Genomic DNA, 55,697 nt, shown 5'->3' with positions numbered 1-55,697 from the left:
GGAGTAACCGAAGGTGCGCATCGCGGTTTTATTGTCTTTTTTGCGCATCATCTGAATCGCGTAGTAGATGAAGCCCAGGCCCAGCAACAAGGCGGTGGCCAAATAAATCAGGCCGCTCATGCCGGTCAGGTAGGGCAAAAGCGTCGAAATCAGCAGCAGAATGGTATAAAGCAAAATTTGCAGACGGGTGAATTCGACGCCGTGGGTGACCGGCAGCATCGGAATCGATACCTTGGCGTATTCGTCGCGTTTGGCAATGGCCAGCGCCCAGAAATGCGGCGGGGTCCAGACGAAGATGATCAGGAACAGCAGCAAGGCGTGCGGATGCACTTCGCCGGTGATCGCGGCCCAGCCCAATACCGGCGGTGCTGCGCCGGCCGCGCCGCCGATGACGATGTTTTGTGGAGTCGCCCGCTTCAGGTAAACCGTGTAGATCAAGGCGTAGCCGATCAAAGACAGAAAGGTCAGGAACGCGGTCAGCAAGTTGATCTTGATGGTTAGAATCGCCATCGCGATAAAACCGATCACGCTGGCAAACACCAGCACTTGCCGGGGTTGCAAATGCCCGGTCGGCAGCGGCCGGTTTTTGGTGCGGGCCATTTCGGCGTCGGCTTTTTGGTCCAGAAAATGGTTGATCGCCGCAGCCGACGACGCGGCCAGGCCGATGCCGACCGTGCCGTACAGAAAATTGGCTAACGGCGGCATGCCGGGGACAGCCAACAGCATACCGACGATGGCGGTAAACACGATCAACGCAACCACTCTGGGCTTGCAGAGCTCGTAGTAGTCTTTCCAGGAAAGCGAGGCAGTGGTGTCTGGCATCGAGTAGCAAATGGATTGGAACGCGTTCAAACATATAGAATAACAGTGAACCAATGATTATTAAAACAATCACAGGCGCTCACCATCTTTTAGTCAACGAGGGATTTATGAAACACAGGCTTGCAGCGCTGGCGCTGCTTTGTCCGGTTGTGCTGGCGCACGCCGAGGACAGTAAGGTGTACGAACATGTTTTCGCTAACGGCTTGAAACTGCTGGTGAAGGAAGACCACCGCTCACCGGTGGTGGTGTCCCAGGTCTGGTACAAAGTCGGTTCCAGCTACGAGCCGGGCGGTATCACCGGCATCTCGCACATGCTGGAACACATGATGTTCAAAGGCACCGAAAAATATCCGGCCGGCGAGTTCTCCCGCATCATCGCCGAGAACGGCGGCAGCGAAAACGCCTTCACCGGCCAGGATTACACGGCTTATTTCCAAACTCTGGAAAAATCGCGGCTGGAGATCAGCTTCAAGCTGGAAAGCGACCGGATGCGCAATCTGAATCTGAAAGCCGAGGAATTGAAGAAAGAATTGGAAGTGGTGACCGAGGAGCGGCGGATGCGCACCGACGACCAACCGCGCGCCAAAGTCCACGAGCAATTCATGGCCGCGGCCTTTACCAATAGCCCGTACCAGAATCCGGTAATCGGCTGGCCGTCCGATATCGCCAACTACCAGATCGAAGACCTGCAAGCCTGGTACCAGAAGTGGTACGCACCCAATAACGCCACGCTGGTCGTGGTCGGCGACGTCGACGCCAAGCAGGTCGAAAAACTGGCCGAACAGTATTTTGCGCCATTGCAACCCAGTACGATCAAGCCGGTCAAGCCGCAAGCCGAATCCGAGCAGCGTGGCGTGCGCCGCATTACGGTCAAAGCGCCGGCCAAATTGCCGTACCTGATGATGGGTTACAAAGTGCCGGTGTTGAATAGCGCCAAGCCGGAATGGGAGGCTTATGCCCTGGAAGTATTGGCCGGTGTGCTGGACGGCGGCGACAGTGCCCGCCTGCCGGCGCGGCTGATTCGCGGCAAGCAAATCGCGGTGTCCGCTGGTGCCGGTTACGATCTGACGTCGCGTTTGCCCGAGTTGTTTTTGTTGGAAGGCACGCCTGCCGAGGGCAAAACCGTGTTCGACCTCGAATACGCCTTGCTCGACGAGGTGTACCAGTTGAAAAACGAGCTGATCGACAAGGACGAATTGCAGCGGATCAAAGCGCAGGTGCTGGCCAGCTCGGTTTACCAGAAGGACTCCAACTTCTACCAGGCCATGCAACTGGGTACGCTGGAAACGGTTGGTTTGGGCTGGCAACGCGCCGACGAATACGTCGCCAAACTCAATCAGGTGACGGCGGAGCAAGTGCGCGAAGTGGCGCGGAAGTATCTGATCGAAGACACCCTGACCGTCGCCTATCTCGACCCGCAACCGATCACCGAAGCCGCGAAACCGAAAAAACTGACAGGAGTTCATCATGCGTTTTAATTTAATCGGCTTATTGTTGCTGGCATTCAGCCAATTGGCCTGGCCGGCGGCCAAGATCGAACATTGGCAGACCGCGCAAGGCAGCCGGGTTTACTATGTGCGTACCGCCGGCTTACCGATGGTCGACGTGCGGGTCGTGTTCGATGCCGGCAGCGCCCGCGACGGCAGCCAGTTCGGCGTCTCGGCTTTGACATCCGCCTTGCTGGACAGCGGCGCCGGCGATTGGAGCGCCGACGATATCGCCCAACGTTTCGAGTCGGTCGGTGCCCAATATTCGGCTGGCGTCAGCGAGGATATGGCCTGGCTATCGATCCGCTCCCTGACCGAGAAACCGTTGCTTGAAAAGGCCTTGGCCACCTTCGAAACCGTGTTGAGCCGGCCGGCTTTTCGCGAGGACGATTTCCAGCGCGAGAAGGCTCGCACTCTGGCCGGCTTGAAGCACCGGGAAGAATCGCCCGGTGAACTGGCAAGTATCGCCTTCGGCAAAGCATTGTACGGCGAACATCCCTACGCCCACCCCGAGACCGGCATCGTCCAGACCGTCGCCGGCTTTAGCGCCGACGATCTGAAAACGTTCTATCAAACCTATTACGTCGCCGCCAACGCCATCGTCGTCATCGTCGGCGATGTCAGCCGGGAACAGGCCGAACAAACTGCCAACCAAGTGCTGGCTAAATTACCGGTCGGCAGCAAACCGGCGGACATTCCGCCGGTGACGATGCCGAGCCAGGCCAGCACTCAGCATATCGAGTTCCCGTCCACTCAAACCCACGTGCTGGTCGGCTTGCCCGGCACCTACCGCAAGGACCCGGATTATTTTGCCTTGTATGTCGGCAACCATATTCTCGGCGGCGGCAGCATGGTTTCGCGCTTGTTCGAGGAAGTTCGGGAAAAGCGCGGCTTGGCCTACGGCGCGTATAGCGTGTTTGCGCCGTTGTACCGGCAAGGGCCGTTCATGATGAGCTTGCAGACCCGAAACGACCAGACCGAGCAAGCGCTCGGCGTGTTGCGCCAAACCTTTGCCGATTTCCTGGCACAAGGCCCGACCGAGCAGGAGTTGACTGCGGCAAAACGAAATATCACCGGCGGTTTTGCGATGCGTTTCGATACCAACAGCAAGTTGAGCGACTACGTGGCGATGATCGGCTTTTACCAGCAGCCTTTGGACTATCTGGATACCTTCCAAACTAGCGTGGAAGCGGTCACGATCGAGCACATCAAGGATGCCTTCAAGCGCCGGGTCAAACCGGAATTGCTGCAAACCGTCACGGTCGGCCAGAAGTCCTGATGGCGAATCAAATCCGCATCATCGGCGGCGAATGGCGGAGCCGGCAAATCGTATTCGACGATGCCCCCGGTTTGCGGCCGACGCCGACGCGGGTGCGGGAGACCCTGTTCAATTGGCTGCAGGCCGATGTCTACGGCAGCCGCTGCCTGGATTTGTTTGCCGGCAGCGGCGCTTTAGGGTTCGAGGCCGCCTCGCGCGGCGCCAAGGCGGTGGTGCAGGTCGAGGATAATGCCGGCAATTGCAAACGCTTGCGGGAAAATATCGCCCGTCTGGCCACGGACCGGGTTCAGGTGGTGCAGCAGGATGCGGCCCGCTATCTGGCCGGACCGGCCCAGCAATTCGATCTGGTGTTTCTGGACCCGCCGTTCGGCCAAGGTTTGTTGCAATCGGCTTGCCGTTTGCTGGAAAGCGGCGGCTGGCTCGGCGATTACGCCAAAATTTATCTGGAAAGCGAAAAAAACTGGCAAGCCGCCGATTTGCCGGCAAACTGGCGCTTATTGAAGGAAAAAGTGGCCGGCGAAGTGTGCTACCGGCTGCTGCAGCGGCAAGCCGCTGCCTTTGGCTCGGCTAATGGTTTAGAATGAGCGCCTTTTTGCCGCTGGCCAAGCCAATGAATATTACTGCGATCTATCCCGGTACCTTCGATCCGATTACCAACGGGCATCTGGATTTGATCCACCGCGCCTCGAGGCTTTACCCGCGGGTGATCGTCGCGGTCGCGGTCAGCCGGGGCAAACAGCCGTTGTTTTCGTTGGACGAGCGGGTCGATCTGATTCGGGAGGTGGTCACCGAATTCAGCAACGTCAGTGTGATCGGCTTCGACACACTGCTGGTTGATTGCGCCCGCCAGCACCAGGCCAGCGTGATTATCCGCGGTTTGCGGGCGGTATCGGATTTTGAATACGAATTCCAATTGGCCGGCATGAATCGCCGTTTGTGCCCGGACATTGAGACCGTGTTTCTGACCCCGGCCGAACAATACGAATTCATTTCGTCGAGCATGATTCGCGAAATTGCCCAATTGCATGGCGACGTTTCCAGTTTCGTGCCCGACTTGGTCAAGCAACGTTTAACCGAAAAATTTTCCGAGGAGTAACTATGGCACTCATCATCAGCGACGACTGTATCAATTGCGATGTCTGCGAGCCGGAATGCCCGAACGGCGCGATTTCCCAGGGTGAAGAGATTTACGTGATCAACCCGTCTTTATGCACCGAGTGCATCGGTCACCACGACAAGCCGCAATGCATGGAAGTTTGTCCGGTGGACTGCATCGACAAGGATCCGGACCACGCCGAAGACAAAGACTCGTTGTACCGTAAGTATTTGAAACTGACGGCGTGATCTTTATGTGGTCGGCGCGGCCTGCGATGTTCTATGGCAATAGCAGCCGCATTGGCCGCATCGGCGATAACTCGAAGCCGTGGCGGCGGTAAAAACGTTGTCCGGCGCTGTTGTCGGCGTCGGTCAGCAACGTAATCCGCCGGCAACCCTGCTGTTTGGCGAACCCCACCGCATGTTGCAGTAGCGCAGAGCCGATTGCGCCGCCGCGCTGGTTTCTATCCACCACCATATCTTCCAGCCACGCCACGGGCGAACCCAGCGCCGTCGATACGCTGAACAGCAAATTGACCATCCCCAGAATTTCGCCGTCGCGCCGCGCCACCAAAATCCGCCCCAGTGCCGGTTCGGCAATGATTTGACTCAAGCCGCGGCGTTGCGCAGTTTCATCCGCGACAAATTCGGCTTCCTGTTCGAATAATTGCGCCAACAGGCGGCACATTGCCGGAATGTCGGCCTCGCTGGCGGTAACGATTTGCATGCTCTGATCTCCTGCTTAAGCCCATAGTCTTGTCGAGTCTAATACAGTAGCGTCGGGCGACGGTAATGTTGGCTGATTGCGGTGCGGTTGATGCCGTTTCGGCGGTTTGCCTTGCCTGCCCAATCCCGATCAACTACAATCCCCCACCTTCTTTCAGGTGTTGGCGCCGAATCTCGGCCAAACTTAAACAGGAAGTCGGTGCGGCAAATTTCGTTTTGCCCATGCCGACGCTGCCCCCGCAACGGTAGATAAGTAAAGAGCCGCGTTTTTTGCCACTGTGCGTTTTGCATGGGAAGGTGCGCGGTTCAGGCCTTCAAGCCGCTTATAAGCCCGGAGACTGGCCCGGAAGATCATTCGAGACAGCGGAGGGCTGTTACGGAATGGTCGCAGCCTGTCTACGCCTTTTCCTGCTCGCTTGCCTCTGTCATAAAGTTACCCGTGTGCGCGGTGGGCGCAGAGGACAAAAATGCACAAATCTTATTTATCCCGGCTAATGTTGGCTGGAGCCGGCGCTGTTTTATCCGGCCAAACGCCGGCCGAACCGGCTGTCGATTTACCGGAAACCGTGGTTACGGCGACCCGCTCCGCCACCGTCGCCGACGAGCTTGCCAGCGCAACTACGGTGTTTACCCGCAACGATATCGAGCAACTGCAAGTTAAAACTTTACCTGACCTGCTGAAAGCCGCGCCGGGTGTGGATGTTACCCAGAACGGCGGTTACGGCCAGCAGGCCAACGTCTATATGCGCGGTACCAACTCCGATCATATTTTGGTGCTGATCGACGGCATCAAGGCCGGTTCGGTGACCTTGGGTACCACCGCGTTTCAGTTATTGCCGCTCGATCAGATCGAACGCGTCGAAATCACCCGCGGCCCGCAGTCGGCCTTGTACGGTTCGGAGGCGATCGGCGGCGTTATTCAAATTTTTACCCGCAAGGGCGCACGAACCGACACGCCCAGCATCAGCCTCGATGCCGGAGCCGGGTCGTTCGATACGTTCAACGGAGCCGGTACGGTTTCCGGCAAGTGGGGCGACAACTGGTATACCTTAGGCGCGTCGCATCTTGGCAGCCAGGGCTTCAACACCCGCAGCATAGGTGCCGAAACCGACCGCGATGCCTATTACAACACCGGCTTGAACGCGCGTTTCGGCCATCGTTTCGCGAATAATGCCGAAGTCGAGGCTTTTTTCATGCGTGCGGAAGGTAAAACCGAATACGACGGTACGCCGAATCGGACCGATTTCGTCAATCAAATGGTGGGTACCACTGCCAGTTTCGATATTTTGGAAGATTGGCGCTCGGTTCTACGTTTCGGCCAAACTGAAGACCAGTCCGGCAATTTTAACCGCGATGGCCGTTTCAATAGCCGTTACAACACTACGCGCTGGAATGCCAGTTGGCTCAACGAACTGCGCTTGGGCGACGATCACCGCCTGACGCTGGGTAGCGATTACCGGGTCGACGAAGTGCAAAGCACCGTGAGCTACAGCGAGGGGTCGCGTTACGACGTCGGCGTATTCGGCGACTTGCACAGCCGATTGTTTAAACAACATTTCGTCAACGCTGCCTTGCGTTGGGATCATAACCAGGCTTTCGGCGAACGGGTGACCGGCAATTTCGGTTGGCGCTTTAACTGGGATTACGGTTTAAGCGCGTTTGCCAGTTTTGGCAATGCGTTCAAGGCACCAACCTTTAACGATTTGTACTGGCCGCACAACGAGTCCAGTTTTTTTGGTACCACTTACATCACCGAAGGCAATCCGAGCCTGAAACCCGAGGAGTCGACGACCTTCGAGGCCGGACTCGGCGGCCAGCATGCTTGGTTGAATTGGCAGCTGCGCGCCTATCACACGAATATCGATAACCTGATCGATTGGGCAGGCGAAATCGTGAGTCCGACCATCTATCGTTACCAGCCGCAAAATGTCGATAAAGCCCAAATCGACGGTATCGAAGCGGAGTTGGGCGGCCAATGGTTGGGTTGGCAGAACAAGTTGAATTTAGGCCTACTCAGTCCGCGCAACCGGGAAACCAATCTGAATTTGGCCCGGCGGGCTGAACAAAGCCTGTCTTACGATTTGTCGCGTAGTATCGGTGCGGTCGACGTCGGCGGCCACGTGTTGGCGCAAGGCCCCCGTTACGACGACCGGGCCAATACCCGGAAAGTGGATGGTTTCGTTACCGTCGACTTGCGTACTGCTTACCATATCGACAAGCACTGGACGCTGAGTGCGAAATTGAACAATCTGCTGGATAAGCAATATCAAACCGTTGATACTTATAATACTGCCGGACGGAATTTTTTCTTTTCCATACATTACAACAACTGATCCATATTTTTCGGAGACTCTTCGATGACCATGCCTAGTTTTGCCGTCAAACCCGGTGCCGTCGCGCTGATGGCGTTGATGGCCGCCACTCGTTTTCACCACTTCGGTACGCCGTTTGCGCTGCCCGACGCCTCGCTGGCAGTGTTCTTCTTTGCCGGCCTGTGGCTGGGCGGCCGTTATTTGTTCGCGCTGCTGTTGTTGGAAGCCGGTTTGATCGATTATTTGTCGATTACCAAATTGGGCGTCAGCGATTTTTGCGTTTCCAATGCTTACGGTTTTTTGGTCGGTTCCTACGGGGCGATGTGGTTGGGCGGCCGGTGGTGCCGCAAATTCACGGCGCTGACCGCGGTGTCGGCGACGCTACAATTCGCCGCGTTATGGGCGGCTGCCACGCTGGCGTTTTTGATTTCCAACGGTAGCTTTTACTGGCTGTCCGGGCGTTATCCCGAGCCGTCGTTCGGCCAATATCTGGAGCGGGCGGCGATGTACTATCTGCCGCACTTGTCGTCGACTTTGATTTACGGTGTCGTAGTCTTCGGTTTGGTTAAAGCCGGCAAAGCTTTGCTCGCCGGCAAAGCCGCGCAGCAAGCGGTTTAATTCGTTCGGGGCGGCGCTGTCCGCCCTGTCTCCCGTCTCCGATAGTCCGCAAGCCGGATAGGTGCTGCGGCTCCCGTCTTTGCATTATTGAATGGCGTTGTTCTCGATTGTGCTGCTGGCTGTCGCCCTGGATTACGTTCTGGGCGAGCCGGGCAATAATTACCATCCGCTAGCCGCATTCGGCCGTTGGGCGGCTTCGGTCGAACGGCGTCTGCTCAAACCCGAGCAGAGTCCGACCCGGCAAAAACTTGCAGGCGTTTGCGCCTTGGCGCTGGCGTTATTGCCGTGCGCGGCGGCATTGCCGATATTGCTGCTTCCGGACCAATGGCAAACTTTGTTCGGCATAGCGATGCTGTATTTTTGTATCGCTCCGCGCAGCCTGCAACAGCATGCTGAAGCCGTGCGAGTGGCCTTGGCGGCGGGCGATCTGGAACTGGCTCGCTGCCGGGTGGGCTACATGGTCAGTCGCGACACCGCAGGGTTGGACCAAGCCGCGGTCAGGCGAGCGGCAATCGAGTCGGTATTGGAAAATGGCGCCGACGCGGTATTCGCGCCGATTTTCTGGTTCGTGATCGCCGGCCCTTTTGGCGCCTTGCTCTACCGCTTCAGCAACACGCTGGATGCGATGTGGGGTTACCGTAACAGCCGTTACCAATATTTCGGCTGGGCCGCCGCTCGGTTGGACGATGTTCTGAATTGGGCGCCGGCCCGGTTAACGGCGCTCAGCTATGCGTTGCTGGGGCGCACCGGTCCGGCGTTAAGGGCCTGGCGCGAACAGGCCACGTTACTGGAAAGCCCCAATGCCGGCCCGGTCATGGTAGCGGGCGGCGCGGCGCTGAATCTGCAATTGGGCGGCCCGGCCGTCTACCACGGCCAGTTAAAGCCCAAGCCTTGGTTCGGCGGCGAGCGGGTGCCGGAAAATGGTGACATTGCTCAAGCCAGCGGTCTGGTTTACCGAACGCTTTGTTTATGGCTGTTATTGATTGTACTGGGAGGCGGGTTTGCTTGAGCATGGCGGCCGTTTGCGGCGGGCAGCGAGCCGTTACGGCATTCCGTTGGCGGAATGGCTGGACTTGTCGACCGGCATCAATCCAAATGGCTGGCCGGTGCCGGCAGTGCCGGCCGAGTGTTGGCAACGTTTGCCGGAAGACGATGACGCATTATTGCCGGCGGCGCAAGCTTATTATGGAAATTCGTCGATATTGGCCGTGGCCGGTTCGCAGGCGGCGATTCAAACGCTACCGTTGTTACGCGGCAGGTCGCGGGTCGGCGTATTGGCTCCGGCTTACGCCGAACACGCTGCGAATTGGCAGCACGCCGGGCATCAATTGATTGAGTTGGCGTTTCATGCCGAAGCGATCGAGCGGGCACTGGATGATTTGGATGTGTTGATTGTCATCAATCCGAACAACCCGACCGGCACCTTGTGGGAGCCGGACCGCTTGTTGAGTTGGCATCGGCGCTTGAGTCGGCGCGGCGGCTGGTTGCTTGTCGACGAAGCGTTTGCGGATAGCATCCCGGAATACAGTTTAGCGGGGTTGCCGGTACGTCCGGGCCTGATCGTACTGCGTTCTATCGGTAAGTTTTTCGGTTTGGCAGGGATCCGCTGCGGATTCGTAATCGCCGAAGCCGCGCTGCTGGCGCGGCTGGCCGAAGCGCTGGGGCCTTGGTCGATCAGCTATCCCGGCCGTTACGTCGCGGCGGCGGCATTGGCGGATCGTGAATGGCAACAGAAGAATGCGGTCGAGCTGAAGCAGCAGGGCCACCGCTTGCAGCAGCTGCTGCAAGCGGCCGGTTTCGCGCCGACCGGCGGCTGCGATTTATTTCAGTGGTTGGCCAATGAAAAGGCAGCTTTGCTGCACGATGCACTGGCCAGGCAAGGAATTCTGACCCGTTTGTTCGATTCACCGGCCAGCTTGCGCTTTGGCTTGCCGAAAGACGAAGCCGGCTGGTTGCGGTTGTCGGTAGTGATGCAGGAATTAGGCTGCAAGAAGCGGGCTGGTTAGCGGTTTGCGGGTTCTGGAAAGAGCCCATGCCAGCGCCGAGCCGAATAGCCAGATTGTTCCCGGTAGCGGTACTTGCGATACCTGGGTAATATCGGAGTTCGAAATAGTGCCCACGCCGCTGATATCTTGGCTGTCGCCTAATTTGCGGTTGAATTCGAACACCAAGTATTGCGGGTTCGGCAAGTTGTAAAGATCTTGGAAATTTGGGTTGGTCAGGTCGTTGTTGTCGAACAGGCTGGCATCGAAGAAGGCGGTAATCGCTAACTCAAGTCCCGACACCAATCCGTTGGAATCATAGATATTGCTCGATGGCTCGATGCGTAACATCAGGGTATCGTACGTTCCAGGTGTGACCAAACCGGTCATGCCCAAAGCAGCGATTTGGTCGGCGGTGATTTCCCGGCCGTTATCCGCCAATAAAACGATTTCGTCCCTCCCGGAAAACAACGGCAAGCCGTTTACCAGCAACGAAGACGTGACGTTTTGCGAGTAAAGCAAGCGTAATTCGCCGGTATCGATCGTGGGGCCGGCAAAAAAGTCGACTTGATCCGGCGTTTGCGGATCGAACGTATGCTGACCCGAAAAGCTGGTTCCGGCCAAATCTGCAAAATTGCCGTGGTAATCGAATTGCAGTACGGCGTTGGCGCCGGTAGAAAAAAACAGTAATGTCAAAAGGCTGAATAGTGTCTTCATGATTTTTCCTTAAATTTCGAAATATTTCGGTTTTGTTGCTACTGAATCAACATTCCTTAACAAAGTTAGAAGCTTGCTACTTGACTCTATGTTAGATAATTGGTAATGCGATTATCCTCTTGCCCGATGGTATGCGTCAACCGTTGATTTGCGGCAAAGCGCTCGTTGCGGAATGGTCGCGCTACCAAGGCTGCCGGTTCGTACGCGGTAACTGTAGTGGCTAAATCAAAACAGCTTATCCAATATCGACATCACAATTTCCACGGCAATCAGCCAAATGATGATCCATTCCAAGGTCGACGAATGCTGGTGTTTCTGCTCGTCGGCCAGCATCTCCAGCAGCTCGTGGATTGTCTCCAACTTTTTTGACAATACGTCGGTGCGCGGCTGGATTTCCAGATAATTCGCCGCCATCGAATAAATGCCTTGGTATTCCGGGTGTTCCCAGAAAAATTCCGGCGTATCGAGCAGGTCGTAGTTGAGAATGATGTCGCTCTTGGTCAAGAACAACTTGCCGCGGATTTTGGCCATGGCCTTGCGGTTCAGTTTGATAGTGCCTTCCCGGGCCAACGACTGCGGCAAGTGGCTGGTGGTCCGGATCGTGTCGATGGCGTTACCTTCGAAGGCCGCCAGTTTGATCGACTGCGCCATCGCATGCGACAACGCCAGCAGCACTTTGACGTCCGCCGATTGCAATTCGATATGGTCGTGCTGGAACCGGTCCTGCTCGCAACCCACTTCGTAGCTGAAGTTGTCTTCCTGCGGTTCGTCGTCCGGCTTGATGGCGTAATCCAGTAACAATTCCTGCAAACTGCGGCGGTCGTCCAGATTCAGATTCCAGCACACCATCACACCGTAAGCGAACACGATCGCGTAGCCGGTTTTGTAATCGATGATCAATGCATTGCGGAACAATTGGGCGCGGGTGGTTTCCAGCAGTTTTTCCCGTAGCGCCGAAAAACGGAACGATTGCGCCAAACAAACCGTCAAGCAACGTTTAATGGCTCTTTCTTCTGTCATGGTGATGGTCTCGGGTCGGATTGAGCTTAGTTTGCAACATCTTGCCGGCAAAATGGTTAAAATAACCGTTTAAATTCACCTACCGAAAGCTCATTGCTAAGCGTCATGTCTACCAACTATAACACCGATGATTTGAGAATTTGCGAAACCAAGGACGTGGTAGCGCCGATTCAGGTTCATGAAGAAATTCCGATGACAGAATTCGCGGCAGCCAATATCCTGAAAACGCGGGCGGCAATTCATAACATTTTGACCGGTGAAGACGACAGGCTGCTGGTCATCATCGGCCCCTGCTCGATACACGATCCCAAGGCCGCGGTGGAGTATGCGCAGCGTTTGAAACAGGAAATGGATGCGCTGCAAAACGATTTGGTAATCGTGATGCGGGTCTATTTCGAAAAGCCGCGCACCACGGTCGGTTGGAAAGGCTTGATCAACGATCCCGATTTGAACTCCAGTTTCAACATTAATAAAGGATTGCGACTGGCGCGCCAGGTCTTGCTGGACGTCAATAATCTGGGGGTGCCGGCGGCGACCGAGTATCTGGATTTGATCACGCCCCAATACGTGTCGGACCTGATTTCCTGGGGCGCGATCGGTGCCCGCACCACCGAGAGCCAGGTACACCGGGAGCTGGCCTCCGGCTTGTCCTGCCCGGTCGGCTTCAAAAACGCGACCGACGGCGGGATCAAGATTGCGATCGATGCGATTAATGCGGCGATGAGCCCGCACCATTTTCTGTCCTTGACCAAGGAAGGCCGCTCGGCGATTTTTTCCACCCGCGGCAACGAAGACGCCCACATCATCCTGCGCGGCGGCAACAATCGGCCGAATTACGACGAAGTCAGCGTAGAGCAAGTCGCCGAAGGTTTGGTCGCAGCCGGTTTGCGGCCGAATATCATGATCGACTTCAGCCACGCCAACAGCTCGAAAAAATACGAGCGGCAAATCTTGGTCGGCCAGGATGTGGCCGATCAAATCCGCGGCGGCGACAAACGCATCATCGGCGCGATGGTGGAAAGCCACCTGGTCGGCGGCCGCCAGGATGTCGAAGAGGGCAAGCCGCTGGTCTACGGCCAAAGCATCACCGACGCCTGCCTGTGCTGGGAGGACAGCACAGAATTGTTACACCATCTGGCCGGTGCCGTGCAACGCCGCCGCACTGCCCATACTCACAAGGCTTAAATTCATGAAAATACTGGTAAACGGCGACAGCCGGGAAATCGGCGAAAACGCCACCGTTGCCGATCTGATTGCCGAGCTGGGCTTGGCCGGCAAACGCATCGCGGTCGAATTGAACAAGGAAATCCTGCCTTACACCCAGCATGCGACGCAGCGCCTGCAAAACGACGACAGGCTGGAGATCGTCCAAGCCATCGGCGGCGGCCAGGAGGATTTTTTCACGCTGGCCGGCAAACAATATCGCTCGCGCTTGCTGGTCGGCACCGGCAAATACAAAGATCTGGAAGAGACCCGGCTGGCCACGGAAGCCAGCGGCGCCGAGATCGTCACCGTAGCGATTCGCCGCACCAATATCGGCCAGAATCCCGGCGAGCCCAACTTGCTGGACGTGATTTCACCGGACAAATACACCATCCTGCCCAATACCGCCGGCTGCTACACTGCCGACGACGCGGTCCGCACCTGCCGTTTGGCGCGGGAACTGCTGGGCGGGCATAAGCTGGTCAAGCTGGAAGTGTTGGCCGACCAATTGACGTTGTTTCCCGACGTCGCCGAAACCTACGTCGCCGCCGAATTGCTGGTCAGGGACGGTTTCGATGTGATGGTGTATACCAACGACGACCCGATCGCCGCCAAACGCTTGGAAGAAATCGGCTGCGTCGCAGTGATGCCGCTGGCCGCGCCGATCGGCTCCGGCTTGGGCATCCGCAACCCATACAACATTTTGACCATCGTCGAAAACGCCAAGGTGCCGATTTTGGTCGACGCCGGCGTCGGCACCGCGTCCGATGCGGCGATTGCGATGGAACTGGGCTGCGACGGCGTGTTGATGAATACCGCGATTGCCGCTGCGAAGAATCCGGTGCTGATGGCCTCGGCGATGAAAAAAGGTATCGAAGCCGGCCGTGAAGCCTTCCTGGCCGGACGCATGCCGCGTAAGCGCTTCGCTTCGGCGTCGTCACCGATTGATGGGTTGTTTTTGTAGCGCCGACTGGTGTTCGAAGCTGTATCGGTCATTCTGGATCTATTGATCTTGCTGGTCGAGTTCGTCGGGTTATGCCTGAAATTCATTTTAAGGAAAGCGGGCTGTTCCGAACAGAGTGCGTCGAAGCTGGTGAATGCTTTGGGGTGGTTTCTGCTGGCAGTTTTCCTGTTGAGCTTGGCCGCTTTACTGATTAAGAAATTCGTGACGGCCAAGGCCCCTTGGTTCGGGCGTGATCCCTTGAAAGAGATAGGATATGCCTCAAAAATTCGGGCCGAACTTGTCGGTTTGGGCTGTGTCAATCCGACCTACCTTTGAGCCGAGGAAGCACGGTAGGATGTAAGCCGACAATCGTTGCTAAGATGTCCGATGAAAGTCAGCGAAATTTTGAACCGATTGCAAGTCGACGGTTGGGTTCTGATAGCTACCCGTGGCAGCCATCGCCAGTTTAAGCATCCCAGTAAAATCGGCCGCGTTACCGTCGCGGGAAAACCAAGCGATGATTTGGCGCCTGGAACGTTAAACAGCATTCTGAAGCAAGCAGGATTAAAGGAGTAAAACGATGCGTTATGCCGTTGTCGTTGAAAAAGTCGAGCAGAACTACTCGGCCTATGTGCCCGATTTACCGGGCTGTGTCGCTACCGGGCAGAGTGTGGAAGAAGTTGAACGTGAAATTCGCTTGGCGATCGCATTCCATATCCAGGGCCTCAGGGAAGACGGTTTACCGATTCCGTTGCCGACCAGTATTGTCGAGTATCTCGAAGTTGCAGCCTGATCAAGTCCCGCCCCATGTCCGATAATCAAGCCGACGTAATAGACGACGTAATCTGCTACTGCAGCGGCACCACCGCTCAACAAATCAAGCAACTGCTCGACGACGGCGTTACCGATCCGGAGCGTATCTCCCGCATCACCGGCGCCGCGTCGGGGTGCGGCGGCTGCGAGTTCGAGTTTCAGCAATTGATCGCCGCGTATAGCCAAGAGGGCTGATTCGGATGGCCTGCTGCGACGATCCCACCGAACCGAAGAAACTCGATCGCCGGGAACTGATTCGTTTGCAGGAGCAATACGGTGAGTTGGTGCGCGACCTGTTCACCGAAGATCCGGAACGGGTGATCCTGAAATTATTGAACGGCGCCAGTCCCTATCTGACCGAATTGGCCGCGTTGAACGCGCACCATGCCTCGGTCAGGCTCAGGGCCATCGAGTTGCTGGGCCATAACAGTGCCGCCGTGCTGCGCCAGATCCTCGATAAACAAGCCGGCAGCGAATTTGCCGCCGCTGCCCAAGCCCGCTTGGCTCAATTGCAACGCTAAACCACCATTCTTTCTCCCCCACGCCGCTCTGGCGGGGCCCGGCACGATCACCGGTAAATTCCTTGCTACAATGCCGCGCAATTGAATCCGGCACAGGTGGACGAATCATGCGATTGTTATTGGTAGAAGACGATGCCATTTTAGGCGACGGCCTGAAGGCCGGCCTGACCTTGGAAGGCTACGCGGTCGACTGGCTGACCGACGGCGCCCAGGCCGACGAGGCATTGAAGCTGAACCATTACGACCTGATCGTGCTGGATCTGAATCTGCCGCGGATGGACGGCATGACGGTTCTGAAAAACCTGCGCCGGCGCAAGGACAGCACGCCGGTGTTGGTGTTGACCGCCCGCGACGGCATTGCCGAACGGGTAGCGCTGCTGGATAGCGGTGCCGACGATTTCGTCGCCAAGCCCTTCGACTTGGCCGAGATTTGCGCCCGCTTGCGCGCGCTGGCCCGCCGCCACGAAGGCCATAGCCTGCCGTTGCTGGAGCACAAGGGTGTTACGGTCGATCCGGCCGCGCACCAGGTGTTCTACCAAGGCCAGCCGGTCGATCTGGCGCAAAAAGAGTTCGAAGTGCTCAGTTATCTGATCAGCCACGTCGGCCAGGTGATTTCCCGGGCCCGCCTGGAAGAAGCGCTTTACGCCTGGGGTTCGGAGGTGGAGAGCAACGCAGTCGAGGTGCATATCCACCATTTGCGGAAAAAACTCGATACCAATTTGATCCGTACCATCCGCGGCGTCGGCTACATCATCGACGACAACTGATGGCCAAACGCCTGCGGTTGGCGCCGCGTTCGTTGAAAAAGCAGCTATTGCTGTCGCTGCTGTCCTCTTTGCTGCTGGTCTGGGGCGCCACCGCGTATATCAATTACCGGCAAACCCGCGACGAAATCGCCGAACTGTTCAATGCCGAATTGGCGCAATCGGCGCGGGTGGTGCACGCCTTCGTCGAAAACATGCTGCGCCAGCGGGCTCTGACCAAATTGTGGGAGCGCGAGAAAACTCCCGAGCTATTCGACACGCCGATTCTCGGCCATAAATACGAACGCAAGATCGCCTTCCAATTGCGTTCGGTGAAAGACGGCGTGATCCTGCGCTCGGAGAGCGCGCCGGAGTTCGCCTTGTCGCTGACCCGTAACGGCTACAGCGAAACGCAAATCAACGAACAGCTCTGGCACGTCTTCAGTCTGAGTAGCGAAAACGGCGAGTACGTAATCCACGTCGGCCAGCGCGAGGATATCCGCCGGCAATTGGTGGAGAGTATCGCCGGCCAGCAAATCGTCGGGGTCTTGATTGCTCTGCCGATCTTGGGCTTGGTGATCTGGTGGATCGTCAGCCGCACGCTGTCGCCGGTCAACCGCTTGCAGCAAGAGCTGGCCAGCCGCGAGGCCGGCTACCTGCAGCCTTTGTCGGAACAGGGCTTGCCGGACGAGATGCGGCCGGTGGTGCAGCAAATCAACAGCCTGTTCGCGATGCTGGAACAAGCCTTCGCCAACGAACGCAATTTTACGTCCGACGCCTCGCACGAACTGCGTACCCCGCTGGCCGGCTTGCAAACCCAATTGCAGGTGGCGCAAAAAACCACCGATCCCGCCATGCGCAGCCAGGCCATCGCCAAGGCGCAGCAGGCCGTGGTCAGAATGACGCATCTGGTACAGCAACTGTTGACCTTATCCCGCGTGCAACACCAAGCCGGCATCGCCATGCAGCCTGTCGACGTCTATCAGACTTTGGCCGATACCCTGGCCGATCTGGACCATCTGGCGCACGCCAAGCATATCGAGCTTGAACTGCACGGCCAAGCCGGCCTGGCGGTGGAAGCCAATCCGCAATTGCTGCAAATTCTGCTGCGCAATCTGCTGGATAACGCCATCAAATACACTCCCGCAGGCGGTGCGGTGCGGACCACGTGCGGCCGTGAGGAGGGATGGGTTTTGATTACGGTAGACGACGATGGGCCGGGTGTGGCCGACGGCGAATACGAACGCCTGAGCCAGCGATTTTACCGTTGCGTGGAAACGGCGCATACCGCCGAGGGCAGCGGCTTGGGCTTGTCGATCGCGCAGCGCATCGTCGCGTTGCACGGTGCCGAGATCGGCTTTGCCAAATCGGCGATGGGCGGTTTGCAAGCCCGGCTGCGCTTGCTTGCTAAGTCTAGCCCCGGTTAGCGTGATCTGGACCGCCTGGCCATGGTTGGAAACGCAGCACTTTGCCGATTCTGCTTTCGGTCGCGATATGGTGTAATCGGCGCTTTTCGATCAACCCGTTATTAGGCCATGCCGAATTCCAGGACCGCTCATTTTTGGATTGCGCTATTTAGCGTTGTTGGATTGCCCGGTTGCGGCGATATCCCCGGCCTTGGCCAACCGGCCGCCAAGCCGCTGGCTGCGACGCTAACGGCGCCGGTCGATCTGCCGGCCTTGCACTTGCAAAATGTCGCCAGTTTCGATGTGTACCTGGACCGGAACCGGCTGCATGCCGTTTTCCTGGCGACGGCCACCGATACTAAAACGCCTTCTGTTGCCTACCTGCATTCCGACGATGGCGGCTTACACTGGTCGGCGCCGCAAGCCATCGCGCCAAGCGCCGGCCGGCCGATCGAATCCAAAGCCGGCAACGATATCCAGATCGCCGCCAGCGGCGAGAATCTGCTGGCGGTTTGGCAAGCCACCGGCGAATTGCCTGGCATGGGGCCGCTGGCCAGCGCCTATTCCAGCGATGGCGGGCAAACCTGGGCGGCCGGCGCCAAGCCGACCGGCAGCGATGCCGACCAGTCCCACCCCGATTTGCTGGCGGACACCGACGGCCGCTTCCATGCCGTCTGGCTGGACGACAGGGACGAGAATGGTTATCAAGGCCTGCGTTATGCCCGCTCCAGCGACGCCGGCCAACATTGGGAACTGGCGCAAACCATAGACGACACCAGTTGTTCCTGTTGCTGGAACCGCCTGGCGACCGGTGCGGACGGCGGGATAAATGCGTTGTATCGAGATATGGTGCCGCGCGACATGGCACTGGCACAGTCGGCCGACGCGGGAGCAACCTGGCGCCGGGCCGGCAGCGTCGGCGCCTTCGATTGGCGGTTCGACGGTTGCCCGCACAACGGCGGCGGTTTGGCGCTGGCCGATGACCGAACTTTACACAGCGTGGTCTGGACCGGCGCGGAAAACCGGGTTGGGTTGTATCATATGCAATCCAACGATAACGGCGCCAGTTGGACGCCGCCGCAACGTCTGGGCGAAGGCCCGGCGTTCCATGCCGATATTGCCGCCGGCTCCGGCCGATTGGTGGCAGTGTGGGATGCATTGGGGCCGGAGGGTTCGCGGGTCTATTTCAGCGAATCGGCCGATAGCGGCCGCAGCTGGTTACCGGCCCGGCAATTGTCGCCCGCCGCGGCATCCTTTCCGCGCATCGTGGCGACGCCGAACGGGTTTTTGGCGATGTGGCTGGAGCAATCGCCGACCGGCAAAGTCTGGTCGGCAGCCGTTTTACAATGAGTTCACGAATTTAAGAGGTGGTCATGCCCAAGTTAGACATAACAACAATAATAAAACCCGGCTTGCTGGCGCTCGCGCTATTGAGTCCGTTACCGGTTTTTGCCCATGCGATTCTGGTGAAGTCGCAACCGGCCAAGGACGAGACGCTGACCGAATCGCCGAAGCAAATCGATTTGTGGTTTAACGACGCGGTGCGCAGCGAGTACAAGGCGCTGGCCGTGATCGATAGCACCGGCAAACGGGTCGACAACCACGACGTCGAGCAAAGCCTGACCAACGGCGCCAATATCCACGCCACCGTGCCGACGCTGGCGCCGGGCGTCTATACCGTGCGTTACCGGGTGGTGTCCGAAGATACCCACATCGTTACCGGCAAGTTCGAATTCACCATCAAACCTTAATCGGCTTCAGTCATGACAATTCAAAGATTTTCCGCGTTTTGGGCGCTAGTCCTGCTGGGCGCCCTGTTGCTGAGCGGTTGCGACAAACTCGATTTCGGCACCAAACAATCCAACGCCCTGGGCAATCGGCCCGACCTGGATTGCATTATCGCCAACGACTTTTACGCGGTGCATTTCAGCGCCTATCTGCAGCCGGACAAGAACGACAAAACCGTCGACGCCAAAACCGCCTTCGTGCCGTTTTGCCAACAAATCCCGCGCGCCGGCAAAATGTTTTTCACCGCCGATTTGATCGATCGCGACATCCGCAGTACGCCGATCGGCATCCGCTTGGTGGAAGTCGAAAAAACCGGGCAAAAAGCGCCGGATGACATCCGCGAAATTCGCACCGTTACCGAAATTCCGGCCAAGCTCTATCCGAAAGGCGCCGTCGAGGCCCAAGCCGATGTCGATAAAACCGGCGACTATGTACTGTATCTGCTGATCGGCGATGCGATCGAGGACGACGATAAGTTCCGCGTCGCCTTGCAAGTCGGTGTGGCGCCGGACGGCCAGCAACCGCCCTGGCTGGCCATCGGCGGCGTCGCTGCAGCGATCGCCGCAGTGGCGGGCTTTCTGGTTTATTTGCTGCGCCGGAAACGCAAAGCCGCCGCAGAGCAGGAATAAAGCCGATGGCTAGATTGTGGGACATGTCGGCGTCGGCCGGCTGCAGGTATGTTTTGGCGATGGTTTTGCTTTCGGTTTCGAACTGGGCCGCGGCGCACGCGCCGGGTTTGAGTTCGATAGAGTTGACGATGCAAGCCGACCGCGTCGTCGCCAAAATGACCTTTGCTTTGCAGGACATCGAAGCCTTTTCGCCGATGGATACCGACCTGGATGCCGAGGTCAGCGCCGCCGAACGCGAAGCGGCCAAACCCGCCGTGGCCCAACTCCTGGCCGAGCAGACCCGGGTCAACATCGACGGTGCCGACGTTCTGCCGGTTGTGCCGGGTAGCGTGAATTACGACGACCAGAACAATGCCCATGTCGAATTCAGTTTCCAGCCGGCGCCGAAACGGCAATTGCTGATGCAGTCCAAGTTTCTGGCCTGGTTGCAGGACGGCCACCAGCAGCACTTGACCGTGCGCGATGCCGGCGGCAAACAAATCGCCGAGAAAATGCTGCGCCGCGATGACGACCAATTGCAGCTCGATCTCGCGGCAGCCACTGGCGCCGAGGTCGGCCAAACCGGTTCGACCTTTCTGGATTTTCTGAAGCTGGGCGTCGAGCATATCCTGACCGGTTACGACCATTTGCTGTTTCTGTTCGCGCTGCTGGCGGTCACCCACAGCTTCTGGCCGGCGATCAAAATCGTCACCTTTTTCACGATCGCCCATTCCATCACGCTGGCCTGCGCCGGCTTGAATCTGGTCGATTTGCCGAGCAGTTTCGTCGAACCGTTCATCGCTGCGACGATTGTGTATGTCAGCGTCGAAAACCTGATTCGCGGCGATCACCCCAAAGGTCGGGAATGGCTGACCTTCAGTTTCGGCTTGATCCACGGCTTCGGCTTTGCCAGCGTGTTGCGCGAGTTGGATATCAGTTCCGGCGATAGCGGCATCCTGATGCCGTTGTTGTCGTTCAATCTCGGTATCGAGACCGGCCAAATCGCAGTCGCATCCGTCGTCTTGCCGCTGATTTGGTGGCTGAACCACAAACCCTATGCCGACAAGTTTCTGAAAGGCTGTTCGGCGCTGGTTTGCCTGGTCGGAGCATACTGGTTTATCGAACGGACCCTGCTTTAATCGGTCACGGTGCGGCAGCGATGCGGCAATTGGCCGCAGTTTGCCGGTCTGGCTGATTCCTTGTATTTGTCGGACAATTTTTACAATTCGCTTAATTTTCGCTCCGCAGTTGCGTGCTATTTCCCAGAGCTGGCCAAAACGGATTTGTGATTGCTCGAAACCCACTGCCGCCTTTCGCTGCTGCGGGTCTGCGCGGAGTGCCGCAGCCGGCCGCCGGCGCCTATCGAAAGGAGCGTTCGTCTAATCTTGCGGTCTTGGCCAGCATAGTGGCGGCCGTCGCCGCGCTGCATTTTTTCGGGGTCCGTTGTTTGTTTTGCCCCAGTATTGCGCAGGCAGTCGCGCAACCCTTACCGCTACAAGTTTCCACCATCAAGATCCGGGCGGCGCAGACCGCGCCGGCCCGAGCCGCACCGCCGGAAACGGCCAAGCCGGCGCAGAAAAAACCTCAACCCAAGCCCAAACTGAAGCGCGTTATCCCCCAGGCGCCGGCATCCGATTTCTCGGTGTTGGACCAGGTCCTCGATCAAGCCCCGAAACCAGAAATTCAGACCAACCGGCCCGAGATTGCCCAGGATGTGGTGGCTGACGGCGAAAAACCGGTGTTTACCGAGGCCTACCTGAGTGCGGAGTACCAGCACAACCCGAAGCCGGACTATCCGAGCATTGCCCGCAGCCGGGGCTGGCAGGGTAAGGTGTTGCTGCGGGTGCAAGTCGACGCCGAAGGCCGTGCCGAAACCGTAGAGCTCGAGCAAAGCTGCGGCCACGAGTTGCTCGACGAGTCGGCGCTGGAGGCCCTCAAACAATGGCGCTTCGTGCCGGCCAAGCGCAACGATGTTGCTGTCGCCAGCTCGGTGTTAGTGCCGATCATATTTTCGTTGCAAGACGAGCCGCCGATTTCCTAGGCACCGTTTCATTCCAAGCCAAATCCCCCTTATTGCCAGTTGGGCCGGTTTCGCCGGCTGCCTGCAAGCGTGTGTGACAAAAAAAATATAATTCATATTTATGTTAAGATCGCCGCTCTCCCGGATGGGCGGGAGATAGCGCGCGGATCGCCGATTCGCGCCCATTATTTGATTTCGGATTGGCCGGCGCTGGTCGGTTGGGGGCGTTGTGAAGATAGTGAAATTGGGATTCGGGCTGGTGTTATTGGCATTGCTGATGGCCGGTTGCGGAGCGCCGGACCAAATCAACGCCAGGAATTTGCAAGCCGCCCACAAATCGATGAATCGCATCAAACAGCACCTGCCGCCGGACCGCCAGTTACCGTTCGAAGTGGCCTACTGGTTGGTGCGGGAGCAGCTCAAGCACGAAGCCGACTTTCTGAAAACGATAGACGGCAAGACCCCGTCGCAGTTGATCGAACTGGGGCAGGCCGCGTTCGGCGCGCGCAAATCTGCCGGCGACCCGAAATATGCGAGTTATCAAAATTGGGAGCAATTGCTTACCGAATCCGGCAAACAGCGCGCCGAGCTTGGTGATGCCGAACAGGCCGATCCGCGCGACAAGAAGGGCTATCCGCGAGTCGACTACAAAATGCACGCGATGTAACTACGGCATTTATGCGTCTGTTACTGGTCGAGGACGATCCGGCCTTTGCTGTACTGCTGGCCGCCGATTTGCGCGGCGCCGGCTACATCGTCGATACCGCTGGCGACGGTGAGCAAGGTGAATTCCTCGGCGCCACCGAACAATACGATGCGGCGATCCTCGATCTTGGTTTGCCCAAACTCGCCAGCCTGGACGTGCTGAAATGCTGGCGCGACGCCGGTAACGCCATGCCGGTCATTGTGTTGACCGCCCGCGATGCCTGGTACGAAATCGTCGACGGTTTCAAGGCCGGCGCTGACGATTACGTTTGCAAACCCTGCCATCCCCAAGAATTGCTGGCCCGCTTACAGGCGGTTTTGAAGCGGGTACACCATTCAACCAGTCCAGATTAACGGTGTTTGGCGTCGAACTCGACGAAGACGAGCAAACCGCGACACCAGCCGGCGGCGAGGCCCAACTGCTGACCGCGATCGAATTCAGGCTATTGCGTTACTTCATGCTCAACCCCGGCAAGGTGTTGAGCAAGGCGCAACTGGGCGAACACGTCTACAGCGATCGGCCGAGCCCGATAGCTGTTCGTGGCGATGAAAAACCTGCTAGACAACAACTACAAGACCGACCGGGGCCGCGGCATCCAGTCAGGCATGCCGCGCCTGGTTTGCGTCGGCTTTCAGTACGAGTTCTAACTCGGTTTTATCGGCTTTCACCTATTCCGCGGAGAAGGGGGCGTTTTAATGGCGCAATCCCTCCCGGCGTTTTCGCTTTGGTGTGCCCGGCGGCGCGGTCAAAACGCTGTCATCTTGCTTAGGCAAAATTCTGCTGAGCAGGGCCGGCAAGCGCGAAATATGAAATATTATTAAAACTTCATATTTTTGCTAAGATAGCCCTCGTTTGCGTGGTGCCGGTGCTGACGCCCTCCAAAGTCGGGCTGGTGCCGCCAAACCATCATTTCGGAGTGGCGCGCCGTTCGAACCAGGTTCAGTGTCCACCATAACCCTTTGCAGGCAGAGGTCACTATGAGCAAGTCTTTCAAGCGTTTTTTGTTAACGATATTAATGTTTTCGGCCGGTTCGATGCCAGCCTATGCCCATCCTTTCCATGAGGCCGGCGAAGCGATCGGTTTCGGCAGCGGATTGCTGCATCCTTTTTCCAGTTCGGACCATATCTTGATGATGCTTTTTGTCGGGTTGTGGATCTGCCGTAGCGGCCATGGTCGAGCCGTCGTCTCGCTGGCGCTGACGTTCCTGGCGTTGCTGTTGTTGGGCGGCGCAATGGCTTTGGTTCCGCTGGAGATTGCCCATCCCGAAACGCTGATGTACGCCGGCATTTTGGTGCTGGGCTTACTGCTGGCGTCGGGACGCCAATTGCATTGGGCTTTGTCGTTATCGGTGATTGCCGGCGTCGCGGTATGTCATGGATACGCCCATGCTTACGATATTTGGCTGGATAGCGACGCGCTCGGTTATACCGCAGGTTTTACCTTAGCGACTTTGAGTCAACTAGCGCTCGGCGTTGCCGCAAATCGGGCCATCCCGGCATTGCTGGTGGGGCCTGCCCGCAGGGACGCAGCCCGAATAAATTAAGCAATAATTTCAACTAAAGGAGTTCCGTTCAGCCAAGTTCAATCGCAAACCAGGAAATTTCGCTTTACCCCCATCGTTCAATTTAATTATCGAGAGTAAACATGTCATTCAAAAAAGTTTTAATCGCGTTCACCCTGTTTTTTTCAATGCTGGGCTTTTCCGGCGCGACCTTGGCCAAAGAAGCCAAAAAGAGCGTGCCTGAGGTATTGAAAGAAGTGGACGCCAAGATACAGGTTGCCTTGGACGCGATTCCTTCGGCCGATCCGACTAAAGTCGCCAGTTTGATCAAGGAAGTCGCAGAGAGCGCCAGCGAACTGAACGCCAACTACAAATTCGAATTCGAACGCGACAAAGTGGTTTTGAAAATGAAAAAAGCCAGAGAGTTGGCTAAGAAATCCGATTTCGCCGGCGCGGAACAAGAATTGAAAGAAGCCCGTGCAGGCTTTGCCGGTCTGACCAAATTCCAGTAACAGGAAGTCAGTTACAGCTGTTGCTATTTCATGTATCGACTAGGGGCGGCCTGAGCCGCCCTTTTTTTTGCGCGGCAGAACCGCCTCAGAAGTTGACGTTGATGTTGGTAAACCAGACATGATTGACCAAATCCGGCGCGCCGTAGTTGTGCACGTATTGCAGTTGGTAGCCGGTGTCGACGTTCAGCTCCGGCGTCAATTTATAACCGATGCCGAGGTAGCTGCGGTTCTGGTTGATGCCGGTTTGCACCGAACGCGCCAGGCGGCCGTCGTCCAACGAATTGAAATAGACGAAGAGCTCGTCTATGGCTATCAGGTAGGCTTTGGTGTCGGGTATCGAGTACACCAAACGAACGCGGTGGCGCATGCGGTGGGCGACGTTGTCTTCTTCGGAGAAAAAGCGTTGCTCCAGGCGGAAGCGATACTGAAAATTCCACTCCGGCGACCAGTTGTCGACCCATTGCAACTGTTGCATGGCGTCGTTGGTGGCCAATTCGAAATCGGTCTGCTCGTTGTATTCGCCTTGCCAGGTGTAGCCGGCCCAGAGTTGCAGCTTTTTGGTCAGCTTGTAACCGACCAGCGGCCGGACGATGATTTGGGCGAACTGGTCGTTGTCGGTCTTGGTTCTGGGCGCCAGTTCCAAAAAAGCCAGATAGGGGCTGCCGCCGAAGTCGGTTTGGTAAGTATTGCTGATCCAGACGCCGAAATCGTCGCGGACCGGGCCGGCCGCCGCGGCGAATGTTGCCGGCAACAGCAGGCAGGCTGCCGTCCGGCGTGGTAAAAAATTGCGCATAGTGTTCGCTTGCTGAAATGGATAAATGCCGCTACGTCTTGCTGCAGCAACCGCTCACCCTAAACGAACGAGGCCGTCGCTCAGAACGCCTGGTTGGCGAACGGGTTGAAGCTGGGTCGCACCACGACGTTGAAACCGAATTCGGTGGCTTGGTGGCAGGCGTTGCAGGCAGCGGTAAGCTTATCGTAATTCGCGATAAATGCCTGTTGATTTTTGGCTTTCACGGCTTGATCCAGCTCGGCCAAGGGTTGGTCCAGATACAGCGCCAACAGATCGGGAATCGGTTGGCGAATCTGTTTGTGGGTCGGGTGGTATTTGCCGGCATCTTCGATGCCTTCGTGCAGTTCGTCGACTTCGTAAGCAGCCAGATCCCAATTTTGCGCCTGTCCGGCAAACCATAACTTGGCATGGCGGGTGGCGGTTTGGGCCATGATTTCGCCCAGGCCGGGTACGAAACCGGCGGTCTCCTGCTCATGCCGTTCCGGATGGGCGCAGGCGCCAAGCAAGCCTGCCAGGATTAAAGCCGTAAACGGTTTTGGGAATGTCGCTTTCATAAATGTTTCCTGGTAGTAATGGTGACGGGATCGAGCCACGCTATTCGCGCAGCATCGGCGACAGCTTACGACGGGCTGCCGTCGGTGCGCGGCTTTAGCAGCCGCGGGATGTAGTAGGCGGCCAACGCCAGGCAAAGGCCCAGCACGCCGAACACCACGCCCAGCCCTTTGGCGCTGCCGGCATTGGCTGCCGACGGCGGCGGCGCCATCGCTACCGTCAACGGCATATGCAAGGCGCTGGTTTCCGGCGGCGTGTGCAAATCGGAGTCCTGCACCGACAGCACGGCTTGGTATTTGCCGGCGGTTTTGAAATCCACGCTGGCCGTCAATACGCCTTGCTTGACCACGGCCATCGGCACTTCGGCGATGACTTGACCGTCCTCGCGCAAAATCTTCAGGCCGACCGGTTTTTTCCGCACATCCAGGTCCAGCAGGTCTACCGCGATTTGGGTTTTGCCGACCCGCGGCAGATCGACGCATTCGGCCTGCGGTATGGATTTATCGTCCTTGGCCTGGTTCGGGTCGAGTTGATAGGCGGAAAAATTGACCACGTAATAGTCGTTGGTCAGCATGCAACCGTACAGGTCGTAATTGCCGTCGGCGCCTTTGCGGTTGCCGCCCAGCGGTACCGACGCCTGCGCTTGGCCGAGGGCGGTAGCGGCCAGGATCAAAACAGATAACATTTTCATGGCTTGGCCTCCGGACTCGCCGCTGCGGCGACGACGGTAAACTTGGAGATGCCGCTGACCACCAGCCCGTCCTCGGTAATCACCCGATAGCGGACGGCGTAAGGGCCGGGCGGCAGGGCTTGGGTGGTTGCGGTTAGTCGGTGGCGTTCGCCCAACACCAGACGGGTGTCGCCGTTGTCGACCCGTTTGCCGTGGGCATCGACCACGACGACCGACGGCGAGCGTTCGCCGACATTGCCGCTGAACCAGAATTTGACGGTGCCATCGAAATTGCTCACTTCGGCGTCGTTTTTCGGCTCCGATTTCAGCAAAACGCCTTCCGCCAGAGCGTTGGGGCCCGCCAAAACCAGCCATATCGGGACGAGTAGATCTAACAACTTGGGCATGGCTTATCCTCAGGGCAGGCCAAAAAAGCCGGCGATGAACAACACCAGCGGATCGGACAAGGGGTGAAAGAAACCCAGCGTAATGACGGCCAGACTGATGACGAAAATCCGGGTCCAGATCGTCAAATCCAGATCCTGTTTGCGCCACATCAGGTGGAATGCCAACCAACTCAACAGCCAGACGCCGATGGCCAGGGTTTCCTTGCCGGTGTAAGAGCCGATGCTGCCGTCCGGCCCCTTGCCTTGCGAGCCGGGAATCCAGTAACCGTAGCTATGCACCAGCTTGTCCAGGCCGGGCGACAGCCGGGAAATATGGTGGCTGACCATCAAGGTCAAAAACGCTAGCAGTAACGCCAGGCTGGCCGCCACGACCGGGCCGGACCTTAGCGCTTGAATATTCGATTCGGATTGTTGTTGCATCAGCCGTTCCCGGTTCAAACGAAGCGCAGTTTGGCCAGTACCAGGCCGACGACGAAACCGAGCATCAGAAAACTCCACGACACCAGAATCGTGATGCCGACGAAGCGGCACAGGTCGCGCCGGGTCTGCATCGGCAAGCCGTAGTAATACAGCAGCACGGTGGCGGACAGCATTAACGGGAACGGAAACAACGAGACGAATTCCTTGAATTCCATCAGCACGTTGTGGATTGCCGGCACCCGCTCCAAGATCCAGTCGCGAGGGCCGTCCTGGCCGCGGTAACGCATGTAGATCCAGTTACCGCTGATCGCGCCGGCCAAGTTCAGCAGGGTGGCTACCAGTAGCCAGCGGCGCAACGACTCCAGATTGACGTGCATGCCTTTGATCAACGGTAAGGCCCTATGCGTCAAATAAGTACCGACGACCACCGCCAGAATAGCGCTGAGGCCGTGGATGCCGGCCTTGACGCTGTAGGCGCTGGGAAACCAGAAATTGGCGAGCGGTAAGCAGAGTAAAAGGGCCAGCGCAATCCCCACTTGCGTGCGAATCACGATTTTGCCGAAATTGTCATGTGTGTAATGTCCTGTGGACATTCAGCCTCTCCCTAAGAATCGCGGCCGGTAACCCCGGCTCTTTTCATGAATAACCCGCTTTGCCGCTGGCGCGGTGCGGGTTCCGCTTGCGCTATAATCGCCGGCTCCTATAACGACTATAAGAACAGGAGCTTGCTGTGGAACGTTTTACTATCTCTCTCAGCGACGAGCTGGCGGCGGAATTCGACCAATGGATCGCCGCCCGCGGCTATTCCAACCGCTCCGAAGCCGTCCGCGACCTGTTGCGCAAGGAAATCGAGACCAAACGGCTGAAACAGGATCAAGCCATCTACAGCATCGCCACGCTGTCCTATGTTTACAACCACCACGAACGCAACCTGGCGGAGCGCCTGACCGGCCACCAGCACGACGCCCACGACCTGGTGGTATCGTCGATGCACGTGCATCTGGATCACGACGACTGCCTGGAAACCTTGTTTCTGCGCGGGCTGACCGCGCGCATCCGCGGGTTTGCCGACAAGCTGTCCGCCGAAACCGGCGTCCGCCATGCCGCGCTTAATCTGGTACCGGTCAAGTTGGCTACTGTCAGCCACCAGCACGACCACCACGGCCATAGCCATTCGCATATTCATCCGCATAGCTGAGCCGGTTCGAAACCGCTGCTGCGGGGCATAATAAGACATTTTATTTATTATTCATAATTTTTAAAAATGTGATATGTATCGTATGATTCCTGGCCTATTCGTCTTAACTGGCATTTGATTTGAATTTTGCAGGCTGTTCGCGTCGGTAAACCATGAAATTGCGCCGTTCCCGCTCCCCATCCGAAGTGTTGCCCGCTTGGCTGCGGCTGCTCGGCTTCGGTTTGCCGTTACTGGCGGTGGCGGTCTGGTTCGGTGCGCAATTTTTCGGGTTGGACGCGCTGGGCTGGAACAACGGCTTCAACCACCCGCTGGCCGGGTGGGACCATTTGCTGGCGATGCTGGCGGTCGGAATTTGGGCCGCGCAATTGCGCGGTCATGCCGTCTGGATGCTGCCGCTGGCCTTCGTCGGCGTGATGAGTCTGGGCGGTTTGGCCGGCGCCGCCGGGATCACGATACCCAGCGTCGAAGGCATCATTCTGTTGTCTTGCGCGGTATTCGCTTTGCTGATCACGCGCAAGATTCGCTTCAGCGGCAAAATCAACGTGCTGATCGTCGCCTTCTTCGCCTTTTTCCACGGCTTTGCCCACGGCCAGGAAATTTCCACCTCCGCCAGTCTGATTTCTTACACGCTGGGCTTTATGCTGGCGACCTTGCTGCTGCACGGTGCCGGAATTTTGGTCGCCAAGTTGGTGGTGCTGGCCGCGACTTTTCTATTGACCGCGATGTTTTCGCAGTCGGTATGGGCCAAAGCCGGCCCGACCGAAACGGCCGAGCCTGCCGCTTCGACACATTTGCAGGCGGATGCGGGGTTTTACTCCGCCAATTTGGCCGGCTACGGGGGTGACTGGGACTTGGCTGGCGAGAATTCTCATAGCGCGGCGGCGAACAGTAGCGCCAAAGCCGCTCTAGCCAAACCGCCCGCCGGGTTTGCGGGCGCTGGAGCCGAATCGGTTGCGGCGTGCGTATTGCCGGTGCTTGATTGCTTTGCTGTGGCGCTGGCCGATATGGCCCGCAATTGCCTGAGCGGTTTTAAACAGCGCTTTCCGGATATCAACCAGACACCGGGCACCCAGCTGCTCAGCAGCGGTGTCGGCCGCACCTCGCCGCCGCTATCCGTGTCCGCAAGCCCCGCCCCGATTTCTTTAGCGTTTCGCTCCACCCCTTCCGTATCCGCTGAATCCATTCAGCAAATCCGCGCCGAATCTTTTGGCGCCGCTCCCGACACCCGAATTTTTTACCGCCTGCACGCGACCGCCTTTTGCGCCGCCGGCAACGGCTTGGCCCGGTACTGTCTTGGCGCCGGCCGTTCCCGCTCGTTTGCCGCGAGCAAAACCGCTTTCCACATCCAATCCGGCTCGAGACCGGTGTTCATAACAACCACGACCGCAACGATATTCGCACTATGAGGAAGAATATGTACCCACTACGCCTGTCCCGGCGCGCCGCGCTGTTTCCCAAAACACTAATGGCCGTCGGCCTGGAAATCGCCCTTGGTCTGGCCGGGGCCGACGTGTTGGCCGAGCCGGCGCCGGATACGGCGGATACGATCGCCGTCGCCGCTGCCGAAGAGGCGAAGCCGGCAGCCAAAACCGTCAAAAAAGCCAAAAAAGCGGAAAAGTCGGAAGAGTTGGAAGCGGTGCAAGTCGAGGAAGACGGCCGCGGCAAAAATCTGATCGGCATCGCGCCGTCGGCCTCGCAAGGCGAAGTCAGCCAGAAGCAATTCGAACATCGGCCGTTCTCGCGTAACGGCGAGCTGATCGAAGTCGTGCCTGGCGCCATCGCCACCCAGCACAGCGGCTCCGGCAAGGCCAACCAATACTTCCTGCGCGGTTTCAATCTGGATCACGGTACCGACTTCACCACCTTCGTCGACGGCATTCCGATGAACATGACCACCCACGCCCACGGCCAGGGTTACATGGACATCAACAGCATCATTCCGGAGCTGGTCAAGAAAGTCGAATACGGCAAAGGCCCCTATTACGCCGAGGTCGGCGACTTTGCCGCCGCCGGTTACGCCAAAATGTTCACGATGGACAAACTGGATCAGGGCATTTTGAAATTCACCGCCGGTTCGTTCGATTATTACCGGACTTTGGTCGCCAACTCGATGAAAGTCGGCGACGGCGATTTGCTCTATGCCGGCGAATTCAATCTGTACGACGGCGTCTGGCAAGTGCCGGAAGACTCGAAGAAATTCAACGGCCAGTTGCGTTACACCCTGGGCGGCGACGATTGGGGCATGTCGATCAACGGTAAGGCCTATACCAACAGTTGGACGGCGACCAACCAGATTCCGCAAGCGGCGATCGACAACGGCAGTCTCGGGCTTTACGGCAGTATGGACCCGACCGACGGCGGCGAAACCAACCGATACAGTGCCTCCGCCAGTTTCTGGAATCAGGGCGGTAACTGGAAAAACGACGCCAATATCTATGCCTTGTATACCGACCTGAACCTGTTTTCCAATTTCAGCGGTTTTACCCGCGGTGCCGGCGGCGACCAGATATTGCAATCCGAGCGTCGGGTGCAGACCGGCGGCCATTTCGAACACACCCGCTACAACAAATTGTTCGGCTTCGAAATGGATAACAGCGTCGGTCTGCAATTCCGCAACGACCAGATCATGGATTTGGGCTTGTACGAAACCGAAGCCCGTCAAATCGTCAATACCGTCAGTCGCCACAATGTCGGCGTCACCACGGTCGGCACGTACTTCAAAAACACCACGCACTGGCACGATAAAGTCCGCACCATTGCCGGTTTGCGCGGCGACTTTATCAACAATGACGTCGAGGTCGCCGCCACCGGTAGCGGCCTGGCATCGACGATTGCGGCCAACTCGGGCAGTCGCGGCAAGGTTATGGTCAGCCCGAAAATCAGCTTGGTCTTGGGGCCCTGGTACGACACCGAGTTTTTCTTTAACGCCGGTTACGGTTACCACTCCAACGATGCCCGCGGCACGACCCTGCAAGTTAATCCAACCGATGGCAGTCCGGTCGACTCGGCCGCCGCCCGCATTCGTCCCGCCGCCTGGTCGCGCGGCGGTGAGGCCGGTATTCGCAGCAACTATGTGCCGGGCCTGAACAGCACCTTCGCCTTGTGGTGGCTGGAATCCAGCCAGGAACTGGTGTTCGTCGGCGACGCCGGCACCACGGAAGCCACCGGCAAATCGCACCGTTACGGCGTCGAATTGACCAACTACTACAAACCGTTCGATTGGCTGACGCTGGATGCCGACTTTGCGTTGACCACCGCCAAATATGCCGACAACAATCTGTATATCCCGAACTCGGTCGGCCGGGTGGTTTCCACCGGCGCCACGATCGAAGCGCCGAACGGCTTGTTCGGCTCGATTCGCTTGCGGCATTTCGGCCGGGTCTATCTGGACCGCGATCCGGACACTAACGTCGATTACTGGTCCGGCGATACCAACATCGTCAACCTCAGCGCCGGTTACAAGCAGAAACGCTACAAATTCGAGATCGATGTGTTCAACATCCTCGGCTCACAAAGCAACGACATCGCCTATGCCTATGAATCTTCATATCCGAACGGTTCGCCCAACCAATTCGGCATCCTGAAGCATCCGGTCGAACCGCGCATGTTCCGCGGCACCATTACCATCAATTTCTGAGGTGAGCGGCATGACAATTCGACTTCCGGCTTTCGGGCTGGCGTTGTTACTGCTGGGGTTGATAGCCGGTCGGGCGGACGCCCATCCGCCCGGACTCAGCTCGCTGGATCTGGTCCTGAAACCGGACCATGTCGAGGCCACCGCAACCTTTGCGTTGCAGGATATCGAAGCCTTCGTAGCGATGGATAGCGATCTGGACGCCGAAGTCAGCGATGCCGAACGCGAAGTGGCCAAGCCCGCCATCGCCAAACTGTTGGCGGAACAGTTGCGTATCGCGGTTGACGGCGTCGAAGTGCAGAGTCAGCCCGGCCCGGTCAGTTACGACGGCAAGAACAATGCCCAGGTCGAGTTGCAGTATCCGCTGGCGGTGCAACGCCAGTTGCGAGTGCAATCCGGATTTCTGGCATTGCTGCCGGACGGCCACCAGCAGTACTTGACGGTACGCGATGCCGCCGGGAAGTCGCTGGCCGAAAAGATGCTGGGTCGCAACGACGACCAATGCCTCCTGACACTCGCCGCCGTCGCGGACTCGGCAGCCCCCCAAGCTGCGTTCGCGGCGTTCGGCGACTTTTTTAAGTTGGGTATCGAGCACATCCTGACCGGCTACGACCACCTGCTGTTCCTGTTCGCATTATTGGCGGTGACGCATAGTTTGTGGCCGGCGTTGAAGATCATCACTTTCTTTACCATCGCCCATTCCATCACCCTGGCCTGCGCCGGATTGCGGCTGGTCGAACTGCCGGCCAGTTTCGTCGAACCCTTCATCGCCGCGACGATTATCTACGTCGGCATCGAGAACATTGTCCGTGGCGACCAGCCCAAGGGCCGGCACTGGCTGACCTTCGGTTTCGGGCTGATCCACGGCTTCGGCTTTGCCGGGGTGTTGCAGGAAATGAACATCTCGGCGGCCGACACCGGGATTTTGTTGCCGCTGCTGGCGTTCAACTTAGGCATAGAAAGCGGACAGATTGCCGTCGCGGCGCTGGTGCTGCCGTTGATCTGGTGGCTGAACAATCAGGTCGCAACGGCCAGCCGGTTTTTGAAGGGCGGCTCGGTTGCGGTCAGTGTGATGGGCGCCTTCTGGCTGGTGGAGCGGACCCTGTTGTAAATACAACCGAACGGCGGATTTACGGACCTGCCTCGATACTCCGGTTAAATCCGCCGGTAGCAATTCCAAGCCAAAATAGTTTTTCCGAGTCGAGGCGGGTTATTGCTGTCAATGTCAGAAGACGACTGCACTACTTGGGTGGGTGGGTTGCTCATGGCTGGTGATTTTGGAGTCGGAATGATTGGCGGCTTTGATCGGAATCGGCGCAGTGCTAGCGTAGAAAAACCATCCCCTCCCGTATACCTCGCGATTAATTTCTATAAATCGCGTATTTCCCCTGACCGGCCACCGAGCATGCCGGTAGTGAATTAGGGCTTTTGGGCGCAGCGAACTGGCCTAATCGACTCGTTGCTGTCTACCGCTTAATCTGATTCAATGTCGGCTATCCGATAGTTGCCGGTCAAATCAATTGATCTGCGGTGATATACAGAAGGGAAATTCATATGCGGAACAATAAATTATCGTTTCGAAGATCATTTTTCGGTAGTTATACGGAAACCATCTGATTACTAATTAGTAGACCTATTGGGAGCTAAGAATGACGCTTCATTTCGAACGAGTACTCTTCGTCGTAGCACCTCGCGATTCGGGCAAGAGCACAGCCTTACGTTCTCTGTTCCAGGATCGACGCCTTGGTACAAGTGGAGAAGTTCCGAGTTCAGATCAACGTCGCTTGAATGAGGACTATTGGCTGAGCAACGAGCGGCGACTGTACTTGCGCCTTACTTCACCTCACGAGTCAAACGAATCAATGGATGAGTTCCTTGAGAAGTCTCGTCAGAAGATGCCTTCTGGCCGGTGGTGCATGGCCGCACCATTGCAGCCAGACGCCTACAAGCAAATGCCGGATGTAGTGGCATCAGTTCGCGGCTTTGTTGCCGCGTTTAGACCGGAGCGGACTCGGGTTGCCTTTCTGTCCCCCACCCGGCACGGAGTCGAGGTGCCTGACTTCGTTCCCGGTAGGGATCTCCGTGATGAGCTCCATTTACTTGGCGGTGTTGAGGTCTTATGTTTGGACGGCCGCCGCCGGGGAGTGAATGGACTCACTCTCGCCGACTTCTTCGATTTCAGTTGAAGAGGCCTAACCAGTCGCTCAAGCCGACTCAGGTCGGCAAGCCGCTGCTAGTGGATCATCTTCAACGTTAGTTTGACAACATGAAGACCTCAGGTTTTGTTGAACACCCGGCACTTACGCCATTATTGCCACTCATGCAAAGCTACATGCTAAAAGGTTTGGCTGCGCAGAAAGAGGGAACAATCAATTTTGAGGCTAGTGTGCTTGAAATCTACGCAGCAAGTGTTCTAGAAAAGGTTGGCGAGATTGATAACGCCGTTGCATCTATTCGTCTTGCGATGAACTTTATTCTTGATTTGGATGTGACTGCAGACGTAACGTCAAACGTATATCGGTACCACTATGAGAACTACATATTCAGGAGTGTCGGCATTGCCGACCGGGCACATAGGCTCGTGGGCGCATCTCTGAAGTTGAATGCTGCAAAGTACGAAAGCTCTGGTGGCATTAAATACGTACAGGCGCATGTAAAGTCCGATCACCCTGAAATCTATACCGCACTCACAGCCGTCTCGGATGCGGCAAAACCCAACAAATCGCTACGCAATGAAATTATCCACTCCACTGCATTTTCAAATAGAGAACTAGGGCTGTTTTCTGCAATTGAAGTTATTGGCCTTGACGTGCAGTCTGATATTGACGTTAAGGAATTGAAGTTGGACTATTTCTCAGAGGGCGGAGCCCAAATTGCAGTAAACCTCTCAGAGGTCATCACATCCGTACGTGTCTTGCTCGATTCTCTTGCTAAAACCTATGAAACAGTAAAACGGGGTCAGGTCTAGCTTAGTAGCATTGGTTGCACTACGACCATATTCTGTTCATGGCCCGACGGATCAAAATCGAATTCTCAGGCGCGCTTTATCATGTGACTTCCCGCGGTGCGGCGTATAACGGTTGGCGTAAGGCGGTGCCGAATTATCGAAGGGTTTTTATACAAGGCGGGTGTTATGCTTCACAGTGAATTTGCCGGAACGCCGTCGTAGTTTTTTCGGTCAACAACCTTTTGGATCGGGAATATTCGGCATTTTTCCTGCAAGCGGGGCGGACGGTTTATGGCGAGATTTCTTATAGCTTCTGAGCGTTGGCGCCAGCAGAGCCAGTGCTTGATCGCATAAAAAAGCCCGCCAGGCTCCCGAGCCTGGCGGGCTTTTTGTTGGTGCTGTCCGGTTTTGCTTATGCGGCTCAGTCGGTCAGGCCGCCGATGCCTTCCACCGACCAGTTTTCGAAGTCGGCGGCGCCTGAGGTGTCGTCGCCTTTTTCGTATTGGATACGGCAGGCGTAGTGGCGCAATGTAGCCGGACTGTCCTTGCCGCTGATTTCTACGTCGGCATTGACGATGTATTCGTAATTACCCAAGCTCCAGGCGTTGGTCGGCTGCGCGGCGAAAGTCAGGTTTTGGCCTTCTTCCGCGTTTTGCTTGATGTGGGTGTTGCAGTGGCCGAAGGCCATAGCGGTCATGTCGGTGCTGATCGCCATGGGATTGGCAACGTCTTTGCTCTCGACCAAAAACAGGTCGGATGCGGCGATGTCGTACATGAAGGGCAGGAAAAACTTGATTTGGATGGCAAGCAGACCGGCCAAGCAAACGGCGAATATTATAATTTTCTTTTTATTCATGGCTTAGGGTGGTGTTTTTTAGGGTGTTTTTTCTTTGAATCGGCAGCGATTCTAACAAAGATCGCCTGGGCTAGGAAATGCCGGCCCTCGAAAGCTAATTTACCTCGATTTGGCCGATGTCCAAGCGGTAGCGGCAAGAAAATCCTTTTGTCGTCAAGCGGATAAATGCGGCCTGATTTTAGGGGATCAAAACCGCCGCGCCCTGGATTCGGCCGTTTTTCAATTGCGCCAGGGCCAGGTTGGCCTCGGCCAACGCAAAAGTTTGGACGTGGGTTTTGAGCGGTGCTTGCGCGGCTATCGCCAGAAAGGCTTCGCCGTCCTGGCGGGTCAGGTTGGCGACCGAACGTAGCGTGCGTTCGCCCCACAAGATCGAGTAGGGAAAGGCCGGAATCTCGCTCATATGGATGCCGGCACAAACCACGGTTCCGCCTTTCACGACCTGCCGTAGCGCTTCCGGTACCAACGATCCGACCGGTGCGAACAGGATTGCCGCATCCATCGCGTGCGGCGGCGGCTGGGTCGAATCGCCGGCCCACTCGGCGCCGAGTTGCCGGGCAAAATCCTGGCCGGCGCAGTCGCCGGGTTTGGTGAAGGCGAATACGCGCCGTCCCTGCCAGACGGCGACCTGGGCAATGAGGTGGGCGGCGGCGCCGAAGCCGTATATGCCAAGGGATGCGGCATCGCCGGCGGCGACCAGCGAGCGGTAGCCGATCAGGCCGGCGCAGAGCAGCGGGGCGGCTTCGCTGTCGCCGTATTTCTGCGGCAGCGCGAAACAGTAATCCTGTTCGGCGACCGCGTATTCGGCATAGCCGCCATCCAAGGTGTAGCCGGTGAAGCCGGGGGCTTCGCACAGATTTTCCCGCCGGCTCAGGCAATACCGGCATGTGCCGCAGGTATGGCCCAGCCACGGCACGCCGACGCGCTGACCGACGCCGAAACGGTCTGCCCCGGAGCCTTTGGCAATCACTTCGCCGACGATTTCGTGGCCGGGAATCAATGGTAATTTGGGTCGGTCCAGTTCGCCGTCGGCTATGTGCAGATCGGTGCGGCAGACGCCACAGGCGCGGACTTTCAATAACACTTGAGTGGCCGCCGGAACCGGCAAATCAATATCGGTCAGGCGCAGCGGGGTGTCGGCACGCTCCAGAATCATCGCTTTCACGGTTCAGCCCTCAATCCGGCCAGTTCGGCCAATTGCCGCCGGAATTCACTATTAACCTCCGCTGCTGGCCGGTCGGCATTGTTATCGAACACTACGCTACCGGCGGTTTCGTCGGCCTGTAAGGCTTCCAGGTTCCGGCGGGCGTGCTCCAGTACTTCCAGGCCGGCTTCCGACGCATCGTTGCCGGCGGTCTGCCGCTCGATTATCCGCAGGTGCAAGGTAGCAGGCTCGGCCTCAACCGAGACCAAAACAAATCCGGCGCCGAACTGTGCCGCCAGCTCCCGAAACGGCCGGCGTTGATCGTATTGCAGAAACGCGGCATCGACGATCACGCCGAAACCGGCGGCCAGCAAATTCCGGCTCAGTTCAAGCAGCCGATCATAGGTTTGCCGGCTGGCATCGGCCCGGTAAATACCGCCGCCGGTCGCGGACCGGCTGGACGCCAGCGGCTGCAGGCCGAACAGGCGTTTGCGCTCGACGTCGGAGCGGAGCCGGATCAAGCGGTATCGCTGCGATAACCATTGGGCGACGCGGCTTTTGCCGCTGCCGGGCAGGCCGTGCATCACAATCAGCGCCGGTTTGCGTTGCGTCAGGCAGCTGCTCGCCAGTTCCAGGTAGGCCAGACACTCGCGTTTGGCGGCCGGGTCGCCGCTCTGCGCCAAACGAAAGCCGGCGACTTTGGCCCGCACCGTCGCCCGGTAACTCAGGTAAAACCGCAGTAGGCCCAGGCCGGCATAATCGCCGTTGTGTTCCAGATAAGCGTTCAGAAAGCGGTAGGCCAGATCGCCGCGGCCGCGCTGCAATAGGTCCATCACCAGGAAGGCGGCGTCGTTGATCGGGTCGATCCAGCGTAGTTCCGGCGCAAATTCGATGCCGTCGAAGGGTACCGGCCGCTGGCGTAACAGCACGATATTGCCCAGATGCAGATCGCCGTGGCATTCGCGAATGCGGCCTTGTTGGCGCCGCTCGCCGATCAGGGCCGCACCGGCAGCGTATTCGGTTTCGCAGGCGGTTTCCAAGCGGTCGAGCATCTGCCAATCCGTCGTTTCGAGCAGCGACCGCAATTGCTGAAAATTTTGTCTGACCGGGGCCATCACCGTGGCCGGCGTACCGTAAACCGAATCGGCTGTTGCCGGGGGAAGTGCGGCGTGAAACGCGGAGAGGCTTTGAGCCAGGCGGTCGAGATGTTCCGGCGCCAGCGCTTGGCGGCAGAACAGGTGGTCCAGGGTTTTACCCACCGCAAAACGACGCATTTTTACCGCATATTCGATGGCCGGTTCGCGGCCGATTTCCGGTTGTTGGGCGCTGCCGCCGATGGCAACCGTTGCCAGATAAAGAGAAGGCGCCAGACGCCGGTTCAGTCGCAGTTCTTCGTCGCAGAAAAATCGCCGTTTGGGCAGGTCGCTGAAATCCAGGAATCCCAGATCGACCGGCTTTTTGATTTTATAAGCATAACGGCCGGCCAGCAGCACCCAGGAAATGTGGGTTTCGAGGACCTCGACCTTGCGGACCGGATGCGGGTAGCGTGCCGGATCGCACAGGGCCCGGATCAGCTGCGGATATTGCGTGGTCATGGCTGGCACTCTCCCGGCGTTACAGCGGTTTGCGGCCGATTCTGACAGATCGGCGGAATCCCGGCAAAACCGATTTGGCGGTGCGATCAGGGCGCCGCCGGGGCCGATTTTGTGCGCGAATTGCTTGAACTACTGCGGCTAAAGTTACGGGATAATTGAGTTTTCGAATATAATTCCGCCCCGTTTACGTGGCTTTTGATGCGGCCGTAACGGCTTTGTTCGGGCGCATCGTCGGTCGACCCCAACCACCGTGCCGGCTGGCACTCAGCGCTGACTTAATATGGATATCTCAATACTCGTCAAATCCCTGATCCTCGGCATTGTCGAAGGGTTAACCGAATTCCTGCCCATTTCCAGCACCGGCCACTTGATTCTAGCCGGCGATTTGCTGAATTTTAACGACGACAAAGCCAAGCTGTTCACCATCGTGATTCAGGTTGGCGCGATCCTGGCCATTTGTTGGGAGTATCGGGCCAAGATCGGTTCGGTACTTAGCGGCCTGGCTACTGAGCGGCAGGCGCAAAAGTTCGTGTTGAATCTGGCCATCGCCTTCGTGCCGTTGGCCGCGCTGGGTCTGTTGTTCGGCAAATTCCTGAAGGCGACGCTGTTCAAACCGGTGCCGGTGGCGTTGGCCTTCATCGTCGGCGCCTTCATCATCATCTGGGCCGAAAAGCGCGAGCACAAAGTCCGGGTCGAATCCGTCGACGATTTGTCGGCGCTGGATGCGTTGAAGTTGGGGATTGCCCAGGCTTTCGCGCTGATTCCGGGCATGTCGCGCTCCGGCTCGACCATTATCGGCGGCTTGCTGTTCGGCTTGTCGCGCAAGGCTGCCACCGAGTTTTCGTTCTTCCTGGCGATTCCGACGCTGGTGGTGGCCAGCGCCTACGACTTATATAAACACCGCGGTTTGCTGCAAGCCGATAACGACGTGTTGTCGTTTGCGATCGGTCTGGCCGCCGCTTTCGTCAGCGCGTTGGTGGCGGTGAAGGGCTTGCTGCGTTACATCAGCCACCACGATTTCATTATTTTCGCCTGGTACCGGATTGTGTTCGGTATCGTCGTGTTGGCAACGGCCTACAGCGGTCTGGTGCAGTGGACCGTTGATTGAGGTTTTCCGCCACGCTTGCGGCGGGTTTGGTTTTTTGATCTTTAACATTGAAGGGTAGGTTATGGCGTTGCCGTTGTTGATGATAGTCATCGGTCTGGTGGTATTGGTCTGGAGTGCCGATATTTTTGTGGAAGGCGCCGCGGCGATCGCGCGTTTTCTGGGCATGTCGCCGCTATTGATCGGTATGGTGGTCATCGGTTTCGGCACCTCGGCGCCGGAATTGACGGTGTCGGCCTTATCGGCCTGGCAAGGCAATCCGGGTATCGCTTTGGGTAACGCCTACGGTTCCAACATTACCAATATCGCTTTGATCCTGGGTACGGTGGCCTTGATCAGCCCTATCGTGGTTCACTCGCAAATCATCAAGAAAGAATTGCCGGTATTGATGGGCGTGACGGTATTCGCCTTCGGCCAGCTCTACGACGGTAGTTTGTCGCGGACCGATGCCATTCTGGAATTGACGGTTTTCGTTGGGGTAATGACCTGGATGGTGCGTCAGGGCCTGAAGCAGAAGGTTGACGTGTTGGCCGACGAAGTGGCGGAAGAGTTGGCAGAGCACACTATGTCGTTTGCCCAGGCCACGATCTGGGTGGTTAGCGGCTTATTGCTGCTGATGATCAGTTCCCGGCTGTTGGTGTGGGGGGCGGTGACGATTGCCCAGAATCTGGGCGTCAGCGATTTGATCATCGGCTTGACCGTCGTCGCGATCGGCACCTCGCTGCCGGAATTGGCCTCATCGATAGCCGCGGCCCGTAAAGGCGAACACGATCTGGCCCTGGGTAATATCATCGGTTCCAATCTGTTCAATACCTTGGCCGTGGTCGGCTTGGCCGGCGTGATCCATCCGATGTCGATTCCGGTCGAAATCGTCAACCGCGATTGGCCGCTGATGGCCTTGCTGACCGCGTCGCTGTTTGCGCTGGGTTATGCCGGCAAGCGCGAGCAGGGCCGGATCAACCGTGTCGAAGGCGGCGTGCTGTTGGCGGTTTACGCGGCTTACACGCTTTATTTGATCGACACCGTGGTGAGTGCGTAACTATGTCTTTGGAAAACCGTTTGGGGCATTTCGCCTACCGCTGGGGCAATTGGCTGCTGTATTCCCCTGTCCTGGTGCTGTTGGTTTCAGTGCTGGCGGCTTATTGGGCTTTGCAGTACACCGGCAACCACTTGACCGTGAATACCGATACCGCCGAATTGATTGCGCCGGATGCGCCGTTTCAACAAAACCGGCGCAAATTCGAGCAGCAGTTCGGCCAGGAAGTGCATACCCTGCTGCTGGTGATCGAATCGTCCAGTCCGGAACTGACCAAAGCCGCGGCCCGGCGCTTGGGCCGCGAATTGCGCGCCGATACCGAACATTTCACCAAAGTCTATCGGCCCGACGAAAACGAATTCTTTCAACGCAACGGCCTGTTGTACCTGGATGCCGACAAATTGCAGGATTTCTCGGTCACACTGGCGCAAGCCCAGCCCTTCATCGGCCGGATTTCGCAGGATCCGAGTCTGAACGGTTTTTTCTCGATTTTCGAGGACGCGCTGAACGCCGAAACCAAGACCGAGGAAGTGCCTATCGACTTAATGTCCTTGATCGACAAAGTCAGCAATTCGTTGCACAAGACCCTGAACGGCGAGACCGACCTGCTGTCCTGGCAAAAATTGATCGCCGAAAACAAAATCAGCGAAGAGCAGTCCGACAAGGCCTTTATCTTCGTCACGCCCAAATTCGATTTCAGCCAGATTCTGCCGGTCGAGCCGGCGATTGACGTGATCCGCAAGGCGGCCAATAAAATTCAGGACCCGAACATGCCGGCCGTCAAAGTCTGGATCACCGGCGAAGTCGGCCTGGAGCACGACGAAATGGCCGGCATGAGCGAGGGTACTTTCACCGCCAGTATTTTCTCGGTGGTGTTGGTCTGCGGCATTCTGCTGGTGGCGTACCGCTCCTGGCTGCTGATGCTGGCCACGCTGTTGACGCTGGCGCTGGGCATGGTGTTTTGCGGCCTGTTCGCCTCGGTCGCGGTGAAACAGTTGAACCTGATTTCGGTGGCCTTCGCCGTGTCCAACATCGGTTTGGGCGTCGAATACGCCATCCATTTTTGCCTGCGTTACCGGGACAATCTGGATCTGCACGGCAGCGACAAAGGTAAGGCGATCCGTTCCGCCTTGCTGGCGACCAGCCCGTCGCTGATTTTATGCGCCGGCACCACCTCGATCGGTCTGTATGCGTTTATTCCGACCGATTACCAGGGCATCTCCGAGCTGGGTTTATTGGCCGGTACCAGTTTGTTTATCTGTCTGTTCGTCACGCTGACGGTATTGCCGGTGTTGCTGAAAGTGCTGCCGAATCCGCCCTACCACAATCTGCACGGCGAGCAGCCCGGCGCCTCCAAGTTGTCGCTGGCCCTGGCCCACTTTACCCTGCACTACGCCAAGCCGATTTCGTTTCTGACCCTGGCCGGCGCAATCGCCGCGGTGTATTTCGTGTTCCAGGTCAAGACCGATTTCAATCCGCTGAATCTGCGCGACCCGCATACCGAGTCGGTGGTTGCCTTCAAGGAATTGATGAAGGAGCGGGAAACCTCGCCGATGACATTGACGGTATTGGTCAAAAGCGAAACCGAAGCCAAAGCCATGCAAACCAAATTGGCGGCCCTGAAAACCGTCGATAAGACCGTCAGCCTGTTCGATTTCGTCCCGGAAGACCAGGAGGAAAAGCTTGGCGTGATCGACGATATGGCACTGGCGCTGGGGCCGCAAAGCCAGTCGTTTCCGCAATTGAAAAGCGGCGCCGATCCGTTGCCGGCCATCAAACGCATGATTGCGGCGATCGACGCCAATCTGCCGAAAAAGACCAAGCCGGCCGACATCGAGTCCTTGAGCCGCTTCAAGCAGGAATTGCTCGACGTGCAGCTGGAACTGGAAGCGCGGATGCAGCCGGATCGCGGCGTGTTCATCGAGAAAATTCAGACTTCGTTGCTCGGCACGCTGCCGACCGTGATGAACGAATTGCTGACCGGTTTCCGTGCCGCGGAAATCGTACCGGAAAGCATTCCGGACGAGATCAGGGAGCGCTGGCTGAGTAAGGACGGCTTGTACCGGATCCAGATTTTCCCGAAAGAAGATTTGAACGATCTGGCCAATCTGCAGCGGTTCATCGTCGACGTGCAGGCCGTGGCGCCGAACGCGACCGATTTGCCGGTGATGTATTGGGAGTCGATGAAAGCCGTGATCGGCGCCTTCCAGGAAGCGATTATCATCGCTCTGGTGGCGATTGCGGTGCTGCTGATGTTCATCCGCCGCAGCGTGGTCGATACCCTGCTGGTAATGGCGCCGCTGGTGCTGGCCGGCTTGTTTACGATGGCGACCACGGTGTTTACCGGCACGCCGATCAATTTCGCCAATATCATCGCCCTGCCTCTATTGATGGGCTTGGGTGTCGATAACGGTATCCATATGGTGGAAAAACTGCACCACTCCTTGTCGGAAGAACAAAATATTTACCAATCCAGCACCGCCCGCGGCATGTTTTACGGGGCATTGACTACAATTTCCAGCTTCGTCGGCCTGGCGTTTTCGCCGCACCAGGGGATTTCCAGCATGGGTCTGGTCATCACCATCGGTATTTTCTGGATTATGACGTGTACCTTTATCGTGTTGCCGGCGATCAGCAAGTTGGTGCTGAAAAAAGCCGACCACGCTGCCTGAGCGCAAGTCCGGCCAAGCTGGACTAGACTTAGGCGGTCGCGTCCGCCGGGCCGGTCCGGCGCCAATTGGATTTAACTTTTTGTTGTAGAGGCAACCATGTTTGTAATCATCGGTTATGTGGTCATTTTGGGCTGCGTGTTGGGCGGCTTCCTGATGGCGGGAGGACACCTCGGTGTGCTTTGGCAGCCGGTGGAAGTATTGATTATCGTCGGTTCGGCGTTCGGGGCCTTTTTGGCGAGCAACTCGCTGACGGTCAGTAAAGCGGCCATGGCCGGCGGTACCGCCACCTTGAAAGGCAGCACCTATACCAAGGATTACTACATGGAGCTGTTGATGAGTTTTAACGCATTGAGCCAAAAGGCGCGCAAGGAAGGCTTGCTGTCGCTGGAAAAGGTTGTGGACGATCCGGAAGGCAGCTCGATATTCGGCGAGAAGGTGGTTCACGATCACCATTTGATGGAATTCATCTGCGACAAACTGCGTTTGATCCTGACCGGGGTCGACGTCAACCAGCTCGAAGACATCATGGACGCCGAGATCGAGGTCCACCACGCCGAGGGTAACGAGCCGATCAAGGCCGTGCAAAAAGTCGGCGACGGCATGCCGGCTTTCGGTATCGTCGCGGCGGTCATGGGGGTGGTGCACACCATGGAATCGGTGGGCATTCCGCCGGCCGAACTGGGCAAACTGATTGCCGCGGCGCTGGTCGGTACCTTCCTCGGTATTTTGGTGTCTTACGGCTTTATCGGTCCGGTGGCGTCGGTGATGGAAGCCCGCCTGGAAGAAGAAAGCAATGCCTACAAATGCACCCAGAAAGGCCTGTTGAATTGCGCCAAAGGTACTTCGCCGGCGATGACGGTGGAATTCATGCGCACAGCGATTCCGCATTCTGCCCGGCCCTCCTTTGCCGAACTCGAAGAAGCCTTGAAGGGCGGTAAATAAGGGGTAAGCGAGCATGGCCGAACAACCGATAATCATCAAAAAAGTCAAGAAAGGCGGTCACGGCGGCCATCACGGCGGCGCCTGGAAAATCGCTTACGCCGACTTCGTGACGGCAATGATGGCCTTCTTTTTGTTGATGTGGTTGCTCGGTACCACCGATGAAGTCACCAAAAAAGGTATTTCCGAATATTTCCAGAATCCGTTCGGTATAGCGATAGCCAATAACCCCGGTGAGGGCTCCGGCGACCGCACCAACATCATCCAGGCCGGCGGCCAGGATTTGAAATCGCAGGACGAAGGCCAGGTGCACCAGGGCGAAGCGCCGCCGGCCGAACCGACACCGGAAGATATCCAAAAACTGGCCGAGGAGCAGGAAAAAAAGAAGCTGGAGGAGTTGCAGGAAAAAATCGAGGACATGCTGGAAGCCAATACCAAGCTCAGCGAATACAAAGACCAGATCAAGCTGGAGTCGACGCCGGAAGGCTTGAAAATCCAGATCGTCGATGCCCAGAACCGGCCGATGTTCAAGCTGGCCAGCTCCGGGATCGAAAGTTACGCCCAGGCCATTCTGCGCGAGCTGGCGCCGGTCATCAACGAGCTGCCGAACAAGGTTTCGATCAACGGCCATACCGATGCCCTGCCGTTTCCAAGTAACCGCACCGGCTATTCCAACTGGGAATTGTCCAGTGACCGCGCCAACGTCGCCCGCCGCGAATTGAACCAGGGCGGCCTGAACGACGATAAGGTGTTGCGCGTGGTCGGCTTGGCCTCGAGTATTCCCTATAAGCTGGAGAATCCGAACGATCCGATGAACCGGCGGATATCGATTGTGGTGATGAACAAGAAAACCGAAAACCAGGTGCTGCACGACGGCGCCGATCCGACCGCATCGGAGGCGACGCCGAGTTTGCCCAGCGTCTCGCCGACGGTGCAGCAGAACATCAAAGTCACCGGCCCGCCGGCTACGCACTAGCCGCTTCCCGCTGCATCTATAGCCGTGCAATTGCTGAAAGCGGCGATCAGCCAGTTGCTGGCGCTGGCCGGCGTCTGGTTGGCGCTTCGTCTCTGGCCGGACATATTGGAAGCGCGCTGGGCGCCGGCGTGGCAAGCTGCGATTGCGGCGCTGTTATCCCGCCTGTTACGGCAGCCTTTGTGGTGGCTGCCGATCCATCTGCTATTTTTCCCCGCCGTGTTGTTCGCTGTCAGCCTGCAGTTGCCGGCCTGGGCTTATCTGGCCGCGGGTTTGCTGATGGCTTTGGTATTCTGGGGAACGGCTGGCGGCGACGTGCCGCTGTTTTTGTCCTCGCCGGCCGTCGCAGCAGCCTTGCGGGATATTGCGGTGCGGGAGCGGGCCCACGCGTTTATCGACCTGGGTGCCGGCGTCGCCAGCGTGGCGGCGCCTTTGGCTGCAACCATGCCCGAGTTGCGGGTGACGGCGCAGGAACGGGCGCCGCTGCCCTATCTGGCGGCGCGTTGGCGGTGCCGGAAGCTGGTCAATGCCACGGTCGCCGGCGGCAGTTTCTGGGATTGCGATTTGGGTCGGTTCGATCTGGTGTTTGCCTTCCTGTCGCCGGCGGTGATGCGGCGCCTGGGCCGGAAACTGGAGCGGGAAATGCGGCCCGGCAGCCTGTTCGTGTCGTCGTCGTTTCCGCTACCCGATTGGCCGGTTAGCGCTGAAATCCATCTGGCGGACCGGCGCGCTACTCGCTTGTACTGCTATCGGATCGGGGAGCGGCACGGCTAAGGCCGGCACTCGAATTCCGGCACCAAACTCTGCAAGTCGGCCAAAAGCGCGGCGTTATCGCGGCAGGCGCAAGCCTGTTGTAAGGACTCGATTCGCTGGCTCCATTCTTCGCTGTCGTAAATCCGGGCTTTGGCCAGGCGCAGCTTCTCGTGGCCGGTCGGCAGCAGTTGTTCTTGTTCGTGAAACAGCTCCTCGTACAGTTTCTCGCCGGGGCGCAGGCCGACGTATTCGATTTTGATGTCGGTGCCCGGCTGTTTGCCGCTGAGGCGGATCATCTGTTCCGCCAGATAGCTGATTTTGACCGGCTCGCCCATGTCCAACACGAAAACTTCGCCGCCCTGGCCGATGGTCTCGGCCTGCATGATGAGTTGGCAGGCTTCCGGAATGGTCATGAAGTAGCGGGTAATGTCCGGATGAGTCACGGTGACCGGACCGCCGGCCTGGATTTGTTCGCGGAACAAGGGCACCACGCTGCCGGCCGAGTCCAGGACATTGCCGAACCGCACCGTCGTGAAACGGGTGCTGCCGCGGCGATCCAGATTCTGGCACAGGATTTCGGCGGCGCGTTTGGTGGCGCCCATCACATTGGTCGGGTTGACCGCCTTGTCGGTGGAAATCAATACAAAGCGGGCCACTCCGGCGGCCATGGCGGCTTCGGCCAGGATTTTGGTGCCGATCAGGTTGTTATGCAGCGCTTCCCGCACCTGGTTTTGCAGTAGCGGCACGTGTTTGTAGGCAGCGGCATGAAACACGATTTCCGGCTTCTGCTCGCGAATCACCCGCTGTACCGCGACCGGATCGGCAACGTCGCCGAGCACGGCAACCCGCAACAACTCCGGAAAGCGCCGCTGTAATTCGGCGTCGATTTTGTACAGGTTGAATTCGCATTGATCGAACACGATCAGCTTGCGCGGCTGGGTTCCGGCCAGTTGTTTGCAAAGTTCGGAGCCGATCGAGCCGCCGCCGCCGGTAACGAGCACGGTCTTGCCGTGCAAGTGGCTCTTGATTCCCCGCCAATCCAGCTTGATCGGCGTGCGGCCTAGAATGTCCTTGATCGATACGTTACGCAGTGCGGTCTTGGCCACGGCACCGCTGAGCAATTCCTTGACCGACGGCAGGGTTTTGAAGGGTACTTTACTGGTCTCGCAGATTTCGACGATGCGCTGCATTTGGGCGTCGCTGGCCGATGGCACCGCGATCAGTACCACCTCGATATCCCATTGCTTGACCAGAGCCGGAATCTGGCTGACATTGCCGGCAACCCGGATGCCGCGAATTTCGCGCCTGAATTTGGCCGGATTGTCGTCGGCAAACACGACCGGCACGTAGCCGCTGTCCGGCGTGGTCAGTAGATCGCGGATCAGCATTTCGCCGGCGGCGCCGGCGCCGACGATCAGAGCGCGGCGGCCGATCCGATCGACGAAGGCGCGTTCCTTCCAGAACCGGTATACCAGACGCGGCACGCTGAGTAGCGAGAACAAGGTCAGTACGTAAAGCGGCACTACCGAGCGCGGCACGCCCGCCAGCCGGTCGTACAAGAACAGCGACGAGGCGATCAGAAAGATGCCGGCCAATACCGCCTTGCCGATCCGGATTAGATCCGGCAGCGAGGAAAAGCGCCAGACCCCGCGGTACAGCCCGAACACCCAAAACAGCGTGACTTGAATCGCCATCACCAGCGGCAAAAACAACAAGGCCGGGTAAAAAAATTCGTCCGGGATCTGCTGCAGATTGAAGCGCAACCAATAGGCGCCGAACCAGGCCAGCGGGATCATGCACAGGTCGTGCAGAAAAATGGTAGTGCGCGAGCGGAAGTGGAAGGTCACGATGCGACGAACCCGGTGCGGCCGGCCTGGAAACGGTAGGCCAGATAGAGTAAGGGCAGATAAGCGGAGGCCAGTGCGGCCAGGGCGTGGGACGGATGCAAAAAGGCCCAGGCCGAGCACGGCAGCAGCCAGCCCAGATTGATGGCCCAACAAGCCATCAGTACCGGCGAATGGCCGTAGCGTTTGGCAGCGTGCTGGTAAGTGTGCGAACAATGCGCCGCGTACCATTGCTGGCCGCTAATCAGGCGGTAGGCCAAGGTATAACTGGCGTCGACCACGAACAGACCGAACAGGATCAGCCCGCAGTACAACAATACCGCCGCCTGTTGCGCGGCCAGCAAGATCAGCAAGCCCAACACCAGGCCGACGAAACCGCTGCCGACGTCGCCCATGAAGATTTTGGCTTTCGGCCAGTTCCAGCACAAAAAACCGGCACTCGCCGCGGCCAGACCGGCGGCTAACGCGCATAGCGCGCGGTCGAGGTTTAGCAGATAGCCGGCCAGCGCCAGGCAGACGAAGACGGCTTCCGAGGCGGCGATGCCGTCGGTGCCGTCCATGAAGTTGAACAAATTCAGCGCCCAGACCAGAAACAGAATGGCGAGCGGATAACCGAGCCAGCCTGGATTGAAGAAGCGCAGGCCGAGCATGGCGTCGAACGGTGCCGGCACCAACAGCGGCGGCAAGCCTTGCAACAGGCTGACGCCGCATGCAGCAGCCAACAGGTGGATGGCAAAGCGCCAGCGCGCGGCCACGCCGCCGTGGTCGTCCCAGAAACCGACGCCTGCTACCGGCAGCGCCGCGGCCAGCATTGCAAAACGCTCTGGGCCGAGTTGAGCGGTCCAGAACAGCCACAGGCAGGCCGCGCTAAAACCCAGTACGATGGCCAAACCGCCGCCGCGCGGGGTCGGTACGCTATGCGAACTGCGCTGATTGGGAATATCCAGAACTTGATTAGCGAGCGCATAGCGGCGGATCAGGCCGGTCAGCAGCGCCGACAGCGCGAAAATAACGCAGAAAAGTAGCATCACGCCCGATGGCTTAAATAACGAATGATCTCCGGCAAGGTGTCGCGGAGCGTATGCTCGGGCTCGTAGCCCAAATCGCGGCGGATTTTAGCAGACGAATACCAGGCCGAGCCGGTTAATTTATCCAAACTGTCGCTATCCAGCGGGAAACGCCGCCCGGCGAGACGGCCGTAAAGGTCGCCGAATTTGGCGGCTGCCTGCAACAACGGTAACGGCAGCGACCCGCTAACTGGCGGCTTTCCGAGCGCGGCGCGGATCAGGTCGTAGATGTCGCGGGTGGAATAGCATTGGCCGTCGGTCACGATATAGATTTGGCCGGCGGCTTGCGGCCGTTCAGCGGCCACTATCGCCGCGGCGGCGACATCGTCGACGTGCACCATCGAGCGGCGGTTGCCGGGCGGTAACGGCGGGAACAGGCCTTTCCGGATCGCCTCTATCATCCGCGGCAGGTTGCCTTTGCCGCTGTTGCCGTAGACCATGCTGGGCCGGATCACCACCGGATGCAGCACATAGCCGCCATGCAAAACCAATTGTTCGGCGGCGTATTTGGACTGGCCGTAAGGATCGGTGGCCGGCGCTTCGGCGGTTTCGTCCTGCGGTTGCCGGTTGTCTTCGCCCGCCGCCTTGACGCTGCTGAAATAGACGAAGCGCTGCACGCCGGCCCGCTGCGCGGCGATCAGAAGTTTGCGCGTGGCTTCGCTGTTGATTTGTCGGTACTCCGCCGCGTCCTGCCGATTCTCGGCCAGCGCATGGGCTTTTCCGGCCAGATGGAACACTGTATCGACACCGGCACCGAGCAGGTCGGGCGCGTCCGCAGCGGTCGCCAGATCCCAATAAAAATCGGCGGCGTCGGAGCGGCCGGCGCTGGCCACGGTATAGCCAAGTTGTTTTAATTTGCCGCAAAGTACGCCGCCGATGAAACCGGTGGCACCGGTTACCAGCGCTTTATGTCCGGCCATTAGCGGGATCAGCGTTTGTCGCCGTGCTCGGCAAATACGTCGGCTTTGCCTGATTTGTCGAACGAAACCACTTGGTAGGCATCCTGGCGCCCGCCCATTTCCATGCCGGGGCTGCCCATCGGCATGCCGGGCGCGGCCAGACCGGTGACTTGGGGTTTGGCTTGCAGCATTTTTTGGATGTCGCCGGCCGGGACATGGCCTTCGACCACATAGCCGTCGACTATCGCGGTATGGCAGGACGCCAGTTTTTCCGGGACGCCGTAGCGGGCTTTGATCGCGTCCATGTCGTCGCTGATCACGTCCTTGATCTTGAAGCCGCTTTGTCTGGCGTGTTCCAGCCATTTGCCGCAGCAGCCGCAGGTCGGGCTGCGATAAACGGTCATTTCCGGGCCGCCGGCCGCGGGTTGTTCGGCGCAGGCCGAAAAGCCGAATGATGCCAAAACCAGGATTGCCGTCGATCTAATCGATTTCATAAATACCTCTTTATTCGCCGTGCAGCGTGACGATGATGTTGCGGCTGCCGGCGTGGTTACGGTGCTCGCATAAATAGATGCCTTGCCAGATACCCAGTGCCAATTGGCCGTCGCTGATGGGGATGGACAGAGAACTCCCCAGAATGACGGTTTTAATGTGCGCCGGCATATCATCGGGACCTTCGAGCGTGTGCCGGTAATAGGGTTCATTTTCGGCCACGGCCCGGGAAAAATAACTTTCCAGATCGCGGCGGACGTCGGCGTCTGCGTTTTCGTTGATCGCCAGCGACGCCGAGGTGTGTTGCAGAAAAATGTGGGCCAGACCGATTTCGATCCGGTCCAGTTCCGGCAGTTGGCTGACGATTTCCCGCGTCACCAGATGGAACCCGCGCGGTTTGGCGGTCAGTTGAAGACGTTTTTGCAACCACATGCCGCGGTCTCGATCGAACGCGCCGCGTCAGGCGCCGGAGGCGTGGTATTGCGGACTCAATTCGCGGACCGCATCGACCATGGCCTTGACGTGCTCCGGATCGATATCCGGCAATATGCCGTGGCCCAGATTGAATACATGGCCGGAACCGTTACCGAAGCCGGCCAGCACGTCGCCGACTTTGGCGCGGATCACGTCGGGTTTGGCGTAGAGCGTGATCGGGTCCATGTTGCCCTGCAACGCCACCCGGTCGCCGACTCTGGCCCGGGCCTGACCGATATCGGTCTGCCAATCCAGGCCCAGCGCATCGTAGCCGCTGTCGGCCATCGCCTCCAGCCACAAACCGCCGCCTTTGGTGAACAGGATGGTCGGAATTTGTTTGCCGTCGCGCTGGGTTTGCAACAAGTCCCTGACTTGCCGGGCATAGCGCAAGGAAAACTCCAGATAATCGGCATGGCTGAGCATGCCGCCCCAGGTGTCGAACACCATCACCGCGTCGGCGCCGGCGGCGATCTGCGCGTTCAGATAGGCGGCAACCGCCTGCGCCAGGGTGTCCAGCATTTGGTGCATCAACTGCGGCTGCTCGAACATCAGGCTTTTGACCTTTTGAAAGCTCTTGCTGCTTTTGCCTTCCACCATATAGGTCGCTAGCGTCCACGGGCTGCCGGAAAAACCGATCAGCGGCACCCGGCCTTGCAAATTGGTTTTGATCAGGCGCACCGCGTCGATCACGTAGCGCAATTCGGCTTCCGGATCGGGGACTGCCAAGTTGGCGATGTCGGCGGCGGTTCGAACCGGCCGGGCGAATTGCGGGCCTTCGCCTTCCGAGAACGACAGGCCCAGACCCATCGCGTCGGGGATGGTCAGAATGTCGGAGAACAGAATTGCGGCGTCGAAGCCGTAGCGCTCCAGTGGCTGCAAGGTCACCTCGCAGGCCAATTCCGGATTGGTGCACAGTTGCATGAAACTGCCGGCTTTGGCGCGTACGGCGCGGTACTCCGGTAAATAGCGTCCGGCTTGGCGCATCATCCAGCTTGGGGTGCGTTCGACCGGTTGTCTCAACAGGGCGCGCAGGAATAAATCGTTTTGTAGTTGGCTCATGTTTCGGTGGGATGGTATGAATCAGCGGCGGCTTTCTTTTTGCACGGCACGAAAGCGTTTTTCCAGCGCCTGTTTGAATTCGTTGGGCATGACCGCCTTGAATTGTTGCGCCTCGGCGGCCGTGGCAAACGAGCCGTAAATCAGCACGTATTTTTCTTGCTCGCCTTTGTTAATCGGATAGTAGGTTAACGCATCGCGGTAGTCGGCGTATTTTTTCAGAAAGCGGGTGACGGCGGCCTTGTCGGACAGCACCATGACCTGCAAGGTAAAGTTATTCGGCGGCTGGGTCATGATCCAATCGTCGCCGCCGCCGTCGGAGATCGGTTTGCCGGGTTTGCGTTCGGCCGGTTTTAGCGGAGCCGCGGGTGTTGGCGGCGTTGCCGACGCAGGCGCGGGCTCGACAGTGGCTTTAGCAACGGCGGGTTCGGTTGGGGCCGGTTTTGCCGGGGTCTCGGCGGGAGCCGGTGCAGTAGTCGCCGTCTCGGCGGCCTGGTTTGGCGCGGCCGCCACCGGCGTTTCGGTCTTGGCTGGCGCCGGGGCTGGTTCGGTAGGCGCAACGGCTGCGGCCGGCACCGTTGCCGGAATTTGGGGCTGGCTCGGCGCTTGGTTTGACGCGGCTGGTGGCGCTGGAGCCGGAGGTTCGGCAGCCGGAATTGCCGGCGCAGCAGTGTCCGGTTCTGTCTCCGCCGGTTGCGGCGGCGCTAGCGGAGTCGGTTCGGCTGCCGTCGCTGGCTGCGCCGGCTCAACCGGTTTGGCCGGCTCGGGCAAGGCAACCGGTGGCGGTAACGGCTGCGGCGCCTGTTGGGCAGGCAACAAGCTGAACCCGACATAACCCGCTCCGGCCGCAATCGCGGCAATGCCCAGCCACAGCCCGGTCCGGGCGGTTTTACGGCTTTGGTAGTGGGCCAGCTTGGGCAGCTCGGCCAGAATCTTGCCCGGAATGCCGTGGGTGTCGCGATATACCTGCTCGACCAGGCTATCGGTGATGGCATTGAACGACAGCACCGCGCCGGGTTGTGCCGACAAATTCTGTAAATATTCGCCGCATTGTTTGCGGCTCAACGGCGGTAACTCGATGAAGTGGCATTCTTCGACCACCTTGTCGGTGCCGCTTTTGATGTGAAATTGGTCGTGGTTCATCGCGAACACCAGACGCAGGCCCGGAATCGAGTCGGCCAATTCGATCAGCATGGTCAGCAAACCGGGGCCGAGTTCGCCGGCGTCGTCGATCAGCACCACCACTTTGCGCCGGGCGCAGGCGTCGCGCAAGGCGTTGATGTCGAAAGCGGAAGCGGTTTTCAGCTTCAGGTCGCGCAGCGACTCGACGATCAGGCTTTCGAAACTGGCGTTCGGCGTGGCTTGCAACAGGGCAACGTCCCACAAGTCCTTGCGGTTTTGGCGGACGGTTTCCAGTAGCGTGGATTTGCCGATGCCGGCCGGGCCGCAGACGATTAACGACTGCTGCAGGTTTGCCAGCAAATGCACCAGCAAGTCGAGTTTTTGCGAACGCTCCAGCGTGATCAGCGCGCGCTCGGGGCTGTTATTCACCGACCGGCGTTGGTAGCTGTAGGTGAGGTCGTCGTTATCCAGCATAGCCGTTTAAGGTGGCTTGCAACTGGGCCAGATCGACGTTGACCGGCAACGACGCCTTGCCGACCGCTTCCAATAAAATCACCCGAATCTTGCCGTCGACGTTTTTCTTGTCGACCGACATCAAATCGACGTATTGCTCGCTGGTCATCTCGGCCGGCGGCGTCACCGGCAGTTTGGCAGCTTTGAAGAGGGCGACGATCCGCGCCACGTCGGCGTCGTTCAACCAGCCCAGGCGCCGCGATAAATCGGCGGCGAAGCAGGTGCCGATCGCGACCGCCTCGCCGTGCAAATATTGGCCGTAACCGCAGCCGGTTTCGATGGCATGGCCGAAGGTGTGGCCCAGGTTCAATGTGGCGCGCACGCCGGATTCGAATTCGTCTTCGCCGACCACCTCGGCTTTGTTGATGCAGGAGCGCTCGATGGCATAAGCCAGCGCGGCTTTGTCGCGGGCCAGCAATTGCGGCAAGTTGGCTTCCAGCCACTGCAAAAATGCCGGGTCGCGGATCAGGCCGTATTTGATGACTTCCGCCAAGCCGGCCGACAATTGGCGGTCGTCCAATGTATCGAGCACGTCGGCGTCGGCGATCACGCATTGCGGCTGATAGAAGGCGCCGATCATGTTTTTGCCCAGCGGGTGGTTGACGCCGGTCTTGCCGCCGACCGAGGAGTCGACTTGCGCCAGTAATGTGGTCGGAATCTGGATGAAAGCGATGCCGCGCTGGTAGCAGGCCGCGGCAAAGCCGCCCATGTCGCCGATCACGCCGCCGCCCAGTGCGATCAAGGTGGCGTTGCGACTAAATTTGTTGGTCAGCAAGCCGTCGAAGACTTTTTCCAGATAGTGCAGGGTTTTGTATTGCTCGCCGTCCGGCAGCACCACGCTATCGGTTTGATAATCGGCCAAGCCCGCCAGCACTTTGGCCAGGTACAACGGCGCAATCGTTTCGTTGGTGAGGACCAACACTTGCTTGGACCGGATGTGCCGGCGCAAGAGCTCGGGTTGCTCCAGCAGCTTGGAACCGATATAGATCGGATAGCTGCGCTGGTTGCCTAAATCAACTCGCAATTCTTTCATGGTCTTCCAGAGCAGCCTGATACTGCTGCAAAATGGTTTTGACGACGGTTTTGGTGGGCAGCACGCCGGAATCGATTTTGAAATCGGCGCACGCGCTATATAAAGGGTCGCGCTCGGCCAGCAGGGTTTGCAAACGCTGGCGCGGATTCTCGGTACGCAATAACGGCCGTTGCGTATCGTGTTTGGTGCGATGCAGAATTTTGTCGATCGAGCATTGCAGATAGACCACGAATCCGTTTTCAATCAAGGCTTGGCGGTTTTCCGGTTTGATCACGGCACCGCCGCCGGTGGCCATGACGATACCCTGCTTCATCGACAAATGATGAATCACCGCCTGCTCGCGCAAACGGAATCCCTCTTCGCCTTCGTAGGAAAAAATGGTCGGAATATCCACGCCGGTGCATTCCTCGATCACCTTGTCGCTGTCGTAAAACGGCCACTGCAACGTTTTGGCGAGCTGTTTGCCGATGGTGGTCTTACCGACGCCCATCAAACCGATCAAATATATGTTGGCCGCTGGTTTCATTGCATGGCTGGTTCTGCGCACTAAAAAACCGGAGCATTATGCCCACTTTTGCCGGCGAGTGAAATTTTAAGATGCGCGTGGCGCGCATCGGGCCTGTGCCGGCCCTAAATCCCCGGTTATCGTCCTGAGTCATTTGCAGTAGGAGCAGGCCATGCCT

Annotated in this window: 60 protein-coding genes and 1 riboswitch (1 of these 61 running past the window's edge); of the genes, 38 read left to right on the top strand and 22 right to left on the bottom strand. The window is 58.1% G+C overall.

Annotation, left to right across the window (positions count from 1 at the left end; all coding sequences use genetic code 11):
* Positions 1–822: the 5' portion of a heme o synthase gene (gene cyoE / locus C2U68_RS01645; RefSeq protein WP_140910767.1), read on the bottom strand. Its footprint begins 69 nt before the window's first position; 822 of the gene's 891 nt are visible here — the first part of the coding sequence; it begins with the start codon at positions 820–822; the stop codon falls past the left edge of the window.
* 107 nt (positions 823–929) lie between these two features.
* Here cyoE and C2U68_RS01640 point away from each other — a divergent pair, with 107 nt between their 5' ends.
* Genes C2U68_RS01640 through C2U68_RS01620 form a run of 5 tightly spaced genes read left to right on the top strand, consistent with a single transcriptional unit; the run spans position 930 to position 4,932 of the window.
* Positions 930–2,300 (top strand): M16 family metallopeptidase, encoded by a 1,371-nt coding sequence (locus tag C2U68_RS01640; protein WP_140910766.1) that lies wholly within the window; start codon positions 930–932, stop codon positions 2,298–2,300.
* Positions 2,290–3,588: a M16 family metallopeptidase gene (locus C2U68_RS01635; RefSeq protein ID WP_140910765.1), complete on the top strand. Its 1,299-nt coding sequence runs from the start codon at positions 2,290–2,292 to the stop codon at positions 3,586–3,588. The genes C2U68_RS01640 and C2U68_RS01635 overlap by 11 nt, the downstream gene beginning before the upstream one ends.
* Positions 3,588–4,172 (top strand): 16S rRNA (guanine(966)-N(2))-methyltransferase RsmD, encoded by a 585-nt coding sequence (gene rsmD / locus C2U68_RS01630; RefSeq protein WP_140910764.1) that lies wholly within the window; start codon positions 3,588–3,590, stop codon positions 4,170–4,172. Before C2U68_RS01635 ends, rsmD begins: the two co-directional genes overlap by 1 nt.
* Positions 4,173–4,198: 26 nt before the next feature.
* Positions 4,199–4,684, top strand: a complete 486-nt coding sequence (gene coaD, locus C2U68_RS01625) for a pantetheine-phosphate adenylyltransferase (RefSeq protein ID WP_140910784.1) — start codon at positions 4,199–4,201, stop codon at positions 4,682–4,684.
* 2 nt (positions 4,685–4,686) lie between these two features.
* Positions 4,687–4,932 (top strand): YfhL family 4Fe-4S dicluster ferredoxin, encoded by a 246-nt coding sequence (locus C2U68_RS01620; RefSeq protein ID WP_140910763.1) that lies wholly within the window; start codon positions 4,687–4,689, stop codon positions 4,930–4,932.
* Between the two features lie 31 nt (positions 4,933–4,963).
* Here C2U68_RS01620 and C2U68_RS01615 read toward each other — a convergent pair whose 3' ends face one another.
* Complete coding sequence (locus C2U68_RS01615) at positions 4,964–5,410, bottom strand: GNAT family N-acetyltransferase (RefSeq protein WP_140910762.1); 447 nt, start codon at positions 5,408–5,410, stop codon at positions 4,964–4,966.
* A gap of 138 nt (positions 5,411–5,548) precedes the next feature.
* Positions 5,549–5,771, top strand: a riboswitch (cobalamin riboswitch).
* Positions 5,772–5,876: 105 nt separating this feature from the next.
* On the opposite strand from C2U68_RS01615, the gene C2U68_RS01610 reads away from it, so the two are divergent.
* From C2U68_RS01610 to cobD, 4 genes are all read left to right on the top strand, one after another.
* A complete protein-coding gene (locus C2U68_RS01610) occupies positions 5,877–7,742 on the top strand; it encodes a TonB-dependent receptor domain-containing protein (RefSeq protein WP_140910761.1) in 1,866 nt (621 codons plus the stop codon).
* 24 nt (positions 7,743–7,766) lie between these two features.
* Positions 7,767–8,339 carry a hypothetical protein gene (locus tag C2U68_RS01605; RefSeq protein WP_140910760.1) on the top strand — a complete coding sequence of 191 codons (573 nt, stop codon included), beginning with the start codon at positions 7,767–7,769 and terminating at the stop codon, positions 8,337–8,339.
* Positions 8,340–8,430: 91 nt separating this feature from the next.
* Entirely contained in the window at positions 8,431–9,348 is a 918-nt protein-coding gene (gene cbiB / locus C2U68_RS01600) for an adenosylcobinamide-phosphate synthase CbiB (protein ID WP_140910759.1), read from the top strand.
* Positions 9,341–10,345, top strand: a complete 1,005-nt coding sequence (gene cobD / locus C2U68_RS01595) for a threonine-phosphate decarboxylase CobD (protein ID WP_140910758.1) — start codon at positions 9,341–9,343, stop codon at positions 10,343–10,345. Before cbiB ends, cobD begins: the two co-directional genes overlap by 8 nt.
* Here the strand turns inward: cobD and C2U68_RS01590 are convergent.
* A complete protein-coding gene (locus tag C2U68_RS01590; protein ID WP_140910757.1) occupies positions 10,319–11,038 on the bottom strand; it encodes a hypothetical protein in 720 nt (239 codons plus the stop codon). The genes cobD and C2U68_RS01590 overlap by 27 nt on opposite strands.
* Before the next feature lie 225 nt (positions 11,039–11,263).
* Positions 11,264–12,058 carry an RMD1 family protein gene (locus C2U68_RS01585; RefSeq protein WP_140910756.1) on the bottom strand — a complete coding sequence of 265 codons (795 nt, stop codon included), beginning with the start codon at positions 12,056–12,058 and terminating at the stop codon, positions 11,264–11,266.
* Between the two features lie 105 nt (positions 12,059–12,163).
* Here C2U68_RS01585 and aroG point away from each other — a divergent pair, with 105 nt between their 5' ends.
* The 18 genes from aroG to C2U68_RS01490 all read left to right on the top strand — a co-directional run bounded on the left by aroG (position 12,164) and on the right by C2U68_RS01490 (position 24,823).
* Positions 12,164–13,243, top strand: a complete 1,080-nt coding sequence (aroG, locus tag C2U68_RS01580; RefSeq protein ID WP_140910755.1) for a 3-deoxy-7-phosphoheptulonate synthase AroG — start codon at positions 12,164–12,166, stop codon at positions 13,241–13,243.
* Between the two features lie 4 nt (positions 13,244–13,247).
* Positions 13,248–14,225, top strand: a complete 978-nt coding sequence (gene thiS / locus C2U68_RS01575) for a sulfur carrier protein ThiS (RefSeq protein WP_140910754.1) — start codon at positions 13,248–13,250, stop codon at positions 14,223–14,225.
* A 9-nt stretch (positions 14,226–14,234) separates the two neighbouring features.
* Positions 14,235–14,540 (top strand): hypothetical protein, encoded by a 306-nt coding sequence (locus C2U68_RS01570; protein WP_140910753.1) that lies wholly within the window; start codon positions 14,235–14,237, stop codon positions 14,538–14,540.
* A gap of 51 nt (positions 14,541–14,591) precedes the next feature.
* Positions 14,592–14,780 (top strand): type II toxin-antitoxin system HicA family toxin, encoded by a 189-nt coding sequence (locus C2U68_RS01565; RefSeq protein ID WP_140910752.1) that lies wholly within the window; start codon positions 14,592–14,594, stop codon positions 14,778–14,780.
* Positions 14,781–14,784: 4 nt separating this feature from the next.
* Positions 14,785–14,997, top strand: coding sequence for a type II toxin-antitoxin system HicB family antitoxin (locus C2U68_RS01560; RefSeq protein WP_140910751.1), 213 nt, complete (start codon positions 14,785–14,787; stop codon positions 14,995–14,997).
* Positions 14,998–15,011: 14 nt separating this feature from the next.
* Positions 15,012–15,212: a bacterioferritin-associated ferredoxin gene (locus C2U68_RS01555; RefSeq protein WP_140910750.1), complete on the top strand. Its 201-nt coding sequence runs from the start codon at positions 15,012–15,014 to the stop codon at positions 15,210–15,212.
* Between the two features lie 5 nt (positions 15,213–15,217).
* Positions 15,218–15,538, top strand: a complete 321-nt coding sequence (locus C2U68_RS01550) for a hypothetical protein (RefSeq protein ID WP_140910749.1) — start codon at positions 15,218–15,220, stop codon at positions 15,536–15,538.
* Positions 15,539–15,645: 107 nt separating this feature from the next.
* Positions 15,646–16,305 carry a response regulator gene (locus tag C2U68_RS01545; protein WP_140910748.1) on the top strand — a complete coding sequence of 220 codons (660 nt, stop codon included), beginning with the start codon at positions 15,646–15,648 and terminating at the stop codon, positions 16,303–16,305.
* Complete coding sequence (locus C2U68_RS01540) at positions 16,305–17,708, top strand: ATP-binding protein (protein WP_140910747.1); 1,404 nt, start codon at positions 16,305–16,307, stop codon at positions 17,706–17,708. The genes C2U68_RS01545 and C2U68_RS01540 overlap by 1 nt, the downstream gene beginning before the upstream one ends.
* Positions 17,709–17,816: 108 nt before the next feature.
* Positions 17,817–19,037, top strand: a complete 1,221-nt coding sequence (locus tag C2U68_RS01535) for a sialidase family protein (protein WP_140910746.1) — start codon at positions 17,817–17,819, stop codon at positions 19,035–19,037.
* 23 nt (positions 19,038–19,060) lie between these two features.
* Positions 19,061–19,438 (top strand): copper resistance protein CopC, encoded by a 378-nt coding sequence (locus C2U68_RS01530; protein WP_140910745.1) that lies wholly within the window; start codon positions 19,061–19,063, stop codon positions 19,436–19,438.
* Between the two features lie 12 nt (positions 19,439–19,450).
* Positions 19,451–20,104, top strand: coding sequence for a hypothetical protein (locus C2U68_RS01525; RefSeq protein ID WP_140910744.1), 654 nt, complete (start codon positions 19,451–19,453; stop codon positions 20,102–20,104).
* Positions 20,105–20,109: 5 nt separating this feature from the next.
* Positions 20,110–21,222 (top strand): HupE/UreJ family protein, encoded by a 1,113-nt coding sequence (locus tag C2U68_RS01520; protein ID WP_260839168.1) that lies wholly within the window; start codon positions 20,110–20,112, stop codon positions 21,220–21,222.
* A gap of 266 nt (positions 21,223–21,488) precedes the next feature.
* Complete coding sequence (locus C2U68_RS01515; RefSeq protein WP_186289468.1) at positions 21,489–22,124, top strand: energy transducer TonB; 636 nt, start codon at positions 21,489–21,491, stop codon at positions 22,122–22,124.
* A 208-nt stretch (positions 22,125–22,332) separates the two neighbouring features.
* Positions 22,333–22,770 carry a hypothetical protein gene (locus tag C2U68_RS01510; protein ID WP_260839167.1) on the top strand — a complete coding sequence of 146 codons (438 nt, stop codon included), beginning with the start codon at positions 22,333–22,335 and terminating at the stop codon, positions 22,768–22,770.
* 11 nt (positions 22,771–22,781) lie between these two features.
* Entirely contained in the window at positions 22,782–23,162 is a 381-nt protein-coding gene (locus C2U68_RS01505) for a response regulator (RefSeq protein WP_140910742.1), read from the top strand.
* 624 nt (positions 23,163–23,786) lie between these two features.
* Entirely contained in the window at positions 23,787–24,353 is a 567-nt protein-coding gene (locus tag C2U68_RS01495; RefSeq protein WP_140910740.1) for a HupE/UreJ family protein, read from the top strand.
* A gap of 101 nt (positions 24,354–24,454) precedes the next feature.
* On the top strand, positions 24,455–24,823 hold the full coding sequence (locus tag C2U68_RS01490) for a hypothetical protein (protein ID WP_140910739.1): 369 nt from the start codon (positions 24,455–24,457) through the stop codon (positions 24,821–24,823).
* A gap of 85 nt (positions 24,824–24,908) precedes the next feature.
* Here the strand turns inward: C2U68_RS01490 and C2U68_RS01485 are convergent, their stop codons facing one another.
* The 6 genes from C2U68_RS01485 to C2U68_RS01460 all read right to left on the bottom strand — a co-directional run bounded on the left by C2U68_RS01485 (position 24,909) and on the right by C2U68_RS01460 (position 28,258).
* The gene (locus C2U68_RS01485; protein WP_140910738.1) at positions 24,909–25,616 is read right to left on the bottom strand and encodes a DUF2490 domain-containing protein; all 708 of its coding nucleotides are present in this window, start codon (positions 25,614–25,616) and stop codon (positions 24,909–24,911) included.
* Between the two features lie 80 nt (positions 25,617–25,696).
* Positions 25,697–26,170: a hypothetical protein gene (locus C2U68_RS01480; RefSeq protein WP_260839166.1), complete on the bottom strand. Its 474-nt coding sequence runs from the start codon at positions 26,168–26,170 to the stop codon at positions 25,697–25,699.
* 65 nt (positions 26,171–26,235) lie between these two features.
* Positions 26,236–26,859 carry a hypothetical protein gene (locus C2U68_RS01475; RefSeq protein WP_140910737.1) on the bottom strand — a complete coding sequence of 208 codons (624 nt, stop codon included), beginning with the start codon at positions 26,857–26,859 and terminating at the stop codon, positions 26,236–26,238.
* Entirely contained in the window at positions 26,856–27,245 is a 390-nt protein-coding gene (locus C2U68_RS01470) for a copper resistance protein CopC (protein WP_140910736.1), read from the bottom strand. The genes C2U68_RS01475 and C2U68_RS01470 overlap by 4 nt, the downstream gene beginning before the upstream one ends.
* A gap of 9 nt (positions 27,246–27,254) precedes the next feature.
* On the bottom strand, positions 27,255–27,665 hold the full coding sequence (locus C2U68_RS01465; protein WP_140910735.1) for a hypothetical protein: 411 nt from the start codon (positions 27,663–27,665) through the stop codon (positions 27,255–27,257).
* Between the two features lie 14 nt (positions 27,666–27,679).
* Positions 27,680–28,258 (bottom strand): hypothetical protein, encoded by a 579-nt coding sequence (locus tag C2U68_RS01460; protein ID WP_140910734.1) that lies wholly within the window; start codon positions 28,256–28,258, stop codon positions 27,680–27,682.
* A 137-nt stretch (positions 28,259–28,395) separates the two neighbouring features.
* Here C2U68_RS01460 and nikR point away from each other — a divergent pair, with 137 nt between their 5' ends.
* From nikR to C2U68_RS01435, 5 genes are all read left to right on the top strand, one after another.
* Positions 28,396–28,863, top strand: coding sequence for a nickel-responsive transcriptional regulator NikR (gene nikR / locus C2U68_RS01455; protein WP_140910733.1), 468 nt, complete (start codon positions 28,396–28,398; stop codon positions 28,861–28,863).
* A gap of 152 nt (positions 28,864–29,015) precedes the next feature.
* Positions 29,016–30,269 carry a HupE/UreJ family protein gene (locus tag C2U68_RS01450; RefSeq protein WP_140910732.1) on the top strand — a complete coding sequence of 418 codons (1,254 nt, stop codon included), beginning with the start codon at positions 29,016–29,018 and terminating at the stop codon, positions 30,267–30,269.
* 8 nt (positions 30,270–30,277) lie between these two features.
* Complete coding sequence (locus tag C2U68_RS01445) at positions 30,278–32,500, top strand: TonB-dependent receptor (RefSeq protein ID WP_260839165.1); 2,223 nt, start codon at positions 30,278–30,280, stop codon at positions 32,498–32,500.
* A 10-nt stretch (positions 32,501–32,510) separates the two neighbouring features.
* Positions 32,511–33,608, top strand: a complete 1,098-nt coding sequence (locus C2U68_RS01440) for a HupE/UreJ family protein (RefSeq protein ID WP_140910731.1) — start codon at positions 32,511–32,513, stop codon at positions 33,606–33,608.
* A gap of 1,155 nt (positions 33,609–34,763) precedes the next feature.
* Positions 34,764–35,465, top strand: a complete 702-nt coding sequence (locus tag C2U68_RS01435) for a Cthe_2314 family HEPN domain-containing protein (protein WP_140910730.1) — start codon at positions 34,764–34,766, stop codon at positions 35,463–35,465.
* A gap of 400 nt (positions 35,466–35,865) precedes the next feature.
* Here the strand turns inward: C2U68_RS01435 and C2U68_RS01430 are convergent, their stop codons facing one another.
* The 3 genes from C2U68_RS01430 to C2U68_RS01420 form a co-directional block, all read right to left on the bottom strand.
* Complete coding sequence (locus C2U68_RS01430; protein ID WP_140910729.1) at positions 35,866–36,300, bottom strand: hypothetical protein; 435 nt, start codon at positions 36,298–36,300, stop codon at positions 35,866–35,868.
* 178 nt (positions 36,301–36,478) lie between these two features.
* Entirely contained in the window at positions 36,479–37,453 is a 975-nt protein-coding gene (locus tag C2U68_RS01425; RefSeq protein ID WP_260839170.1) for a zinc-dependent alcohol dehydrogenase family protein, read from the bottom strand.
* A gap of 5 nt (positions 37,454–37,458) precedes the next feature.
* Positions 37,459–39,036 (bottom strand): AAA family ATPase, encoded by a 1,578-nt coding sequence (locus C2U68_RS01420; protein ID WP_140910727.1) that lies wholly within the window; start codon positions 39,034–39,036, stop codon positions 37,459–37,461.
* Positions 39,037–39,316: 280 nt separating this feature from the next.
* Between C2U68_RS01420 and C2U68_RS01415 the strand changes: the two genes are divergently transcribed.
* The 6 genes from C2U68_RS01415 (at position 39,317) to C2U68_RS01390 (ending at position 46,535) form a co-directional block, all read left to right on the top strand.
* Positions 39,317–40,144 carry an undecaprenyl-diphosphate phosphatase gene (locus C2U68_RS01415; RefSeq protein ID WP_140910726.1) on the top strand — a complete coding sequence of 276 codons (828 nt, stop codon included), beginning with the start codon at positions 39,317–39,319 and terminating at the stop codon, positions 40,142–40,144.
* Between the two features lie 61 nt (positions 40,145–40,205).
* Entirely contained in the window at positions 40,206–41,180 is a 975-nt protein-coding gene (locus C2U68_RS01410; protein WP_140910725.1) for a calcium/sodium antiporter, read from the top strand.
* A gap of 2 nt (positions 41,181–41,182) precedes the next feature.
* Positions 41,183–43,849, top strand: a complete 2,667-nt coding sequence (locus C2U68_RS01405) for an MMPL family transporter (RefSeq protein WP_140910724.1) — start codon at positions 41,183–41,185, stop codon at positions 43,847–43,849.
* A 96-nt stretch (positions 43,850–43,945) separates the two neighbouring features.
* Positions 43,946–44,791: a flagellar motor stator protein MotA gene (motA, locus tag C2U68_RS01400; protein ID WP_140910723.1), complete on the top strand. Its 846-nt coding sequence runs from the start codon at positions 43,946–43,948 to the stop codon at positions 44,789–44,791.
* 13 nt (positions 44,792–44,804) lie between these two features.
* Positions 44,805–45,764, top strand: coding sequence for a flagellar motor protein MotB (gene motB, locus C2U68_RS01395; RefSeq protein ID WP_140910722.1), 960 nt, complete (start codon positions 44,805–44,807; stop codon positions 45,762–45,764).
* A 24-nt stretch (positions 45,765–45,788) separates the two neighbouring features.
* The gene (locus C2U68_RS01390; RefSeq protein WP_140910721.1) at positions 45,789–46,535 is read left to right on the top strand and encodes a hypothetical protein; all 747 of its coding nucleotides are present in this window, start codon (positions 45,789–45,791) and stop codon (positions 46,533–46,535) included.
* On the opposite strand, the gene C2U68_RS01385 is transcribed toward C2U68_RS01390, so the two are convergent.
* From C2U68_RS01385 to aroK, 9 genes are read right to left on the bottom strand one after another with little or no spacing between them, the layout of a single operon-like run.
* A complete protein-coding gene (locus C2U68_RS01385) occupies positions 46,532–48,361 on the bottom strand; it encodes a polysaccharide biosynthesis protein (protein WP_186289466.1) in 1,830 nt (609 codons plus the stop codon). The genes C2U68_RS01390 and C2U68_RS01385 overlap by 4 nt on opposite strands.
* The gene (locus tag C2U68_RS01380) at positions 48,358–49,386 is read right to left on the bottom strand and encodes an MraY family glycosyltransferase (protein ID WP_140910779.1); all 1,029 of its coding nucleotides are present in this window, start codon (positions 49,384–49,386) and stop codon (positions 48,358–48,360) included. Before C2U68_RS01380 ends, C2U68_RS01385 begins: the two co-directional genes overlap by 4 nt.
* Positions 49,386–50,345: an NAD-dependent epimerase/dehydratase family protein gene (locus C2U68_RS01375; RefSeq protein ID WP_140910720.1), complete on the bottom strand. Its 960-nt coding sequence runs from the start codon at positions 50,343–50,345 to the stop codon at positions 49,386–49,388. Before C2U68_RS01375 ends, C2U68_RS01380 begins: the two co-directional genes overlap by 1 nt.
* 8 nt (positions 50,346–50,353) lie before the next feature.
* Complete coding sequence (locus tag C2U68_RS01370) at positions 50,354–50,818, bottom strand: DUF411 domain-containing protein (protein ID WP_140910719.1); 465 nt, start codon at positions 50,816–50,818, stop codon at positions 50,354–50,356.
* A gap of 10 nt (positions 50,819–50,828) precedes the next feature.
* Positions 50,829–51,248, bottom strand: a complete 420-nt coding sequence (locus C2U68_RS01365) for a secondary thiamine-phosphate synthase enzyme YjbQ (RefSeq protein WP_140910718.1) — start codon at positions 51,246–51,248, stop codon at positions 50,829–50,831.
* Positions 51,249–51,275: 27 nt separating this feature from the next.
* Positions 51,276–52,349, bottom strand: coding sequence for a uroporphyrinogen decarboxylase (gene hemE / locus C2U68_RS01360; protein ID WP_140910717.1), 1,074 nt, complete (start codon positions 52,347–52,349; stop codon positions 51,276–51,278).
* Positions 52,350–52,370: 21 nt separating this feature from the next.
* Positions 52,371–53,942 carry an AAA family ATPase gene (locus C2U68_RS01355; protein ID WP_140910716.1) on the bottom strand — a complete coding sequence of 524 codons (1,572 nt, stop codon included), beginning with the start codon at positions 53,940–53,942 and terminating at the stop codon, positions 52,371–52,373.
* A complete protein-coding gene (aroB, locus tag C2U68_RS01350) occupies positions 53,932–55,014 on the bottom strand; it encodes a 3-dehydroquinate synthase (protein WP_140910715.1) in 1,083 nt (360 codons plus the stop codon). Before aroB ends, C2U68_RS01355 begins: the two co-directional genes overlap by 11 nt.
* On the bottom strand, positions 54,995–55,540 hold the full coding sequence (aroK, locus tag C2U68_RS01345) for a shikimate kinase AroK (protein WP_140910714.1): 546 nt from the start codon (positions 55,538–55,540) through the stop codon (positions 54,995–54,997). The genes aroB and aroK overlap by 20 nt, the downstream gene beginning before the upstream one ends.
* Positions 55,541–55,697: the final 157 nt, after the last annotated feature.

Origin of the sequence: Methylomonas koyamae, assembly GCF_006483455.1 — a bacterium.
Taxonomy (GTDB): domain Bacteria; phylum Pseudomonadota; class Gammaproteobacteria; order Methylococcales; family Methylomonadaceae; genus Methylomonas; species Methylomonas koyamae_B.
Note: the sequence above shows the minus strand (reverse complement) of the source record. Positions and strands in the feature narration are given on the sequence as shown.

Coding starts and splice junctions, on each gene's coding strand:
- C2U68_RS01640 (WP_140910766.1), top strand. CDS start 930: ATGAAACACAGGCTTGCAGCGCTGGCGCTGCTTTGTCCGGTTGTGCTG.
- C2U68_RS01635 (WP_140910765.1), top strand. CDS start 2,290: ATGCGTTTTAATTTAATCGGCTTATTGTTGCTGGCATTCAGCCAATTG.
- rsmD (WP_140910764.1), top strand. CDS start 3,588: ATGGCGAATCAAATCCGCATCATCGGCGGCGAATGGCGGAGCCGGCAA.
- coaD (WP_140910784.1), top strand. CDS start 4,199: ATGAATATTACTGCGATCTATCCCGGTACCTTCGATCCGATTACCAAC.
- C2U68_RS01620 (WP_140910763.1), top strand. CDS start 4,687: ATGGCACTCATCATCAGCGACGACTGTATCAATTGCGATGTCTGCGAG.
- C2U68_RS01615 (WP_140910762.1), bottom strand. CDS start 5,410: ATGCAAATCGTTACCGCCAGCGAGGCCGACATTCCGGCAATGTGCCGC.
- C2U68_RS01610 (WP_140910761.1), top strand. CDS start 5,877: ATGCACAAATCTTATTTATCCCGGCTAATGTTGGCTGGAGCCGGCGCT.
- C2U68_RS01605 (WP_140910760.1), top strand. CDS start 7,767: ATGACCATGCCTAGTTTTGCCGTCAAACCCGGTGCCGTCGCGCTGATG.
- cbiB (WP_140910759.1), top strand. CDS start 8,431: ATGGCGTTGTTCTCGATTGTGCTGCTGGCTGTCGCCCTGGATTACGTT.
- C2U68_RS01590 (WP_140910757.1), bottom strand. CDS start 11,038: ATGAAGACACTATTCAGCCTTTTGACATTACTGTTTTTTTCTACCGGC.
- C2U68_RS01585 (WP_140910756.1), bottom strand. CDS start 12,058: ATGACAGAAGAAAGAGCCATTAAACGTTGCTTGACGGTTTGTTTGGCG.
- aroG (WP_140910755.1), top strand. CDS start 12,164: ATGTCTACCAACTATAACACCGATGATTTGAGAATTTGCGAAACCAAG.
- thiS (WP_140910754.1), top strand. CDS start 13,248: ATGAAAATACTGGTAAACGGCGACAGCCGGGAAATCGGCGAAAACGCC.
- C2U68_RS01565 (WP_140910752.1), top strand. CDS start 14,592: ATGAAAGTCAGCGAAATTTTGAACCGATTGCAAGTCGACGGTTGGGTT.
- C2U68_RS01560 (WP_140910751.1), top strand. CDS start 14,785: ATGCGTTATGCCGTTGTCGTTGAAAAAGTCGAGCAGAACTACTCGGCC.
- C2U68_RS01555 (WP_140910750.1), top strand. CDS start 15,012: ATGTCCGATAATCAAGCCGACGTAATAGACGACGTAATCTGCTACTGC.
- C2U68_RS01550 (WP_140910749.1), top strand. CDS start 15,218: ATGGCCTGCTGCGACGATCCCACCGAACCGAAGAAACTCGATCGCCGG.
- C2U68_RS01545 (WP_140910748.1), top strand. CDS start 15,646: ATGCGATTGTTATTGGTAGAAGACGATGCCATTTTAGGCGACGGCCTG.
- C2U68_RS01540 (WP_140910747.1), top strand. CDS start 16,305: ATGGCCAAACGCCTGCGGTTGGCGCCGCGTTCGTTGAAAAAGCAGCTA.
- C2U68_RS01535 (WP_140910746.1), top strand. CDS start 17,817: ATGCCGAATTCCAGGACCGCTCATTTTTGGATTGCGCTATTTAGCGTT.
- C2U68_RS01530 (WP_140910745.1), top strand. CDS start 19,061: ATGCCCAAGTTAGACATAACAACAATAATAAAACCCGGCTTGCTGGCG.
- C2U68_RS01525 (WP_140910744.1), top strand. CDS start 19,451: ATGACAATTCAAAGATTTTCCGCGTTTTGGGCGCTAGTCCTGCTGGGC.
- C2U68_RS01520 (WP_260839168.1), top strand. CDS start 20,110: ATGGCTAGATTGTGGGACATGTCGGCGTCGGCCGGCTGCAGGTATGTT.
- C2U68_RS01505 (WP_140910742.1), top strand. CDS start 22,782: ATGCGTCTGTTACTGGTCGAGGACGATCCGGCCTTTGCTGTACTGCTG.
- C2U68_RS01495 (WP_140910740.1), top strand. CDS start 23,787: ATGAGCAAGTCTTTCAAGCGTTTTTTGTTAACGATATTAATGTTTTCG.
- C2U68_RS01490 (WP_140910739.1), top strand. CDS start 24,455: ATGTCATTCAAAAAAGTTTTAATCGCGTTCACCCTGTTTTTTTCAATG.
- C2U68_RS01485 (WP_140910738.1), bottom strand. CDS start 25,616: ATGCGCAATTTTTTACCACGCCGGACGGCAGCCTGCCTGCTGTTGCCG.
- C2U68_RS01480 (WP_260839166.1), bottom strand. CDS start 26,170: ATGAAAGCGACATTCCCAAAACCGTTTACGGCTTTAATCCTGGCAGGC.
- C2U68_RS01475 (WP_140910737.1), bottom strand. CDS start 26,859: ATGAAAATGTTATCTGTTTTGATCCTGGCCGCTACCGCCCTCGGCCAA.
- C2U68_RS01470 (WP_140910736.1), bottom strand. CDS start 27,245: ATGCCCAAGTTGTTAGATCTACTCGTCCCGATATGGCTGGTTTTGGCG.
- C2U68_RS01465 (WP_140910735.1), bottom strand. CDS start 27,665: ATGCAACAACAATCCGAATCGAATATTCAAGCGCTAAGGTCCGGCCCG.
- C2U68_RS01460 (WP_140910734.1), bottom strand. CDS start 28,258: ATGTCCACAGGACATTACACACATGACAATTTCGGCAAAATCGTGATT.
- C2U68_RS01450 (WP_140910732.1), top strand. CDS start 29,016: ATGAAATTGCGCCGTTCCCGCTCCCCATCCGAAGTGTTGCCCGCTTGG.
- C2U68_RS01445 (WP_260839165.1), top strand. CDS start 30,278: ATGTACCCACTACGCCTGTCCCGGCGCGCCGCGCTGTTTCCCAAAACA.
- C2U68_RS01440 (WP_140910731.1), top strand. CDS start 32,511: ATGACAATTCGACTTCCGGCTTTCGGGCTGGCGTTGTTACTGCTGGGG.
- C2U68_RS01435 (WP_140910730.1), top strand. CDS start 34,764: ATGAAGACCTCAGGTTTTGTTGAACACCCGGCACTTACGCCATTATTG.
- C2U68_RS01430 (WP_140910729.1), bottom strand. CDS start 36,300: ATGAATAAAAAGAAAATTATAATATTCGCCGTTTGCTTGGCCGGTCTG.
- C2U68_RS01425 (WP_260839170.1), bottom strand. CDS start 37,453: ATGATTCTGGAGCGTGCCGACACCCCGCTGCGCCTGACCGATATTGAT.
- C2U68_RS01420 (WP_140910727.1), bottom strand. CDS start 39,036: ATGACCACGCAATATCCGCAGCTGATCCGGGCCCTGTGCGATCCGGCA.
- C2U68_RS01415 (WP_140910726.1), top strand. CDS start 39,317: ATGGATATCTCAATACTCGTCAAATCCCTGATCCTCGGCATTGTCGAA.
- C2U68_RS01410 (WP_140910725.1), top strand. CDS start 40,206: ATGGCGTTGCCGTTGTTGATGATAGTCATCGGTCTGGTGGTATTGGTC.
- C2U68_RS01405 (WP_140910724.1), top strand. CDS start 41,183: ATGTCTTTGGAAAACCGTTTGGGGCATTTCGCCTACCGCTGGGGCAAT.
- motA (WP_140910723.1), top strand. CDS start 43,946: ATGTTTGTAATCATCGGTTATGTGGTCATTTTGGGCTGCGTGTTGGGC.
- motB (WP_140910722.1), top strand. CDS start 44,805: ATGGCCGAACAACCGATAATCATCAAAAAAGTCAAGAAAGGCGGTCAC.
- C2U68_RS01380 (WP_140910779.1), bottom strand. CDS start 49,386: ATGCTACTTTTCTGCGTTATTTTCGCGCTGTCGGCGCTGCTGACCGGC.
- C2U68_RS01375 (WP_140910720.1), bottom strand. CDS start 50,345: ATGGCCGGACATAAAGCGCTGGTAACCGGTGCCACCGGTTTCATCGGC.
- C2U68_RS01370 (WP_140910719.1), bottom strand. CDS start 50,818: ATGAAATCGATTAGATCGACGGCAATCCTGGTTTTGGCATCATTCGGC.
- C2U68_RS01365 (WP_140910718.1), bottom strand. CDS start 51,248: ATGTGGTTGCAAAAACGTCTTCAACTGACCGCCAAACCGCGCGGGTTC.
- hemE (WP_140910717.1), bottom strand. CDS start 52,349: ATGAGCCAACTACAAAACGATTTATTCCTGCGCGCCCTGTTGAGACAA.
- C2U68_RS01355 (WP_140910716.1), bottom strand. CDS start 53,942: ATGCTGGATAACGACGACCTCACCTACAGCTACCAACGCCGGTCGGTG.
- aroB (WP_140910715.1), bottom strand. CDS start 55,014: ATGAAAGAATTGCGAGTTGATTTAGGCAACCAGCGCAGCTATCCGATC.
- aroK (WP_140910714.1), bottom strand. CDS start 55,540: ATGAAACCAGCGGCCAACATATATTTGATCGGTTTGATGGGCGTCGGT.